At 58.8% G+C, this 57,671-nt stretch carries 43 protein-coding genes (1 of these 43 running past the window's edge); 28 read left to right on the top strand and 15 right to left on the bottom strand.

Annotation, left to right across the window (positions count from 1 at the left end; translation table 11 throughout):
- From AAE484_RS12640 to AAE484_RS12605, 8 genes are all read left to right on the top strand, one after another.
- Positions 1 to 846, top strand: the 3' portion of a protein-coding gene (locus AAE484_RS12640; protein WP_341938867.1) for a Wadjet anti-phage system protein JetA family protein. It extends 663 nt beyond the left edge of the window; 846 of the gene's 1,509 nt are visible here — the last part of the coding sequence; the start codon falls outside the window, past its left edge; it ends in the stop codon at positions 844 to 846.
- Entirely contained in the window at positions 827 to 1,531 is a 705-nt protein-coding gene (locus AAE484_RS12635; protein ID WP_341938767.1) for a DUF4194 domain-containing protein, read from the top strand. Before AAE484_RS12640 ends, AAE484_RS12635 begins: the two co-directional genes overlap by 20 nt.
- A 125-nt stretch (positions 1,532 to 1,656) precedes the next feature.
- On the top strand, positions 1,657 to 5,286 hold the full coding sequence (locus AAE484_RS12630; protein WP_341938766.1) for an ATP-binding protein: 3,630 nt from the start codon (positions 1,657 to 1,659) through the stop codon (positions 5,284 to 5,286).
- Positions 5,286 to 6,089 (top strand): ion transporter, encoded by an 804-nt coding sequence (locus AAE484_RS12625; protein ID WP_341938765.1) that lies wholly within the window; start codon positions 5,286 to 5,288, stop codon positions 6,087 to 6,089. The genes AAE484_RS12630 and AAE484_RS12625 overlap by 1 nt, the downstream gene beginning before the upstream one ends.
- Positions 6,090 to 6,217: 128 nt before the next feature.
- The gene (locus AAE484_RS12620) at positions 6,218 to 6,631 is read left to right on the top strand and encodes a TA system antitoxin ParD family protein (protein WP_341938764.1); all 414 of its coding nucleotides are present in this window, start codon (positions 6,218 to 6,220) and stop codon (positions 6,629 to 6,631) included.
- The gene (locus tag AAE484_RS12615) at positions 6,621 to 7,205 is read left to right on the top strand and encodes an AAA family ATPase (protein ID WP_341938763.1); all 585 of its coding nucleotides are present in this window, start codon (positions 6,621 to 6,623) and stop codon (positions 7,203 to 7,205) included. Before AAE484_RS12620 ends, AAE484_RS12615 begins: the two co-directional genes overlap by 11 nt.
- A 241-nt stretch (positions 7,206 to 7,446) precedes the next feature.
- Positions 7,447 to 8,289 carry an ATP-binding protein gene (locus AAE484_RS12610; protein WP_341938762.1) on the top strand — a complete coding sequence of 281 codons (843 nt, stop codon included), beginning with the start codon at positions 7,447 to 7,449 and terminating at the stop codon, positions 8,287 to 8,289.
- Positions 8,290 to 8,389: 100 nt separating this feature from the next.
- Entirely contained in the window at positions 8,390 to 9,175 is a 786-nt protein-coding gene (locus AAE484_RS12605; RefSeq protein WP_341938761.1) for a peptidylprolyl isomerase, read from the top strand.
- 30 nt (positions 9,176 to 9,205) lie between these two features.
- On the opposite strand, the gene AAE484_RS12600 is transcribed toward AAE484_RS12605, so the two are convergent.
- Genes AAE484_RS12600 through AAE484_RS12585 form a run of 4 tightly spaced genes read right to left on the bottom strand, consistent with a single transcriptional unit; the run spans position 9,206 to position 15,925 of the window.
- Positions 9,206 to 9,634: a Dabb family protein gene (locus AAE484_RS12600; protein ID WP_341938760.1), complete on the bottom strand. Its 429-nt coding sequence runs from the start codon at positions 9,632 to 9,634 to the stop codon at positions 9,206 to 9,208.
- Positions 9,634 to 11,607, bottom strand: a complete 1,974-nt coding sequence (locus AAE484_RS12595) for a CASTOR/POLLUX-related putative ion channel (protein ID WP_341938759.1) — start codon at positions 11,605 to 11,607, stop codon at positions 9,634 to 9,636. Before AAE484_RS12595 ends, AAE484_RS12600 begins: the two co-directional genes overlap by 1 nt.
- A 9-nt stretch (positions 11,608 to 11,616) precedes the next feature.
- Positions 11,617 to 14,781 (bottom strand): efflux RND transporter permease subunit, encoded by a 3,165-nt coding sequence (locus AAE484_RS12590; protein ID WP_341938758.1) that lies wholly within the window; start codon positions 14,779 to 14,781, stop codon positions 11,617 to 11,619.
- 4 nt (positions 14,782 to 14,785) lie between these two features.
- Positions 14,786 to 15,925, bottom strand: coding sequence for an efflux RND transporter periplasmic adaptor subunit (locus tag AAE484_RS12585; protein ID WP_341938757.1), 1,140 nt, complete (start codon positions 15,923 to 15,925; stop codon positions 14,786 to 14,788).
- A 231-nt stretch (positions 15,926 to 16,156) separates the two neighbouring features.
- On the opposite strand from AAE484_RS12585, the gene AAE484_RS12580 reads away from it, so the two are divergent.
- The gene (locus AAE484_RS12580; protein ID WP_341938756.1) at positions 16,157 to 16,714 is read left to right on the top strand and encodes a hypothetical protein; all 558 of its coding nucleotides are present in this window, start codon (positions 16,157 to 16,159) and stop codon (positions 16,712 to 16,714) included.
- A 22-nt stretch (positions 16,715 to 16,736) separates the two neighbouring features.
- Here AAE484_RS12580 and AAE484_RS12575 read toward each other — a convergent pair whose 3' ends face one another.
- The gene (locus tag AAE484_RS12575) at positions 16,737 to 19,820 is read right to left on the bottom strand and encodes a glycoside hydrolase family 15 protein (RefSeq protein WP_341938755.1); all 3,084 of its coding nucleotides are present in this window, start codon (positions 19,818 to 19,820) and stop codon (positions 16,737 to 16,739) included.
- 247 nt (positions 19,821 to 20,067) lie between these two features.
- Here AAE484_RS12575 and AAE484_RS12570 point away from each other — a divergent pair, with 247 nt between their 5' ends.
- From AAE484_RS12570 to AAE484_RS12550, 5 genes are all read left to right on the top strand, one after another.
- Entirely contained in the window at positions 20,068 to 21,795 is a 1,728-nt protein-coding gene (locus AAE484_RS12570) for a VRR-NUC domain-containing protein (RefSeq protein WP_341938754.1), read from the top strand.
- Positions 21,792 to 24,050 (top strand): ATP-dependent DNA helicase, encoded by a 2,259-nt coding sequence (locus AAE484_RS12565; protein ID WP_341938753.1) that lies wholly within the window; start codon positions 21,792 to 21,794, stop codon positions 24,048 to 24,050. The genes AAE484_RS12570 and AAE484_RS12565 overlap by 4 nt, the downstream gene beginning before the upstream one ends.
- 179 nt (positions 24,051 to 24,229) lie before the next feature.
- Positions 24,230 to 26,458, top strand: coding sequence for a catalase/peroxidase HPI (katG, locus tag AAE484_RS12560; protein WP_341938752.1), 2,229 nt, complete (start codon positions 24,230 to 24,232; stop codon positions 26,456 to 26,458).
- A gap of 566 nt (positions 26,459 to 27,024) precedes the next feature.
- Positions 27,025 to 28,074 (top strand): PEP-CTERM sorting domain-containing protein, encoded by a 1,050-nt coding sequence (locus AAE484_RS12555; protein ID WP_341938751.1) that lies wholly within the window; start codon positions 27,025 to 27,027, stop codon positions 28,072 to 28,074.
- Positions 28,075 to 28,334: 260 nt separating this feature from the next.
- Complete coding sequence (locus tag AAE484_RS12550) at positions 28,335 to 29,960, top strand: tetratricopeptide repeat protein (protein ID WP_341938750.1); 1,626 nt, start codon at positions 28,335 to 28,337, stop codon at positions 29,958 to 29,960.
- Between the two features lie 4 nt (positions 29,961 to 29,964).
- Here the strand turns inward: AAE484_RS12550 and AAE484_RS12545 are convergent, their stop codons facing one another.
- A complete protein-coding gene (locus AAE484_RS12545; RefSeq protein WP_341938749.1) occupies positions 29,965 to 31,545 on the bottom strand; it encodes a glutamate synthase-related protein in 1,581 nt (526 codons plus the stop codon).
- Positions 31,546 to 31,865: 320 nt separating this feature from the next.
- Between AAE484_RS12545 and AAE484_RS12540 the strand changes: the two genes are divergently transcribed.
- A complete protein-coding gene (locus AAE484_RS12540; protein WP_341938748.1) occupies positions 31,866 to 32,153 on the top strand; it encodes a GNAT family N-acetyltransferase in 288 nt (95 codons plus the stop codon).
- Positions 32,154 to 32,198: 45 nt separating this feature from the next.
- Here the strand turns inward: AAE484_RS12540 and AAE484_RS12535 are convergent, their stop codons facing one another.
- Both AAE484_RS12535 and AAE484_RS12530 read right to left on the bottom strand, forming a co-directional pair.
- On the bottom strand, positions 32,199 to 34,478 hold the full coding sequence (locus AAE484_RS12535; RefSeq protein WP_341938747.1) for a putative bifunctional diguanylate cyclase/phosphodiesterase: 2,280 nt from the start codon (positions 34,476 to 34,478) through the stop codon (positions 32,199 to 32,201).
- A gap of 14 nt (positions 34,479 to 34,492) precedes the next feature.
- The gene (locus AAE484_RS12530; RefSeq protein WP_341938746.1) at positions 34,493 to 35,941 is read right to left on the bottom strand and encodes an ATPase domain-containing protein; all 1,449 of its coding nucleotides are present in this window, start codon (positions 35,939 to 35,941) and stop codon (positions 34,493 to 34,495) included.
- Positions 35,942 to 36,242: 301 nt separating this feature from the next.
- On the opposite strand from AAE484_RS12530, the gene AAE484_RS12525 reads away from it, so the two are divergent.
- Positions 36,243 to 36,770, top strand: a complete 528-nt coding sequence (locus AAE484_RS12525; protein ID WP_341938745.1) for a hypothetical protein — start codon at positions 36,243 to 36,245, stop codon at positions 36,768 to 36,770.
- Between the two features lie 125 nt (positions 36,771 to 36,895).
- Here the strand turns inward: AAE484_RS12525 and dsbG are convergent, their stop codons facing one another.
- On the bottom strand, positions 36,896 to 37,696 hold the full coding sequence (gene dsbG, locus AAE484_RS12520) for a thiol:disulfide interchange protein DsbG (RefSeq protein WP_341938744.1): 801 nt from the start codon (positions 37,694 to 37,696) through the stop codon (positions 36,896 to 36,898).
- 8 nt (positions 37,697 to 37,704) lie between these two features.
- Positions 37,705 to 38,508, bottom strand: coding sequence for a TlpA disulfide reductase family protein (locus AAE484_RS12515; protein ID WP_341938743.1), 804 nt, complete (start codon positions 38,506 to 38,508; stop codon positions 37,705 to 37,707).
- A 148-nt stretch (positions 38,509 to 38,656) separates the two neighbouring features.
- Here AAE484_RS12515 and AAE484_RS12510 point away from each other — a divergent pair, with 148 nt between their 5' ends.
- The 3 genes from AAE484_RS12510 to dsbD all read left to right on the top strand — a co-directional run bounded on the left by AAE484_RS12510 (position 38,657) and on the right by dsbD (position 42,703).
- On the top strand, positions 38,657 to 39,319 hold the full coding sequence (locus tag AAE484_RS12510) for a response regulator (RefSeq protein ID WP_341938742.1): 663 nt from the start codon (positions 38,657 to 38,659) through the stop codon (positions 39,317 to 39,319).
- Positions 39,319 to 40,713 carry an ATP-binding protein gene (locus AAE484_RS12505; protein ID WP_341938741.1) on the top strand — a complete coding sequence of 465 codons (1,395 nt, stop codon included), beginning with the start codon at positions 39,319 to 39,321 and terminating at the stop codon, positions 40,711 to 40,713. The genes AAE484_RS12510 and AAE484_RS12505 overlap by 1 nt, the downstream gene beginning before the upstream one ends.
- Before the next feature lie 97 nt (positions 40,714 to 40,810).
- Positions 40,811 to 42,703 (top strand): protein-disulfide reductase DsbD, encoded by a 1,893-nt coding sequence (gene dsbD / locus AAE484_RS12500; protein WP_341938740.1) that lies wholly within the window; start codon positions 40,811 to 40,813, stop codon positions 42,701 to 42,703.
- A gap of 73 nt (positions 42,704 to 42,776) precedes the next feature.
- Here dsbD and AAE484_RS12495 read toward each other — a convergent pair whose 3' ends face one another.
- Complete coding sequence (locus AAE484_RS12495; protein ID WP_341938739.1) at positions 42,777 to 43,526, bottom strand: MBL fold metallo-hydrolase; 750 nt, start codon at positions 43,524 to 43,526, stop codon at positions 42,777 to 42,779.
- A gap of 29 nt (positions 43,527 to 43,555) precedes the next feature.
- Positions 43,556 to 45,274: a SulP family inorganic anion transporter gene (locus tag AAE484_RS12490; RefSeq protein WP_341938738.1), complete on the bottom strand. Its 1,719-nt coding sequence runs from the start codon at positions 45,272 to 45,274 to the stop codon at positions 43,556 to 43,558.
- Between the two features lie 306 nt (positions 45,275 to 45,580).
- Between AAE484_RS12490 and AAE484_RS12485 the strand changes: the two genes are divergently transcribed.
- Both AAE484_RS12485 and AAE484_RS12480 read left to right on the top strand, forming a co-directional pair.
- Positions 45,581 to 46,831: a GGDEF domain-containing protein gene (locus tag AAE484_RS12485; RefSeq protein WP_341938737.1), complete on the top strand. Its 1,251-nt coding sequence runs from the start codon at positions 45,581 to 45,583 to the stop codon at positions 46,829 to 46,831.
- Positions 46,832 to 46,855: 24 nt separating this feature from the next.
- The gene (locus AAE484_RS12480; protein WP_341938736.1) at positions 46,856 to 47,620 is read left to right on the top strand and encodes an SDR family oxidoreductase; all 765 of its coding nucleotides are present in this window, start codon (positions 46,856 to 46,858) and stop codon (positions 47,618 to 47,620) included.
- Positions 47,621 to 47,743: 123 nt separating this feature from the next.
- Here the strand turns inward: AAE484_RS12480 and AAE484_RS12475 are convergent, their stop codons facing one another.
- Positions 47,744 to 48,121 carry a hypothetical protein gene (locus tag AAE484_RS12475; RefSeq protein WP_341938735.1) on the bottom strand — a complete coding sequence of 126 codons (378 nt, stop codon included), beginning with the start codon at positions 48,119 to 48,121 and terminating at the stop codon, positions 47,744 to 47,746.
- 326 nt (positions 48,122 to 48,447) lie between these two features.
- Here AAE484_RS12475 and AAE484_RS12470 point away from each other — a divergent pair, with 326 nt between their 5' ends.
- Positions 48,448 to 49,221 carry a Crp/Fnr family transcriptional regulator gene (locus AAE484_RS12470; protein ID WP_341938734.1) on the top strand — a complete coding sequence of 258 codons (774 nt, stop codon included), beginning with the start codon at positions 48,448 to 48,450 and terminating at the stop codon, positions 49,219 to 49,221.
- Positions 49,222 to 49,263: 42 nt separating this feature from the next.
- On the opposite strand, the gene AAE484_RS12465 is transcribed toward AAE484_RS12470, so the two are convergent.
- Positions 49,264 to 49,566, bottom strand: a complete 303-nt coding sequence (locus tag AAE484_RS12465; RefSeq protein WP_341938733.1) for a BON domain-containing protein — start codon at positions 49,564 to 49,566, stop codon at positions 49,264 to 49,266.
- Positions 49,553 to 53,065, bottom strand: coding sequence for an AsmA family protein (locus AAE484_RS12460; protein WP_341938732.1), 3,513 nt, complete (start codon positions 53,063 to 53,065; stop codon positions 49,553 to 49,555). The genes AAE484_RS12465 and AAE484_RS12460 overlap by 14 nt, the downstream gene beginning before the upstream one ends.
- A 312-nt stretch (positions 53,066 to 53,377) precedes the next feature.
- Here AAE484_RS12460 and AAE484_RS12455 point away from each other — a divergent pair, with 312 nt between their 5' ends.
- The 6 genes from AAE484_RS12455 (at position 53,378) to AAE484_RS12430 (ending at position 57,643) form a co-directional block, all read left to right on the top strand.
- Positions 53,378 to 53,827, top strand: a complete 450-nt coding sequence (locus AAE484_RS12455) for a YchJ family protein (protein WP_341938731.1) — start codon at positions 53,378 to 53,380, stop codon at positions 53,825 to 53,827.
- A 272-nt stretch (positions 53,828 to 54,099) separates the two neighbouring features.
- Positions 54,100 to 54,594 (top strand): c-type cytochrome, encoded by a 495-nt coding sequence (locus AAE484_RS12450; protein WP_341938730.1) that lies wholly within the window; start codon positions 54,100 to 54,102, stop codon positions 54,592 to 54,594.
- Positions 54,595 to 54,818: 224 nt separating this feature from the next.
- Positions 54,819 to 55,367, top strand: coding sequence for a hypothetical protein (locus AAE484_RS12445; protein ID WP_341938729.1), 549 nt, complete (start codon positions 54,819 to 54,821; stop codon positions 55,365 to 55,367).
- 199 nt (positions 55,368 to 55,566) lie between these two features.
- The gene (locus tag AAE484_RS12440) at positions 55,567 to 56,928 is read left to right on the top strand and encodes an MBL fold metallo-hydrolase (RefSeq protein WP_341938728.1); all 1,362 of its coding nucleotides are present in this window, start codon (positions 55,567 to 55,569) and stop codon (positions 56,926 to 56,928) included.
- 2 nt (positions 56,929 to 56,930) lie between these two features.
- Positions 56,931 to 57,365 carry a YeeE/YedE family protein gene (locus AAE484_RS12435; RefSeq protein ID WP_341938727.1) on the top strand — a complete coding sequence of 145 codons (435 nt, stop codon included), beginning with the start codon at positions 56,931 to 56,933 and terminating at the stop codon, positions 57,363 to 57,365.
- Entirely contained in the window at positions 57,362 to 57,643 is a 282-nt protein-coding gene (locus AAE484_RS12430) for a DUF6691 family protein (RefSeq protein ID WP_341938726.1), read from the top strand. The genes AAE484_RS12435 and AAE484_RS12430 overlap by 4 nt, the downstream gene beginning before the upstream one ends.
- Positions 57,644 to 57,671: the final 28 nt, after the last annotated feature.

Raw genomic sequence — 57,671 nt, 5'->3', positions numbered from 1 at the left:
GTGGAGAAATACCGCGACCAGATTGCCGGTGTGATCGGCAAGATCCGACGCAAACGCAAGTACGGGCAGGGCGATGATGAGACCGCCAATAAAGACTGGCGGGCGGTGATGGAAATTCGCCTGCGCCAGCTGCTGCCCCAGCACGTGGTCCCGGGCCGGTCACTGCTTGAAACTCTGTTGCAGACCATCGAAACCCGTTTGAAAAATGCCTGCGACGTGATGCTGCCGGCGCTGCGCAAGGCGCTCAACACCTTTACCCAGCGGGCGGACATCATCATTCGTCAGCTCAGCTACATTCACACCCAGAGCGGGGACGGGGCGTTGGAGCTGTGCCGCCAGCTGGCGCAGCAACCACGGGAGCGACAGGATCAGTTACTGCGCGAGCACGGCGAGTCCTGGTCCGCTGTGCATCTGGGTTACCTGGACCCGGGACAACTGGTGTTGCGCGACCGGCGTGCCAAACCGGCGGTTCGCAGCGACCTGGATGACGACCAACCCCTGGATGGTGAAGCCCAGAAGCAGATGTTCATCGAGCAGGCGCTGGATCAGGCGTTCACCATTCAGGGCTCTGAAGTGCGTCATTTTGTGCAGCGGGCACTGAGCGAAACGGGCCGGGTCAGCAGCCGTGAACTGAGCGCCGAGAGCATTCCCGAGCTGCTCAGCCTGGCGCGCGCCACCGAAGTGGGTGCCGCGGCCAACCTGGCTTCGGATTTCGGCTTTCGCGTTTATCAGAACAGCGAGTGGCTGCAGGAGAGTCCGCGCATTACCGACGGTGCCTATTTCAGTCAGCGCGACGAATACATTATCGAACTCATTGAGGAGGCCCATGAGCAGCCTGACCGATAATCTGGAAAGTGCGCTACACAAGCACAACCTGGATCTGCGCGACTGGCGCGAACTGTTACAGCGCCTGCTCGATTACGGCGTACTCTGTCGCGACGACAGCCAGGTGGAAGCCGAACTGTACGATCGCTTTGAGCGCGTTGAATCGCTTGTGGATGAATACCTGGCCCTGATCGGACTGCGTTTTCACCACGATACCCGCTTCCAGTTTGTGCGCCTGATTCCCCCCGGCGCCCGGGTTCCCGGTGTCGAGGACGAGAGTGACGAGCCGTTCAACGGCGGCTACCGCACCCGCCTGACCCAGGCGGAAATTGCGCTGGTGCTGATCTTGCGCGCCGAGTACGACAAGGCTGTGCGCGAGGGTCTGATTGACGAGAACGGTTGCGCCACTCTGTCACTGGAGGCGGTCGCACTCGCCAGCAAAAACCTGCTGCAGCGCAACCTTCCCGAGAATCTGGCCGAGCGCCGGCAGCTGTTTCGCCGCCTGCGCCAGCTGCGTCTGATCCACTACGCCCATGAGGCCGACCTGGAGCAGAGCGACAGCTGGATCAAGGTGCGGCCGCTGATTGTCAATCTGGTCAATAACGATTGGCTCGAGAATCTGAAACAGGATATTGAGGCGGTTCCGGCTGCCGGTCAGGACGATGAGAAGGAGCCCGTTGGGCCGTCCATTTTTCCCGGTGGGTGATGGCGGATGCGCCTTAGGCTTATCCGCCCTACGTATACCACGGCGGGTCGTGTAGGGCGGATAAGCGTCAAGCGCATCCGCCATAACCGACATCGCATCGCACTATGAGAAGACACACATAATTTATGTACCTGAAAAAATTCATCTACATACACTGGGGCAATGTCCCCAACACCGAGTGCGAATTCGGCCCCATCAACCTGTTTTCGGGCGGTAACGGCTCGGGTAAAACCACCGCCGCCGATGCCATTCAGACGGTGATGACCGCGGCCCATGACAACCTGTTTCACTTCAACCCCGGTCAGGATGAAGCCAGCCAGCGGGGTCGGGGCGGCAAACAGGTGCGCACGCTCGCCTCCTACGTACTGGGTTGTGACGACGGAGCCTACGCCCGCCCCGACGGTTGTGACGGCTATCTGGGGGCCGTTTTTCACCCGACGCCGGGCGAGAACAGCGAACCCTTTACCGCCCTGATCGGGATGCGCGCCTTTATCGAGGGCGCGGGGCAACAGCGCGTGGCCCGGCTGGACGACCTGCAGTTTTTCCTGCTCCCGGGCACCGAACTGAACCTGTCCGACCTGTTGAAAGAAGACAAAGCCGGTCGCTATGTGCTCCCGCTGGACCGACTCTACGCCACACTTCGTAGCCAGTTCGGTCACGACAAGATCGAGAAATACGACAAGAAGAAAGCCTACCTCTGCCGTCTGTTCGGCCTGATCCGCGACAGGCAGGATGCGGTCTCGGAGCGCGAGGCGATGAACGCGGCCCGCGCCTTTTCGCGCTTCATGGCCTACAAGCCCATCAAGGGCATCGATGAATTCGTGGCCAACGAAGTGCTGGAGCCGCGCGATCTGGGCGAAGCCATCCGCTCGGTGTCCGCCATGCTCAAGCGCATCCACGGGATGGAAGCCGACGCCCGGCAATTGCGCGAGGCCATCGACCGCCTGCAGCAGGGCCGTAACACCGCCGACGCGTTCATTGAACAGTGGCTGGACTGGCAGAGCCTGCAGTACGGGCTGGCACGCCGGCGTTACAGCGATTGCCAGACCCGCTATCTGAAAGAAAAAGATCGTCAGCAACAGTTACGCGAGCAGATCAAAACCAACCAGCAGGCCATCGAGCTGAGCGAACAGCGCCGCGACGACCTGCAACAGCAGTTGCTCGACCTCAATACCCGCCGTCTGGGCATACCCACGCTGCGTCAGAAGGATCAGCTCGAAAGCGAGCGGAGCACCCAGGAGCAGAACCTGCACCAGGCCGTTCCGAAGTTACTGCAGCAGATCAAACAGCTGGAGACCAATCGCGCCTCGGCCCGACAGCTGCGCGACGGCTTGCGCAAAACCTCCCTGTCACTGGCCGTGCCGGCGCTGGCCGACAAGGCACGACTGGAACGGCTCAAAGCCATCGCCGAGGACGAGCAGACCCTGGATGTGCACGAACTGCTGAACCGGGACTGGATCGACATCAGCCCGCTGGAGAGCAAACTCGACTGGGCCCTGGAGCAACAGCAGCAGCACCGCCAGTTGATCAACGACTGGTTTGGCAAGCCGGAAGAGGGCGCTTCCAACCTGAGAGACCAGTTGGCGCGCGAGTGGGACAAGCGCCAGCAGGCCACCGATCAGGTCCGTTCCCGGCTGGAACGCCTGGAGCGGGAAATGCGGGCCCTGGAGGCGCGGGAAGTGAGTTACCCCGGCTTTGTCCAGCAGGCTCTGAATGAACTGCGCCGGCAATTGCCGGAAGCCGATGTGCGCGTGCTGTGCGATCAGGTCGAGGTGACCGACAGCGACTGGCAGTCGGCCATTGAAGGTTACATGGGCGGTGCCCGTTTCGGTCTGATTGTTGAACCGGAACACGAGGCCGAGGCGATCCGGATTGTCCGCAACCTGTCCGGCCAGGCACAAAAGGCGCGTGTCATCCAGGGTGACAAGGCCCGGCGCGATATCGACAAAACCGGTTCCCTGCCGAGCGATTCGATTGTCGAGGTGATGCAGTTCAGCCACGCCACCGCTGAATATTACATCAAGGCCAGCTACGGCTCGGTTCAGCGCGTGAGCGACTCCCAGGCCCTGCGCGGCACCCGCCGCGGCCTGACCCCGGACTGCCTGGGGTCCGGCAACTACGCCATGTTCCGTTGCGATATTGCCGACAGCGACCTGGTCTTCGGACAGGGCGCGCGCGAACGGGCATTGCGGGCGCGGGTGCAGGAAAGGGACTCATTGACCAAGGAGTGGCAAGCCTGCCAAGGCCTGGCCGATGAAGCCGCACAATTGCTGGCATCGGTAGATGGAATGCACAGTCCCGAGCACGGCGACTCGCTCCAGTCCATGCTCACCGCCCAGCGTCGCCTGCAGACGCTGGAGCAGCAACTGCAGCAACTGGATCTGAGTGAAGGCGACAACCTGGAAGACGAGCTCCAGCAGTTGAAGGCCCGGGGCGAGGAGCAGGCGCAGCAGGCGCGCCAGCTCAACGACGACAAGGCCAACCTTCTGGCCGACCTGAAAAACGTCGACAGTCGCTGTCAGCAACTGGACCGGGATCAGGATCAGACGCTGGCCGTGGTGGATCAGTGCGAACAGGATCTGCAGGGCATCGATGCGCTCTGGCCGGGCTTCGATGTCGAGACGCAGCTGGATGAGATCGACCGGGACCTGCGCTCGACCCAGTACTACGAGCAACAGTTGACCGCCGTACAGGGCGAGCTGAAAACCAGCCTGCACCGGCTGCAGCAGAGCGTGTTGCAGCACAACCAGTTTTGTCGCCAGGCCGATGCCATCGCGCTCGATCTGAATTTTTCCGATGAGTTCGGGCGCGACAACTTTGCCCAGGTGTGCGCGCTCCGCCGACAGTTCGACAGCCTCTACAACCGGGATAAAAACCACATCCTGGCCCAGCGTCACGGCGAATTGCAGTCACTGCGCGAGAGTTTCAACAACGCCTTTGTCACCAATCTGTGCCACTCGATCTACCAGGCCATCAACGACGGCAAGCGGGTGCTGGAAGACCTGAACCGGGAGCTGGAGCATCACCGCTTTGGCGCCGATCGCGAGCGCTTCCGCTTTGACTGGCAGTGGGTACCGGAATTCAAGGAGTACTGGCAGTTCTTCAAGGCCATTATCGACAATCCCGGCCAGGAAGAGGGCGGCACCCTGTTCGATATGAAGCTCGAGCCCAAGCACCAGAAGGTGCGCGAGCGACTGATGTCCATGCTGCTGGATGACGACGAGCAGAAAGCCCTGCGCGAGCTGGAGCGCATTGCCGACTACCGTCACTACCGGCGCTATGAAATTTACAAAGAGCCGGAAGGCAAACAGCCCATTGCGCTGAGCCAGTACGGTACCGGCTCGGGCGGGCAACTGGAAACACCGGCCTACATCATTCGCAGCGCTGCCATTACCTCGGCCTTCCGTTTTGGTGAGGGCAACAGCCACCTGCGTATGGTGCTGGTGGACGAAGCCTTCTCCAAGATGGACGAGCACCGCTCGCGCGAAGTGATCAACTACCTGACCGAAAGCCTCGGGCTGCAGCTGCTGTTCATCATGCCCAGCAGTAAATCCGGCCCTTTCCTGGACCTGATTTCCAATCAGTTTGTGTTCAGCAAATGCGCCACCGCCCAGGCGGTAGGTGAGTTGAACAGTCGGGTGATTCTGGACCGGCAGGAGTGCGATCGCGCGCGCATTCAACAGTTGATGGCCAACCATCGACAGACCATTCGCCAGCAGGCCGAGCTGGATTTCCTTGAGGAAGTTGAAGCCTGATGTCCCAGACCCTGTCCAACGAAAACCTGCAAAACCGGTTCAATCAGCTGCGCAGCAACAAGGCGTTCGAGCTGTTTGTGGTGGGTATCATCATTTTTTCGGCGCTGGTCATCGGCGCCAAGACCTACGATATTCCACCGTTTGTGGCCAACACGATCGTGTTGACCGACTGGTTCATCACCATTTTCTTTCTGATCGAAATCACCATCCGATTCCTGGGCGAACCGAGAAAGCGGGACTTCTTCAAATCCGGTTGGAATGTGTTTGACACCCTGATCGTGCTCGTCAGCCTGATTCCCATCGAAGACAGCGAACTGGCCCTGATCGGGCGACTGGTCCGGGTCTTCCGGGTCCTGAGGATGGTGTCGATCATTCCCGAACTGCGTACGCTGTTGACCTCCCTGCTGCGCGCCATGCCGCAGCTCGGCTACGTGGCCCTGATGATGTTCATCATTTTTTATATCTATGCCGCTATCGGGAGCATGTTCTTTGCCGACGTCAACGAAACCCTGTGGGGCGACATTGCCATCAGTATGCTGACGCTGTTCCGGGTGATGACGTTCGAGGACTGGACCGATGTCATGTACGAAACCATGGAGGTGTACCCGTTCAGTTGGGTGTTCTACGTCACCTTCATCTTTCTGACCGCCTTCGCCTTTCTGAACATGATCATCGGCATTGTGGTCAACGTCCTGGAGGATCAACACCGCCAGGAGCGCCGCGATGAGGGCGAGCCGACCCTGAAGGAGCTGCATCAGGAATTGCGGGAGCTCAAAAGCCTGCTCCGCGAGCGCGTCGACTAACGGTAGGGTGGGCTCCGCCCACCGCTCACCGGTTGTTGCAACTTGCAACAACCAGAGCAGGGCGCTACACTAAAAACCCGTAGGGTGGGCTCCGCCCACCGCCCATTTTCACCTTGCCGGAGGTCCCCATGTCCATCGCTGTCAGACTCGAAGACCGCCTGGTCCAGGAGGCCGCCGCCGAGGCGCGCCTCAACCGGCGCTCAACCCCCAAGCAGATCGAATTCTGGGCCGAAATTGGCCAGCAGGTGGCTGAAAAGCTCAGCCCGCAGGACCTGCTGGCGCTGACCCAGGGCCTGGTCGAATTGGATCTGAAGCGGGTGAATGCCCAACCCCCGAGCACCGATGAGCTCTGGGAGTCTGTGGACGCCGCCCGCCAATCCGGCGAGCTGGGCCAGTCGCTGCAGGCCGACCGGGTGGTCTATCAAGCCAGCGAGGAGCATCCCGGTCACCTGGAGGCACTCTATCCCGACGGCAGTCGCGCGGTGGGTGTGTTCAAAAATGGCCGCTTCTACAAGGTGAACAAACGCACCCATGCCGCCTGAGCATACCCCCGAGCTCTGGCTCCTGGTGGGCGGCAACGGTTCGGGCAAGACCAGCTTTTACGAGCGGTTTCTTGCCCCGACGGGCCTTCCCCTGATCAATGCCGACCGGATCGCCCGCCAGCTCTGGCCCGATGAGCCGGAACAGCACAGCTACGAGGCGGCGATTCTCGCCGAGAAGGAGCGTTTTCGGCTTTTGGAGGAAGGGCAGACCTTCTGCTTTGAAACCGTTTATTCCCATCCCTCCAAGCTCGATTTTGTGGGCAAGGCCAAAGCCGCCGGTTTCGTGATTAAAATGTTTTACTTCCATCTGGCCCAGAGCGAATTGAATCTCGCCCGGGTGGCTTCGCGGGTCAGGGCGGGTGGCCACAAGGTCCCTCCGGATAAAATCGTCGGCCGCCTGCCGCGCACGTTTCAATGGGTCGGGGCGTCGGTGGGGCTGGTAGATGAGCTGCATCTGGTGGACAATTCCAGCGCCGAGCATCCGTATCAACGTCTGGCCTATTGGCGCGGCGGCCGCTGGTGTCTTTTAACCAACACTCCGCCGGAGTGGCTGACACAATTGACCAGAGTTTGATGCAAACGGTTCGGTCGCCAGGAGGGCTAACCCCTTTCCGGGACACGCTGTTATCGCCACGGATGGCGTGTATGCAGACAATGCAGGAGCAATTGTCTGTGAATACATCCCTGTAAGCTCGTCGGCGGGGTCCCTCCCTTCGACGGTCCCGGAAAGAGGTTAGCCCTCCTGGCTTAGTGCCATACGGTTAACTTTTAGCTCCGAAATTTGATTTTGTAACCCCTGATAACTAGGAGATCACGTGGCTTCATTCGACTCTGTCTTATCACGTCTGGAACAACTGCTCGACCGGGTTGAGACCCTGGTGCCCGCCGCGCCCTCGGAAGTGGACTGGAGTGCACAGGCGTATCGCTGGCGGACGGTCAACGGCCGGGGCCACCTTCAGGCAGTGAAGCATCCGCATCGGGTCGAGCTCTCGGCGCTGCAGAACATCGAGCCGCAGAAAGAGGCGATTGTGCGCAACACCCAGCGCCTGGTGGATGGCAAGCCGGCGAATAATGTGTTGCTCACCGGCGCGCGTGGTACCGGTAAATCCACCCTGATCAAGGCGTGCTGGAACCATTTCTCCGATCAGGGGCTGCGTCTGATTGAGGTGGACAAGACCGACCTGGTTCATCTGGGCGATATTCTGGCGCTGATTGAAGATCGGCCCGAGCGGTTTATCATTTTCTGTGATGATCTGTCGTTCGAGGAAGGGGAGCTGGGGTATAAAGCGTTGAAATCGGCATTGGATGGCTCTATTGCGGCACCTTCGTCCAACGTTCTGTTCTACGCCACGTCCAACCGACGCCACCTGCTGCCGCAGACCATGCGGGAGAATCTGGATGTGAGTTACGAGGAGGGTGAGCTTCGCCCCGGGGACAGCGTCGAGGAGAAGGTGTCGCTCTCGGACCGGTTTGGTCTCTGGCTGAGTTTTTATCCGTTCAGTCAGGATGAGTACCTGGCCGCCGCCCAGTATTGGGTCGAGCATTTCGGGGGCGAGTGGAATGATCGGGTCCGGGCTCAGGCGTTGCTCTGGCACCGGACCCGGGGCGCGCGAAGCGGACGGGTGGCCTGGCAATTCGCCCGCGATTTTGTCGACTGAGGTTAATGCACTTTTTACTACAGTTTCATACAAAAGGTTACAGCTTTGCCGCAGGCGCTTTGCTAAAGTGGCGGGATTAAAACCACTAGAGACCCGCTCCATGCTAAAACAGACATTTTCGGCCTGCACATTTGCCACTCTGCTTTTCGCCAGCCATACAGCCCTGGCCACCACGGTGCAGTTTCAGACGGTGATGGGCGATTTTGAAGTCAACCTCTACGATGAAACCACACCCGAGACCGTGGCCAACTTCCTCGCCTATGTTGAAGCCGGGGATTACACCCAGACTTTTATTCATCGCTCGATGCCGGAGTTCATTATCCAGGGCGGGGGGTTTGCCTACGATGAACAGCAGGAAAAAGCGGTAGAGATCGATGACAGGGGCTCTGTGGTCAACGAGCCGGTCTGGTCCAATCGCAAGGGCACCATTGCTATGGCCAAGCTCGGCAGCGATCCCAACAGCGCCACTTCGGAATGGTTTTTCAACCTCAAGGATAATCACGCCAATCTGGATATTCAGAACGGCGGCTTTACGGTGTTTGGCGAGGTGATCGGAGACGGCATGGAAGTAGTCGAAGCGATTGCCGAACTGCCCAGATTCAACCTGGGAGGGGTTTACAAAAACCTGCCGCTTCGCAATTACACCGCTGACGACGCCGAAGCCGAGGAGCCGGTGACGCCCGACCACCTGGTGTCAATTACCGCCATTGTCGTGCTGGATGCCAGCCCCGATACCGCGGCCGATCTCGACCCTGTTCCGAATACTCTGATCGATGAAGCCGGCAAGGACGCCGACAATAGCTCCAGCGGAAGCCTGAGCGGGTGGGTGTTGTTTCTGTTGGCGAGCCTGGGGCTGACCCGCCTGACCCGGTCCCGGCGAGTCTAAAGCAACTCACCGGGACCGACTCCGGGATATTTAGACACTCAGCGAGTCGTAGACCACCACTTTGCGCCACAGGTGGGCATACTCATCTACAAACTTTTTGTGGATGGGGTCCACCTGATAGGCGTCCTGGTCCTCGACCGAATCAAACAGCATCAGTTCAGAAACCTGATAGCTGTTATCCACCACCTCGCGCTTTTCAGTGCTCGCCGGCACACCGATATGCAGGCCTCTGACGGTCTCGATCTGTCGAAGGGTCTGCAGTCCCTCAATCAGCTTGTCCCGGTCTTCCTGCGAGTCGGGATTTTTCAGCCAGAAAAACACGGTGTGGGTCAGCTTGGGGAGCTCCACTTTGCCGGAGGTTTCGCCGTGATGGTCAGCTCGTGCTCCGGGCACCATGGCGGCCGCGCCTAAAGCAGCGGCTCCGGTGATGAATTGCCGACGGTTGGGATGTGATTTCATTATGGTTGGCCTCCTTTGCGAATGCCGGTATCGGTGAGGATGACCACTTCATCCTCGGGTTTTATGGTCAGCGCGGCGTTGCGCGCCGGGTTCAATTGTAATCGTTGTCCGTTGCTCTGGGGTTGAGCGTAGTAAACCCCCATGGCGGTTTCGCCCCGCTCGGCCGCCAGTGCTTCCAGTTTCCAGAAGGGCAGAGCGGATTTAATCCCGTAGTGCTCGGGCGGGCGAAACAGAATTTCGGCGCCGCCTTCGGTAAAGAGATCACCAAAGACCAGCCTCAACTCGGGACGCAGGGCAACCTGGGCCAGGAGGTGGCTGAGAATCAGCGGACTGATGATGGTTTCACTTTGCTGATGGCCAATCAGCACTTCGTTGTCCGGGTCGCTCAGCTCCATGATCAGTTGCGGTCGACGGCTGGCCCGATCCAGAAGTTCCTCGAGCATGGTATGGCCCACGATCACCCGCGCATCGGCCTCTTCGCCGGTACTGGTCCGGTCGCTGCTCAGCAGCAGAATGCTGTCATAGCGCGCCGGATCAATGTCGTGCAGCTCGCCCTCCTGCATAAAATCACTTTCAATATGCTGGCATTGAACCGCCAAGGGGCTGGGATGATAACGCTCAATGGCCCGCTCGCGTTCAACCGGGGGAACGATGGATACCACATCCACCGCAAATCGATACTGGCGATAGCTACCCAGCTCATGCACCAGGGCCGGCACCCGATGATTCCAGCCCAGTAGCAATACACGCTTGTGGTGTTTCTGGCTGGTGAGTGTCTGGCTTTTATCCGTGGACAAGCGCTCAATCGGTGTCAGTCGGTGGCCGGTGGTTTTGACCGGTTCGGTATCTTCCATATCATGGGCGATCATGACGACCTTGTCCTGCTCGCGAACCAGAGTGGAGGAGGGCGGATTCAGGCGTACCTGCCAGCCGCCGCCGCAGGCCTCAAGCATACCGCAGACCAGGGCGTTTGGGCAGCGCATGGCGATGGCACCGAGGGTTTCGCCCTTGAAGTTGTCACCGCTGCGCACGTAGAACTCATTGCCATCCAGCTTCATCAGCAGTTCGTTGTACACTTCCGACAGGCCGGGATGCAGAATGTTCTGGGCCAGCAGGCTGGCAATGGTGGCATCACCGGCGACCACTTCCAGAGGGCCATGATAGGAGCGGTGGGCAATCGAAAGCTTGCGCAGATCCTGGATTTCCGCCACCACGAAGGGCGGCTCAATTTTCTGTCGGCGCGCCTGGGCGTCGATCGACATCAGGGCCTTGATGGTTTCGACATCGGAGCTGACCAGGCTGTTGAACTCCTGGGAGCCGCTGGGGATGATCACCGCCGCCGCGTTGAGGCAGGCCGCCCGATGCAGGGCTTCGGTCTGTAGAGCGCTGCCAGAGCGTAACACCACCTGCCGGGCTTTGGCGCCGATTCCGGGCTCGTTGCGCAGTATCTGGGCATGGCCGGCGGACATGTCCTCGGCCAGTACCACCAGCTTCAGGCGGCTGGTGGCCCGGCCCAGAAGAAAGCGGCGCATGGAGCCCGAGGCGCTGAGCAATTCGCGCACCAGGGGCAGGGTGCGGCTGTTCCAACCGAGAATGACCACATGATTGCGAAACGCCACCGGCGTCATGCCCCGCTCCAGCTCGGTCATCCGGGCGATCAGTGAACGGGTGAGAATGGCCACCAGGGTACCCATGAAGACCACATAGCCGCTGATGGTCAGGATGGTGGAGATCAGGCGGCGCCAGGTGCCCTCGTCATCACCGAGATAGCCCGGGTCGGTCAGGCGCAGGAAGGCCCACCAGACCGCATCGCCGGCATCAGCGCCTTCGCCGGCCGGGTAGACCAAAAGCCCGCCGGCCAGTGATATCAGGCCAATGATGGCGCCCACCACCAGCAGCTGGAATAGGGCGCCCTTGACGAACTGGCGTTCTACAAAAAACTTTGCCCGGTCGATAAACCGCAGTGGCAGCATATAGCATCCTTAATTTCCCTGTTGGCCTTCAGTATACCCGTTTTTACGGTCGGTCCACTCCAACACCATGACGGTCAGGGAGGGCAGCATGGTCAGCGTCACCAGCATGGCACCGATGATACCGGCCATGACAATGACCCCGACGCCCCGGTAGAGCTCGCTACCCGCGCCCGGCAGGAAGACCAGCGGCGCCAGGCCGACGATGGTGGTGATGGTGGAGATCGCGATCGGGCGCAGGCGAGAACTGACCGCCTCGCGCACGGCTTCCACGGGAATCATGGCCTCTTCTTTCAAATTGGAAATGGCCCGGTGGACGATGAGGATCGGGTTGTTGACCACTGTACCCATCAGGATCAGGAAGCCGAGCATGGAGATCATGTCGAACGGCTGACTGAAGCCTCCCAGCCCCAGGGATTCACTGATTCGGCCAAAGAGGTTGAGAAGCGCCAGACCGGCGATGCCGCCCGCGATCCCCAGTGGAATCGTGGTCATGATCAGCAGGGGGTAGCCCCAGTGCGAGAAAATGGCCACCATCAGCAGGTAGACAATGGTCAGCGCCACCAGATAGTTACTGCTGAGCGATTCACGGGTCGCGTCCAACTGGTCTGCGGCACCGGAAATACTGAGATTGACCCCGGCGGGGACCTCACCATTGCTCTGCAGGTAGCCGACAATATCCTCGCGCACCATGCCCACACCGGTCTCCAATGCGACGGAACGGGGCGGGATGATATTGAGAGTGACCGTCCGGCTGCCATCGAGACGGCGGATGCTGCTGGTATCCACCGTTTCGACCAGATCCGCGATGTCCGACAGAGGCAGGGTGGTGTTGCCGGGTACGTACACCGAGATGTTCTTGAGCGTATCCACGCTCGCCCCGGGTCCGCCCTGGTTGTAGAGGTACATGTCGATCTTGTCATCGGCCAGGAAGAACTCGTTCACAAAGGCCCCGTCGGTCAGCGCCGCCACCGTGAAACCGATGTCCTCGGTGGTCATGCCCAGCTCGGCCGCGCGATCCCAGTCGGGCCGCACCTCGAGCAGCGGCTGACCCAGCGACAGGCTGGAGGGGCGGGACTGGATGCGGGGATCGTCGAACACCTCCTCCGCGCGGGCATAGGCTGACCGGGCCACCTTGAACAGGGCCTCGAGGTCGGGCCCCGAAATGTCCAGGTTGACGCTGCGGGTACCGCCGTCATTGCTGCTGATGATGGAACCGCGTGCGGCAAAGGCGCGCATTCCGGGGTAGGTCTCGTACTTGTCGGTCAATGCCTTCATCAGGTCTTCAATGTGCCCGGGATCGACCGATTCGGTGATGATCCGCATGCTTTCGGGAGAAATCCCCAGGTTCACATATTTCATGGCGGGCACTTCGGTCTCGCCGCGCTCATAGGCCTCCGGGTCATCGCCGACAAACTGCATGAAGTACTCCTGCACCTCCATGCCGATTTCTGTCATGGTCTCCAGGTTATAGCCCGGCGGGGCATTCATGGAGGCGAAGGTTTTGGGTTCTTCCCCCTCGGGCAGGTATTCCGCTGGCGGAGTCAGCACCAGAGCGATGGTGCCGCTGACGAGGACCGTGATCAGAATACAGCTGATACGCCGTCGAGGAGTCTCGATCAACCAGTTGATTTTATGGGTAATTCGCTTCTGAAGTGGATGCTCGTCATCGCCTTTACTACTATCCTCATTCTGGAAATTCAGGCGCGCGGCGGCGGTGGGGATGACGGTAATCGCCACCAGCATGGACACCAGAATCGAGGCGGAAATCGCGATCGCCACATCGGAATAGAGCTGGCCCGCTTCTTCGGCGATGAACACCACTGGCAGAAACACCATCACGGTGGTGAGGGTTGAGGCGAGCACCGCCGGCCAGACTTTCTGCACGCCGGCCACCGCCGCCTGCAGTTTCTTGAGTCCGCGCCGGCGCTCCAGCTCGATGCTCTCCAGCACCACGATGCTGTTGTCCAGGGTCATACCGATGGCAAAGGCGATGCCGGCGAGGGAGATGACGTTGATGGTCCGGCCCGCCAACAGCAGGCCGAGAAAGGCGGCAATGGTGCAGATGGGAATACCCACCACGCCCAGGGCCGTGGCGCGAAAGGAACGCAGAAACAGGTACATGACCCCGGTGGCGAGCAGCGCACCGAGAATCAGGTTTTTCCAGACGTTGAAAACCGAAGCCTCAACATACACCACATCGTCGGCGGTCAGCGCCAGCTCCATGCCTTCGGGGTTGAGCAGCTCCTTGTTGATCAGCTCCAGCTCCTCCATCATGGCATCCTTGATCTGGATGACATTGGAGCCACTCTCCCGGCGCACCGACAGGCTCAGGACGGGCTTGGCATTCACGAAGGACCGATCCCGGATCTTGAAGTGATCCAGCTCGACTTCCGCCACATCGGAAAGCCGGATCAGGCTGTCTCCGCGCCGGGTCAGAATCAGATCGCGCAGGTCGTCCAGCTCCTCAAAACGCCCCATGGTCCGCAGCAGGTAGCGGCGCTTGCCGCTCTCCACTTCGCCCCCCGACAGGTCGCGGTTGCGCTCGGCAATGGCGCTGCGCACGTCGCTGAGGGTCAGGTTACGCTCGGCCAGCCGGTCCGGGTTGATCTTTATCTGGATCTGGCGCTCGGCACCGCCACCCACATTCACCTCTGAGACGCCGGCGACACCGGACATGCGCGGACGGACATTGTCTTCGACATAGTCGCGCATCATGTCCATATCCAGATCGCGCGGGTTGCCCTCCAGCGGAGAAATCCGGAAATACATGAAGGAGTTGGCCGAGAAGGAGGTGGCGTAAACCCGGGGCTCGTCCACATTCTCGGGGTAGGAGGGGACCTGGGTCAGGGCGTTGTTCACCCGGATCAGCGTCTCGGTGATATCCACACCAAAAGGAAATTCCAGCTCGATACTGGCCGAGCCGAAACTGGCCGAGCTCTGCATTTCCTCCAGGTAGGGAATGTTGCGCAGGTACTCTTCCTGCTCAATCAGAATCTCTTTCTCAATGTCCTGCGGTGTGGCACCGGGCCAGGTGGTGCGGATGGAGATGGTACGGACTTCCAGGTCGGGAATCATCTGTACCGGGATGCGCTGGGCGGCGATGATCCCCAATACACAGATGATCAGGACGGTAACGGTGACCAGAATACCGTGGCGAACAATGCCGTTGAACATTGCGCTACTCCTTATCGTTATCGTCGTTTGAACCCGACCGCCGCAGCTCAACGGTCTGGCCTTCCTGCAGGGCCTCATTGCCGCGGGTGGCGACTACATCGCCTTCACTCAGGCCGGAGCGGATCTCGACCTGGCCGGAAAAACTCATACCGGTTTTGACCAACTGTTCGCGCACCTGGCTTTCCTCGCCCCATTCGGGCTCGGTCACCACCCAGACGGTGACCCGGCCATCCGGGTACCGGATCAGCGCATCGCGCGGTACCGCCAGACCGGTGTTGTCATTGTCCACCCGGAGTTGACCCGAGGAGGACATGCCGGGTATCAACATGTTTCTGGTCTCTTCGGGAAGCGCGACCCGCAGCAGAAAGGTTCGGGAACCATCGCTACTCAGGGGCACTTTGCGGTGAATTTTCCCGGTGAAGGTCCGGTCGGGATAGGCATCAAAATTCAGCCGGACATCAGACCCACTGTCGACCTGCGGGTAGTAGCGCTGAGGGACCTGAAAGTCGGCGCGCAGTTGCTCGGTCGAAACCAGTTCCAGCATGGTGGTGCCGGGGCTGACCCATTCACCTTCTTCGGTGCTTTTACCGCTGATGGTGCCACTGAAAGGCGCCCGGACCTGATGGCGCTCAAGCTCGGCCTCCAGGCGGCGTAAATCGGCTTGCGCGGCGTCCCGTTCGGCCTCGCTGATCCGGACCTGGGCTTCGAGCCCGCGGATCTCGCTGGCGGCGATGCTTCCTTCGGCCAGAGTCCGGGCCTCGCGCAACTGCCGTTGGCTTTCCGACCACTGCTCCTGCGCCTGAGCCAACTCCGCCCGGGCGCGCGCCAGGTCGACCCTCCGAAGTTCGTCATCCAGCTCCAGAAGCAGGTCACCCGCTTCCACCCGATCACCGATATCCACGTGCAGGTCCCGAACCAGCCCCTCCACTTGAGCGGACAGCCCGGAAATGCGGTTGGCTGTCACCGAGCCGGTCAGCGGCACTTCTTCAACCAGAGGCTGGGGTTTGACTTCAATGGCTTCAACCTGAACGGTATTCTGTGCCCAGACTGGGGCGGTCGCCAGTGCCAGAAGGCACAGAGCCAGAGTTCGGCATGCCAGACTGAAATAAGGGTGAGCGATTTTGGAGCACGTTGGGTTCGGCATGTTGATAAGATTCCGTCTGTTGTGTCGAAGTCGGTTGGGTGTGTCGAAGTCGGCAGATTCCACCGAGCTAGGATACACAGGTGATATTCGACTGCCAATTTGTGGTAAATTCAATGGTACCCGTTTGACGTACGGGAAGCCCCCGATAACCGATCAATACGCGTGTCGCGGGGAGTCGCTTTACGCGCTGGACCCGTTTTCTTTACCCAATTTTACAGTTCGGACGATTTTATGACGGCTCGAATTCCGGCGCTCGCGTTACTCAGCGGGTGCTTTTTTATTCTTTTTCTGACCGGTTGCGCTCAGTGGCGCAGCGCCGAGTCCATGGCCTGGCCGGACAATCTTCCGCCGCGCGAGCGGTTTGAAGCGATGTACTACCTGGACCCGGCCAACCAGAAAGTACAGACCAAAGCACAATACCTGACCTGGGTACGCCGGTTTTATAATGGCTGGAAACTCTACGGCACTGGCTGGAATGATCTGGCACCGGAGGTGCTGTCACAAGTCGAGGACCCTCAGGAGCGGGAACACCTGGAGCGACTGATTCAGGAGCTGGGCTTCAACATTGCGGGTGAATGGTCCAAGGACTCGGACCACAACCGGATCTCCACCCGCCATCTGTCCATCTGGGGCAACGCGTTGCGCGAGGCCATGATTCAGGGAGAGGAGCGGGAGGTGCTGGAGCAGGTTCACCGGGATGTCGACAACTTGCTGGACCGACAGCTGCTGGCCGGCGATATCACCGCCAGCCGCTATTACCCGGAAGATGAGGATGATGTTTTTCGTTGACCGGCCCGGGGCCGGCCTCGGGTCAGGCCGGCACCAATTGCCGATCCAGTTCTTTCAGAACCTCCTGCACATGACTCTGCAGTACGCCGGGTGACTGCTCCAGCAGCATATCCAGATCGCGATCGGTCGCGGGCTTGTCCGGATTCAACTGCACCAGCTTGCGCGCCGCGGCTTCCAGTATCTGGCTGAACACCAGCGGCTCTTCAAACATCGCCTCGGGGTTTTCCCGGCAATAGCGGGTGTAAACGTAGAGTGCTTCCACCACCGCGCTCTTGTAGTAGGCCGGGTGCAGCTGCTGCGTCATCTGATCGATCAACTGAGCAAAACTCTCTTCGCCCGGCGTCATGGAGCTGCGTACCAGTTCGCAGTCCAGTGTCGAGTCCTCACTGTCACGGTCACCAAACTCCAGTACCGGAGCGTGCGCCAGGCTCTGCCAGATTTCCCGCAGAAACTCGTTATCAAATCGTGTCACCAGCCCGCGGGCGAGGCGCCACTCAAACCAGTCCGCATCCAGCGCCTGGGACTTCACTGCATCGCTGATGGCGACACTGTCAGCGTCGGCCTTCTCGAAGGGCGCAATCAAGCTGACATCTTCAGTGAAAATCCGCCGCTGATACGTCAGGATGTCCACCAGTCGGTTCATGACTTCACTGGGCGGCAGGATGCCCAGCTCATCGAGCGAGCAGTATTCCGAACTGGCCAGCCCCTGGCGCAGACACAGCTGCATGAAATTGTGTAAATGAATCGAGCGCAGGCCGTCGAACAGTTCCGGCTGGGTGCGCACCAGTGACCCGATCTGCGCGAGCATCTCCTGCGCCAGGGTACGCTCCACCGGGTCGAGATAGGTGCGCTGAATACCAATCATCAGGTCTTCGTTACTCAGGTTTGCACTGACCACAAACTCGTGTTTCTGATCGCCCAGTACAATAAGCAGGTGGCGCATGGCCAGCACAGCCAGGCTGCCGGCCAGGTCGTCGTGAAAGCGGTTCAGAGCCGCGAAACAGAAACGCACCAGCAGCCAGCGATTGTGTTCACGCGCGCGTTGGTACAGGCTCTCGAGGAACGCCTCCAGGGTAATGTCCTCGCCATTGTGGCCCACCACATCGGACAGATGTTTTTTCTTCAGGTAAGCGATGAGCTCGTGGTAGACGTCGGCTTCCGGCTCCCGATCGAACTGCTCCCACAGCAGCTGTGCCGTTGGCTCCAGGCCCTGCCAGTAGATGGTTTTCAATGGCTCGGAGTTCATGGCCAGTTTATTGAGTTTGACACTGGCGATACTCAGGTGATTCACACGCGAGGCGCGGTAGGCCAGGTTGGCCGAGGCATACCCGACGTGCTCGTGCTCGGTGCGAAGCTGAAGTTGCCGGATGGTGGTAAAGAGTATCTCGGCGTGGGGAATGTGGCAGAGCTCGCGGGTCAGCAGCAGGGTGAACACCGCCACCTCGGAATTGACCCAGTGTTTGCGAATGTGCTCGATCTCGTGGCCGAGGCTGTCGCTGAACCACTGGGCATCGTACAGGCGGTAATCGTCCGACTCGCTCTGCAACCAGGACAGGCACAGATAAACCACGCCATTGATCTCATAGGTCTGCGAACTGCCCAGACTCTGCAGTCGGCGGGAGGGCCGGCCGGTCAGGTTCAGCGCGGTGTTGGCACCCACGTAACTGTAGGCTTTGACCAACTCGGGGGCGGGCAGGGCGGCGAGCGGGCGAATGTCCTGAAAGGTCTCGGCAATGACTCCCTGCTGCGCCAGGTACTTTTTCCCCTCGTCGTTTTCGCACAAGACCACCAGCGCGATCTGGGTTCTGGTATAGCGGGTGGCGCGTCGGCGCAACACCAGCGGGTCAAGGTGGTCCAGCTCCAGCAGGCCTTCATGCAGAATCAGCCCGGTCCAGTAGAGGCTCTGCGCCCAGACCAGCGGCACGTTGTCGTTGGGCACGCGGACTTGTGACCCGGGGCTTTTCTTTTCTGCCGCCACTTTGTCTTCCGGCAGATAATACAGCTCGGGCAGCAACCCGATGCCATCGACGTCCACCATCAATGACTCCAGGCTTTCACGATAGTACTGCGCGGTGACGTCGTTGCCATCGAACACCGCCTGAATGTACAGGTAAGTGAAAAACAGCGGCCATTCAGACTCGACGTGCTCGAAGTTCGCCAGCTCCGAGTGCTCGTAGTAAATGCGCGAGGTTTCCTCCAGCACGGTCTGATGGCCGTCCCAGATGAAACGCTTGCAGCCATAGGCACCGCCCAGCTTGCCGAGAATCTCATCGCGGGTCTGGTTGACCTGCGACTCACGGCTGACCGCAAAGGCGGGGAAACCGATGATACTCAACAGAGCACTGTCCACTTCTTTGGAGACCGATTCGCGGGGCAGCAGGGAGGCGAGGGTCGTGCGGGCCAGTGAGATGGCATCCGCTACCACGTGAATCGTGGCCCGGCAGGGGCCTTTCGGGCCAAAGAGGTTGAAACCATCCAACGCCTGGAGCGCGGCCTTGGCCATGCCGACGGAACTGGCGTTGATTTCGGTTTTGCCGTTGTTGATCTTGTTGCCCCGCTCCCAGATGCCGTAATCGGGCGTGCGGTAGGCGCTGGAGATGTAATAGACCAGGTTCTGGACAAAATCCACTTCACTGAAGGTGGTGACAATACGCAGCCCCGAGGCCGTCATCTGGGCCAGGGTCAGCAGGTACAGCGATGTGGCATCAATCTGCAGGTGACCCCAGGCATCATCGGCGACCACGGTCAGACCGGTAGAGGTGTTGTATTTGGCATGCAGGGCGTCCTTTGGGTCCAGGCTCGCCTTGAAGCGCTCAACCTTGTCCGCCTGGCGCATCATCGACTGCAACAGCCCCCGCATCAACTTGATGGTGGACTGCTCCAGCTGGTCGGCATGCTCCGAGTCGCCGGCGTGGCGAAAGGCCTGCCCCAGGGTCCAGACCGAGATGATCGAGTAGACATTATCCCGCACCCAGGCGTCGGTGTAGTCGCCGTGGTGGTTCACGCTGGTACTGGCGGGCAACAGCCCCGTGACCGGGTGCTGGCGGCTCAGAATCACCTCATCGATTTCCCGATAGAGGCGCCGTAGTAACGATTTGCTTTTCATAGGTGGTTCACTGTCTCGGAAATCAAGTGTCTCGGAAATAAGGGGGTCTTGCCAGAATCAACCCGGGTAGTTAACAATACTCTCAGTTTCTTGTGCCTTACCATTTATCGCTCATCGACGGACAGCGTATTATCCATCATCCAGCCTCTGCATTCACTCTGATGATCACGGCCACTATAAGGCAGCATAAAGCGTACCATCTGTGCTGCCTGGACCGGCTGCCAGTCATTTCGAGGGCGGCCAATCCATGAACAGTGCCGCCAACTCCCCCGACCACCCCGCATCCTCTGGCTCTGGCCCGGCCAGCCTCGACGATCCTTTCTACTATCGGCACAATTTTCGGTGGGTGCTTGATTGGGTGATCACCCGGTACGACGATCTTTTGACAGCTCCGGAGCGGCAATTTGTGACCGATTTCGGGAGGCTGCCCCGCGCCAGCCAGGCGCTGTTGGTGCGCATGGTGATGCGCAAAGGCCAGCTCTTTCGGGCTGACCGGCTCCGCTACCCGGAAATCGGCTCGTCCGAGGCGGCGGCCAGGCCTCTCATTGAGCTCGGCTGGCTCAACGACCACTTCAATCTCACCCTGGAGCAACTGTTTGCGCAGTTTACCTGGCCCGAGCTGAAGATACGGCTGGCCGACGCCCTGCAGGCTCCAGGCCTGTCGCCGCGACTGGGCAAACGGGACTCTCTGGCGCAACTGGCCGTGCATTACCCGCATGCCCGACCGCTATCGGAGTGGGGCATCGAGGGCGCCGGTCTGTACGAACTGACCATCATGCCCCTTGCGAACCGCTTCCGCTGGCTGTTTTTTGGCAATCCCTACCAGGATTGGTCGGAATTTGTCCTGACCGAGCTGGGCCTGTTTCAGTACGAGCCCGTGGTCTTCGATCAGGCGTCCCGCCCGGTCCACACCACCCGTGAACTCCAGACTTACTGGCACCTCCAGCAGTGCCGGGAGCAACTCTACCAGGACGAGCCGCTGGAGGTGGTGGCCGCGCAGATTCCGGCGATCGACTCGACCACCAACCCGCTGCTGATCAGAACCCGCGAGCGACTCTTCTACCGGCTCGGCCGCGAGTGGGAGCGGGCGGGTGAGCTGGAGCGGGCCCTCTGGGCCTACACCGGCTGTCATTACCCCGGCGCTCGCGGGCGGCAGCTGCGTGTGCTGGAGCGCCTGACGCGCTACCCGGAGGCATTCGATCTGGCCCGCGAAGCGGCCCGGAAACCGGAAACCGAGGCCGAAGCCCAGCAATTGAGTCGGCTGCTGCCGCGCCTGCACCGAAAACTGGCGCTGACGCCGCCGGCCACCGCCAAGCCGCCGGAGCCACCGCGCCTGGACCTGGTGCTGCCGCTCTCGGTGCCGGTCGAAGTGGCCGTGCTCTCACAGTTGCAGGAGCCTAAGGGCCCGGTGCATTACGTTGAAAACACGCTGATCACCGGCCTGTTCGGGCTATTGTTCTGGGAGGCCATCTTCGCGCCGCTGACGGGGGCATTTTTCCACCCCTTCCAGCGTGGACCGGCCGACCTGTACTGGCCGGACTTCCATTCCCGGCGGAAATCGCTGTTTGACGAGGGGTTTGAGCGTCTGGCTCGGGGGGAGCATGGAGGAACTATACTACAAAACTACCGGGAGAAGTGGGGTATTCAATCCCCCTTTGTGAATTGGGGCATTCTGTCGGAAACCCTGATCACCCAGGCGCTGGCCTGTATTCCCGCTCACCACCTGATCCTCTGCTTCGAGCGGCTGCTGCGGGACATCAAAGCCAACCGGGCGGGACTGCCGGACCTGATTCAATTCTGGCCGGAGGAAGGGCGCTACCGGATGATTGAAGTCAAAGGGCCCGGGGACCGATTACAGGACAATCAGAAGCGATGGCTGGCGTTTTTCGCCGAACACGGGATGCCCGTCACCGTCGGCTACGTCTCCTGGAGCGATGTGGCAGGCGGTGATGAACCCGGCGGAGCCGACGCATGAGCGAAGGCTATCGCGTCTCTGTGCGTGCCCTGTGCGAATTCACGGCCAAGGCCGGTGATCTGGATCTGCGGTTCACTCCCTCGCCCACGGCCCGTGAAGGCATCGAAGGCCACCAGATGGTCACCCGGCGGCGGGGCGGACACTATCGAGCGGAGCTGCCCCTGAGCGGCGAGTACGAAGAGCTGACCGTGCAGGGCCGGGCCGACGGCTACGACCCGGAGCGCCAGCGGCTCGAGGAGATCAAAACCTTCCGGGGCGATCTGAACCTGATGCCCGCCAACCACCGGGCGCTGCACTGGGCGCAAATCAAGCTCTATGGCTGGCTGCTGTGCCAGCAGGAGGAGCTGGACCGGGTCGAGTTGGCGCTGGTGTACTTTGATATCGTGAAACAGCAGGAAACGCTGATCAGGGAATCCTTTGAATCCAGTGAGTTACAGGCGTTTTTTAAGGCTCATTGCAGGACGTTTCTGGACTGGGCCCGACAGGAAATGGCACACCGCCAGGCGCGTCATTCAGCGGCTGAAACGCTGGCATTCCCCCATGACGACTTCCGGGTCGGCCAGCGCCCCCTGGCCGAAGCCGTTTATCGGGCGGCGGCGAGCGGGCGTTCTCTGCTGGCGGAAGCGCCCACCGGGATCGGCAAAACCCTGGGCACACTCTTCCCCCTGATCAAGGCCTTCCCGGAGCAGAAGCTCGACAGAATCCTGTTTCTCACGGCCAAAACCCCGGGCCGTAAGCTGGCACTGGATGCCCTGGCACAACTCGACATGCCGCCACTGCGAACCCTGGAGCTGATCGCGCGGGAGAAAAGCTGCGAGCACCCGGACAAGGCCTGCCACGGCGACTCCTGCCCGCTGGCCCAGGGCTTTTACGACCGCCTGCCGGCCGCACGGGCGGCCGCGGTCAAAGAGACCACCCTGGATCAGAGCCGCCTGCGGGAGCTGGCCCTGGCGCACGATATCTGTCCCTACTACCTGAGCCAGGAGATGGCCCGCTGGAGCGACGTCATTGTCGGGGACTATAACTACTACTTCGACCAGAGCGCCATGCTCTACGCCCTGAGCACCCAACAGAACTGGCGCACCGCCGTGCTGGTGGATGAGGCCCACAACCTGGTAGAGCGGGCCCGGAGCATGTATTCGGCCGAACTGGACCAGATCCGCTTCCGGGCGATCAAAAAGCAGGCACCGAAGGCGCTGAAAGGCTCCTTCGAGAAGCTCAACCGCGCCTGGAACGCCCTCAACCGGGCCCAGCCGGAAGGGGAGGACTTTGTGATTCAGGTGCAGTTGCCCGAGGAGTGGCTTCAACGCCTCCAATCGGCCACCGGTGCCATCACTGACTATCTGACCGAGCACCCCTTTGCGTTGGACAGCGAGCTGATGCAGTTCTATTTCGATGCGCTTCAGTTTCTGCGTATCGCCGAGCTGTTCGACGAGAAAGCCTTCCTGTGCGATCTGACCTGGCGCCAGCCCAACCGGGGACGAAAGGGCACCCTGATCAATCTGCGCAACCTGATTCCGGCCGGGCCGCTCAGGCCACGGTTTGAGGGCGCCCACAGCACCACACTGTTTTCCGCCACCCTGAAGCCGGCGCAGTACTATATGGATCTGCTGGGTCTGCCCGATGATACCGTGGCCATGCAGATGCCGTCGCCGTTCAAGGCCGAGCAGCTTGAAGTTCACACCAGTCGGCACATTTCCACCCGCTACGCCGACCGCACGGTGTCGCTCGGCCCCATTGCCCAGCTCATCGCCGACCAGTATCGGGAGCAACCGGGCAACTATCTGGCTTTTTTCAGCAGCTATCACTATCTTGAACAGGTACTGGAGCGAATCAGGGCCGACCATCCGGACCTGCCGGTCTGGAGCCAGGATCGGCGCATGTCCGAAAGCGCCCGCCAGGCATTTCTGGACCGATTCAAAGCGGGCGGGGAGGGCATCGGCTTTGCGGTGCTCGGCGGCGCCTTTGGGGAGGGCATCGACTTGCCGGGCGAGCGGCTGATCGGCGCGTTCATCGCCACCCTGGGCCTCCCGCAGCTCAACCCGGTGAATGAAATCCTCAAACGCCGGCTCGATGAGCAGTTCGGCCAGGGCTATGAGTACACCTACCTCTACCCGGGCCTGCGCAAAGTCGTGCAGGCGGCGGGGCGGGTCATCCGCGGCGAGGGCGACCGGGGCGTGGTACATCTGATCGACGATCGTTTTGCGCGCGGACAGGTCAGGCAGTTGTTACCGGAATGGTGGGACATCCACTGACGTCGGGCCTGATGCGACGCATTCTCTCAAGTCGCTTCCTCATGAAGCAGAGAACAGATAGCCAAAAGTTATCGCGATGGTAAGAAAAACAAATTTTCTTAATGGACCATGCCAGGTGTATGGTCTTAACTGTATCGTAAGGATCAATAAACAACCTTGGAATCAAACAGGAGAAAGTAATGGGCGTAAATGATGCCAAGACCGCCGGCAAGTGCCCGGTCATGCACGGTTCCCGGACCAAAATCAGCGACGAGCGCACCGGCAACAGCCACTGGTGGCCGAATCAGCTGAACCTGAACATTCTTCACCAACATGCCCCCAAATCCAATCCGCTGGGTGAAGATTTCGACTATGCCGAAGCCTTCAAGAAGCTCGACCTGGCCGCCGTGAAGAAGGACCTCGAAGCCCTGATGACCGACTCCCAGGACTGGTGGCCGGCCGACTATGGTCACTACGGTCCTTTCTTCATCCGTATGGCCTGGCACAGCGCGGGCACCTATCGTATGGGCGACGGCCGTGGTGGTGCCGGCACCGGCAACCAGCGTTTTGCCCCGGTCAACAGCTGGCCCGATAACGGCAACCTGGACAAGGCCCACCGTCTCCTGTGGCCGATCAAGAAAAAGTACGGCAATAAACTGTCCTGGGCCGACCTCTTCATCCTGACCGGCAACGTCGCACTGGAATCCATGGGCTTCAAGACCTTTGGTTTTGCCGGCGGCCGTGAAGACATCTATCAGCCCGAAGAAGACATTTACTGGGGCGCAGAAGACGAATGGCTGGCCACCAGTGACAAGCCCAACAGCCGTTACTCCGGCGACCGGGAGCTGGAAAATCCGTTGGCTGCTGTGCAGATGGGTCTTATCTACGTCAACCCGGAAGGTCCGGATGGCGAGCCCGACCCGCTGGGTTCCGCACGCGATATCCGCGAGACCTTCAAGCGCATGGCAATGAATGATTACGAGACGGTCGCTCTGACCGCCGGTGGTCACACCTTTGGTAAAACCCACGGTGCCGCCGATCCGGAAAAATATGTCGGCCCGGAACCGGAAGCGGCGCCCATTGAAGAGATGGGCCTGGGCTGGAAAAACAGCTATGGCAAAGGCAAGGGTCGCGACACCATCACCAGCGGCCTGGAAGGCGCCTGGACACCCACGCCGACCAAGTGGGACATGACCTACTTTGACGTTCTGTTCGGCTATGAGTGGGAGCTGACCAAGAGCCCCGCTGGTGCCAACCAGTGGCGCCCGAAAGGGCTGGCGGACAAAGACCACGCGCCGGATCCGGTAGATTCATCCACGCCCGTGGAAATCATGATGTCCACCGCCGATATGGCGATGCGCGAGGACCCGGAGTACCGCAAGATCGCTCAGCACTTCCACAAAAATCCGGAAGAGTTTGCCGATGCGTTCGCCCGCGCCTGGTTCAAACTGACCCACCGCGACATGGGCCCGAAAGTCCGCTACCTCGGCCCGGAAGTGCCGGACGAAGATCTTATCTGGCAGGATCCGGTTCCGCCGGTCGACCACGAGCTGGTCAACAAGCAGGACATCGAGAAGCTCAAGAGCGACATTCTGGCCTCCGGTCTGTCAGTGTCAGAACTGGTGTACACCGCCTGGTCTTCCGCCGCCACCTTCCGCGGCTCGGACATGCGTGGTGGTGCCAATGGCGCCCGCATTCGTCTGGCGCCGCAGAAGGACTGGGAGGTCAACCAGCCCAAGCAGTTGGCCAAAGTCCTGGAGACGCTCGAAGGTATCCAGAAATCCTTCAACGACGCCCAGTCGGGCAACAAGAAGGTATCTCTGGCCGACCTGATCGTGCTCGGCGGCAGCGCCGCCATCGAAAAGGCGGCCAAAGACGCCGGTCACAGCATCGAAGTCCCCTTCGAGCCGGGCCGCACAGACACCACCCAGGAGCTGACGGATGCGGAGTCGTTTGATCCGCTCAATCCCGAAGCCGATGGTTTCCGCAATTATCGCCGGGCCAAGTTTGTGGTGTCGGATGAAGAGATGCTGCTCGACCGGGCGCACCTGTTGGAGCTGAGCGCGCCGCAAATGACCGCGCTGGTAGGCGGCATGCGCGTACTCAATGCCAACTACGAGCAATCGAAGCACGGCGTGTTTACCAAAACACCGGGTAAACTCACCAACGACTTCTTCGTGAACCTGACCGACCTGGACACCGAGTGGAAACCGACCTCGGATGACGCCGACGTGTTCGAAGGCCGCGATCGCAAGAGCGGAGACGTGAAGTGGACCGGCACCCGCGTGGACCTGGTCTTTGGCTCCAACTCGCAGTTGCGCGCTCTGTCTGAAGTCTATGCTCAGGACGACGCGGAAGAGAAGTTTGTAAAAGACTTCGTAGCCGCCTGGACCAAGGTGATGAACGCTGACCGTTTCGATCTGGTCTGATTTCCTCACCACCGTACTGTAAACGGTCCAATAAAAAGGGCGCCCTCACAACCGTGAGGGCGCCCTTTTTTTATGCGCCTCTGTCATGAACGGGTTAATTTCCTCTCTTTGGCGGATTATTCCGCATTCCGTTCATAAAACCGACTCGCATCGTCGGAATCTTGAACACCACACACGATCCCGACTGTTCCAGGCTCCCGACACTTGTTGTTTTATCTGCCAACAATAGCCTTTCCATCAAGTTACGGCAAAAACTGATGGTGCATTGTGGTGATGTCGACGGGTTGCGCTGCGCATTTTTTCGCATCCAAAAATCATGCGCCGGTCAGGCTGTCATTAAAATTTACAACTGGAGAGAGAAGGGTAGAGCATTAACCCTATCTTTTTGAAATATAAGGGAATATTTTTCGGGCATGAGATTTGCTAAGACAAAAATATACTGATGCTGGTGATCGGTAACGATCTAAAAGTGCAGTATGTTTACAACCAATGTAGCCACTAACGAACACTTGGGGTAAAAGGAAATGAAACATCTCATCCGTACAATTTTGACGGGCTTACCAGTTATGCTGGTACCGGGAATGGTATTGGCCGACTCGATCGATCCCGCCAGTTATTCTGACTCTCTTGATGTGGGAGAAAGCGTTACCGTCCGAAAAACCGTCACCGTGACTGAGGAAGCAACCTCGTCTGTCGTCGACGTCATGTTCGTGTTCGATATAACGGGCAGCATGGGGGGCGAAATTTCGGCCGCCAAGAGTTCGGCGAATGACATTTTGAGCTCCCTGGGAGGCCTGGGTAACCTCCAGTCCGGCAGTGGCTGGTATGGCGACCCGCTCCATGATGGGACTCACGTCGATCTGAACGCCACCAATACCGGGGACAGCTCCGGCATCAACGATATGTGGGACAGTGGAAGCTGTACAGTTGCTGGGGCAAGTGGGGGTTGTGGCGGTGATTTTCCGGAAGTGGGCTATGCCGCCCTCTACGAGACCGCTACCGAGACCAGCTGGCGACCCGGATCCAACCGCTTCATCGTCACCTTCGGGGACGCCAGCTTTAAAACCGGACCCGACGGGACTGACAACGCAAGCTCCGTACAGACAGCCCTGACCGACAACAATGTCAACCTTCTGGGCATCAGTTACGATAGCGCTTTCACCACCTCCCTGGAGGGTATTGGTGGAACCGCGTTCGCCGCGGGCTCTACCACTGACCTGGTGGGCGCCATTTCCTCCCTGGTAACCGGTAGTCTCTTCGATTATTCGGAAGTGACCGTCGATGATCTGGGGGCGGGGATGCCAGGTGTCGGTGTCTCGGTGGCTTGTGTGAGCGCCGATATTGGCACCTGCTCCGGTGACACTGCGACCGGTGTCTACGACCGGACAACTGAGCGAACTTTCGAATTTGATGTTACCTTCACTGGCATGGCCGAGGGCACACACAGTTTCGACACTCATGCCCTGGTTGACGGAGGCATTGTCGCCACGGAAGCGGATCGCTTTATTGTGGGAGAGGGCAGCGTATCCGTGCCCGAACCTTCGTCGGTCGCTCTGCTCGGCACCGCTCTGTTAAGCCTGGTCGGCTTTCGCCGCCGCAAATGTCGTCGGTCCTGAAGCTGACCGATATCTGACATATCCTGTGCCCGGCTGATATGTGCCGGGTAATTTGGAAATGCGAGAAGCGGGCCTCCGGGCCCGCTTGTTCAATTTGTCCGGCGAACGTGCTTTAATAAAGCGAATAATTCGTTGCGAGGGCCTGCACTGTGATCGCGAGATACACTGGAATCCATAAAGCCGGGAAGGGCTTTACTTGTATTTTCTTTCTTCTGGCATTTTGCGGCGCCTGCGTTGCCACCGCCGCCCCGATCGAGCTGGTGCCAGACGATCAACCCTTTACCGATCTTCAACACCCCACTGTCAACAAGGCAAGTTCATCACGCCCTGAACCTATTGTCAGCCTTAGAGGGAACCCGGACGTCAGGTTCATTGCCGCCATCAATCGTCGGTTCAAACAAAAGGACTATGACGGCGTTATCAGCCGATCCAGACAGTTTCTGGAAAAGCATCCCCGGTCCGGCCTGGCCCACGAGATAATCGGCACGGCCGAGTTTCTGCAAGGCAACGAGGCGCAAGCACTCGAAGCGCTCTCGACAGCCACTGAACTGGAAAGCGACCAGAGCGGCCCCTGGACCAAGCTGGGCGTCATTCAGATGGAAGCGGGTGAGATCGAAACCGCGAAGGTGTCGCTGGAAAAGGCCGTTGCAATCAATCCGAATGACCACTTCGCCCACCAGAGGCTGGGCTTGCTCTACGAATTCAAAAACGAACCTGCCCGCGCTATCAGCCACCTCGAAAAGGGACTAAAGGGTACGCCCATCGATTACCTGGGCGTTTCGGTCAACCTGGCAAGGCTGTACGGCGCGACCGGTCAACACAACCGGGCCGTCGAAGTACTGGAACCCCGCCTGCCAATGGAGGCCTCGGCACCGAGGGCCCACCTGATACTCGCGACGGCCTATCTCGAGCTGGAGCAGTTTGAAAAGGCTTACCAGCGCTTTGAACAAGCTGAGAGTCTGGACCCGGAATTGAGGGAGGCACGGCTGGGAATGGCGATCAGCCAGCGCCTGACCGGCAATCCGGATCGGTCTCTGGCGTTGCTCGAGCCGCTTGTATCCCGCCACCCGGAGTGGGACAAGGCACTGGCGGAAAAAGCGAAAGCGCTGCTCGCCCTTGATCGGGTCGAGCAGGCCGAATCGACGTTCAATGACTACATCAAGGCCGGCGGTGACCGCCGCTATGCGCTCAAACGCCGAGCTCGCTACCATCTCGATAATGATCAGCCCGATAAAGCCAGGGCTCTATACCGGGATCTGGTCGAGCGGGAATTGGCCGATGCGAACGTCTACGCGGAACTGTCTGAATTATTTATGGCGGAGAAAGCTTACAAGGAAGGGGAAGCGGCTCTCCGGCAGGGGCTTGAACAGATGCCGGAGAGTGTTTATCTGAGGTTGCGTCTGGGCAGCTACCTCGCCGCACTGACTCGTTACGATGAGGCCATCCCCGAGCTGGAGCGCGCGCACAAGTTGGCGCCTGAAAACCCCACCGTATTGAGAACCTTGAGCCTGGCCCAGTCACGTATCGGCGATACGGGAGCGGCCGCCACCTCGGCGGGCGAGCTGCACGAGCGGGTAGCGAATAACGACACCGCCATTTTTTATGCGTCGCGACTCCAGGCCGATGGTCAGGATCAAAAAGCCATTGAGCTTTACCGTCGGGTACTGGAAGACGTATCCGACAACGCCCTCGTTCTGAATAATCTCGCCACATTGCTGGCCGACGCGGGAGACCTTCAGGAAGCGGAGCGACTGGCGCGGAAGGCCAACTCACTGGTCTCGGACAACCCCCAATTGATGGATACGCTGGGTTCGATCCTGCGTCAACGGGGGCGTCACGAAGAGGCCACCAGGCTGCTGGAGCGGGCTGCGAGCCTCGCTCCTTGACCCATCATGAAACCGGACCAACGCCTGCATAACGCACACCGGACAATAATGCCATGTCCCGTTTCCAGGTCGACAGATCCTCGGGGTTGAACTGACTCAGCGAGTCGTGACCACAGGCTCGGGCCATGACCTGCATCAGGTCCACCGAGGCCTCCAGGAAGTTCCTGAGCCGCTCGGCGGACTGATCAACATTGAGCCGTTTGCGCAGATCTTCCCGCTGAGTGGCCACGCCCGCCGGGCAATTGTTGGTGTTGCAGATTCTGGCACCGACACAGCCGACCGCCTGGATCGCGCTGTTGGCCAACGCGATGCCATCCGCCCCCAACGCCAGTGCTTTGACAAAATCCACCGGGACTCGCAGCCCGCCGGTCACAATGAGCGTTACCCGCCCGCTCGCTTTCTGTTCGTCCAGGTACCGGCGGGCGCGGGCAAGGGCGGGGATTGTGGGCACACTGATATGGTCCCGGAACATTGCCGGCGCGGCGCCGGTGCCGCCGCCGCGACCGTCGAGAATCAGATAGTCGGCCCCGGCATCCAGAGCGAACTGGATATCCCGCTCAATGTGATTGGCACTGAGCTTGAACCCGACCGGAACGCCACCGGATATCTCACGGACACGGTCGGCGAAGTGTCTGAAGTCAGCCGCGCTGGACAGATCCTTGAAAGTTGGCGGAGAAGTGGAGGGTTTCCCTTCCTCTATGTGTCTGACCTGCGCGATTTTGGCGGTCGTTTTATTGCCGGGAAGGTGCCCGCCAGTGCCGGTTTTTGCACCCTGGCCGCCTTTGAAATGAAAGGCCTGAATGTCTTCCAGCAGCTTTTCATCGTAGCCGAACCGGGCGCTCGCCAGCTCGTAAAAGTAACGGCTGTTCTCGGCTTTCTCCTCAGGCAGCATGCCGCCTTCACCCGAACAGATGCCGGTACCCGCAAGCTCCGCGCCCCGGGCGAGTGCGATCTTGGCCTCCTCCGACAGGGCGCCAAAGCTCATATCGGACACAAACAGCGGCATTTTCAGAGTCAGGGGCTTTTTCGCCTCGGGCCCGATCACCAGCTCGGTATCCACTTCGGCATCTTCCATCAGGGGTTTGGTCGCCATCTGCGCCGCCATCAGCTGCAGATCGTCCCAGTGCGGCAGGTCCTTGCGCGGCACGCCCATCGCGACGGTAGGGCCGTGCGGTCCCACGCTTTTCAGCCCGTCTTTGGCCAGCTGATGAATGAACTCCACCGTCGGCTCTTCCGGCGTCGCCTTGGGGCTGGGGGCAGAGCTGCCTGGGTCCTTTTTCGCACCGGATTCGCTCTTACTCTCCTTACTCTCCTCGGCAGGAGCTTCCTTGCCCACGTCGTCATTACTGAAGTTTTTGTGGGTGCCATCACAGAAGGGCGCATCGCCAGTCTGTTTACACTGGCAGAGCACCGCATCCCCGTCTTTTTCGGCCTTGAACATCTTGGGTTTGATCCCGGTGCCGGCATGAGAGCCGTCGCAAAAGGGTTGATCCGACGACCGGCCACACATGCAAAAGGCGTATTCCTCACCTTTTTCAAGATTGACTTTGGTCGGCTTGTTATTCGCGATAATGGGCTGACTCATATTGGCTCCTCAGGGTGAGTGGGCAGGGTAGGGCCGCGGAATCCCTACAATCCTAAGCGTACGTCCTCTGACGAATCACGGATTAGTTGGGCACAAGCGGGGTCGCGAACCGGGTCGCAGACACAATGGCACTTACGACAGTATAGCGAGCTTCAGAGCGAGTAAAAGGGAAGGGGCTGACGCCATGCGTACGTCTTAACGTTAATTTACGTGTTCGGCATTGGGCGGCCATTGTCGCGCACAGCCATTAGCCTGCTTGGCAGCTGGCCGGGTTGCAAGGCGTTGAATTTAGTCCGAAGATGAACAAACAGGAGGTTATTATGAGCAAAGACAACATCATCCACGACCCGGATAATCGGCGTTTCATCATCCCCCTCGGTGGCGATACCCCTGCGGAGCTCAATTACGCCATCCACGAGGACCCATCAGGCGACCCGGGCCGAACCCTCGTTGATTTTACGCGCACCTACGTGCCTCCCGAGCATCGCAACAAAGGGTTGGCTGAACAACTGGTTCGTCGTGGGATCGCCTGGGCTAGAGATCAGGGCTGGGCAATGGAAGCCAGTTGCTCCTATGCGGCCAAGTTCCTGGCAGGGCGAAACCAGTAGGATCGAGTTATAAAAGAGCAGCGGCCGGCGGAACCCGTTAGCGACTTAATATTGATCGCTTTTGAGGCGTCGTGCCAAGGCATCCGCAGGAACGGCTGGACTGAACCAGAAGCCCTGGCCCCAGCCTCTGCCGTTAGAGCCTTGAAGCAACAACTGACGCTGCGCATCGGTTTCAATACCCTCGGCCACCGTCTGCAGCTGAAGCTTGTCCGCCATTTGCTGGATAACAGCCACCAGTGCGGCGCCCTTGCTGGCCGGTCGCCCCAGCTCACTAACAAAACTGCGGTCGATCTTGAGCGTCTGGATCGACAGATGTTGCAGTCGGCTCAGTGAGGAATAGCCTGTACCGAAGTCGTCGATGGCCAGTTGAAAACCCTGTTCATGCAGTGCCTTCAACAAGCCTTCGATGGCGGCCGGGTCGGCCATCAGAGCATTTTCGGTAACTTCCAGGTGGATCCGGGAAGGGTGGATGTAGGGTTCAACCAGAGCGGCAAACCGCTCGGCGTTCCCGTCGGGGTAGAGCTGGTTGATACTGAGGTTGACCGCCATGGCCAAGTCGAATCCCTGACCGTCCCAGCGTTGCAACTGTTGGGCGGCGGTTTCCAGCACCCAGTCGCCCAAGGGGTTGATCAACCCTATTTCTTCTACCAGCGGCATAAAGGCGCCCGGCATCAGAATCTCGCCGTCTTCCTGAGGCCAGCGGATCAGGGCCTCGGTCGCCATGATTCGACAAGAATCGAGTTCGAAAATCGGCTGGTAGTGCAATTCGAACTCTTCCCGTTCCAGAGCCTGGCGCAGCCGGGTTTCCAGTGAAAAACGCTGTTGGCGACTGGTGGAAATTTCCTCGCAAAACAAATGGCTGTGTCCGCCGCCCCGCCTTTTGGCTTCGTACATCGCCTTGTCGGCATTTTCGATCAGCAGGGTGGGGTCCAGGCCATGGTCTGGAAAGAGGCTGATACCCACGCTGGCGTTCAGGCGATGTGTATAACCGCCCGCCATCAGGGGCTCACTCAAGTGAGCTACGATCCTTGCCGCCAAATGGTGGGCAATGTCTGCAAGCGTCGCCGAATCATGGGGTAAATCGTGGCGGGGCGCGTCTACGGCCACCACCAGAAATTCATCGCCCCCTTGCCGAACCACCAGATCACAGTCACGTACGGTGGCTTGCAGACGTTGGCCCAGCTGTTTCAGCACCTGATCGCCCACCTCGTGTCCCAGGGCATCGTTAATTAACTTGAAGCCGTCCAGATCGATAAACAGAATGGCGCCGGCCTGCCGGCTCGATTCGGGCTCCTCCAGTATGCCTTTCAGGAAGTGGATCAGATGACGGCGGTTGGGCAAACCGGTCAGTGCGTCGGTATAAGCAAGGTAATGGATTTCAACTGCCTGCTGTTGGCGTTCCTTATGGCTGCGCAGAGCGTTCAGCCCAAATACGAGATTGTCGGCGAGGCGCTTGAGCAACTGGCATTCCTTTTCACCAAAGTGGTGCACCGTATCGGAGTAGATCACCAAACAGCCCGGAGATCCATTCTCGCTTTTCAGGGGCAGTAGGATCATGGCGGCAAGATCATGCGTTAGAGCCTGCTCGTCAATGGGAGAAAAGGGCAGATTGGCGGCAATATCGCTGACGATATGGGTCCTGCCCGATCGAATGGTATGCACCAGTCCGGCAGCACTTTGGGGGTCCTCTGCCCAGTGCCGTTGCAGCTCCGACACGAAGGCGGACGCCCGGCCGGCGAAGGCACTGATATTTAGGCCTGCTTTTTCGTCGCCGAAACCGACCCATGCCAAGCGGTAGCCTTCCTGGTCGACAATGGCACTGCACAGGGAGCTCAACAACTCGTCCTCGGTTTTTGAACGCACGACGATACTGTCGCAGGCGTTCAGGGTCCGAAGGGCGCTGACCACCCTGACCAGCTGTTGCCTGGCGAGGTCCTGCTCGCGCGACAGGGACCGTAACCGGAACAGGTTATGGATGCGACCCTTTAACTCCTCCTGGCTGGAGGGAATCCTGAGAATATCATCAACCGTTCGACCCAGTTCAGCGGCGACCTGAAGGTGGAGCCTGCCCTGGCCTTCAGTCACCAGCAGGACTGGCAGCACCACAGGGGAAACACGACGCCGCAGCTCGCGAATCTGCTCCCGCCTGTGCTTCAAAGTGATGACATCGACCACCAGCAACTTGATGTCCGAATGAGTCAATTGCCCGGTAAAGCCAACAAACTCCCGATACAATTGAAACTCTCCGGATAACATCTGTTCGAGCAAATGGCTATTGGCACTGTTTGACAGCGAAACGGCGATGCGCGGAAGTTTTTTCTTCACTAGAGTAGCACCTGTCACATGGCATCCTCGTTGTTGGGACGGGTGAGCTCCGGAATGCCTCCCAAAAGCCCACGAAGCCCGCGAAAGGGCGGGCCGATTTTTAGTCCCTCCGGTGTGATTTCAAACTCGCGCAGCGTCCGCTCGAAACTGCCGGCCCGTTTTTTGAGCACACCGATGGATTTGCGCAACTCGCCATCCAGCTCGACATAGCGCAGCATGATGACATTGTCGGCAATGTAACTGATGCCGTGCTCGGTAATCCGGGTCTGGTTTCCAGCGATGGAGAAGACCTCATTGACATGTACCACTGTGACTCCCATGTTGACCAGATAGCGGCACAGAGCATGAATGCGCTCCTTCACGTTATCGCCGTGAACCGACTGCTCGTATCCGGACAGGCTGTCGATCATCACCATGGAGGTGCCGCGCTCTTCAACTTCTACCCGGGCACCGGCAGCAAATTGGTCGGGGTTGTAGAGCAAGGGTTCGACCGATTCGAACTTCAGGTTGCCTTCATTGACCATTGCTTCCGCAGGCAGGCCGACCTGACGGCAACGGGTAAAAAAGGTCGAAGCTCCTTCATCGAAGGAATAGATCACCGAGCGTTCGTTGCCCTTGGCGGCTGCGCTCATAAGCTGGGCACCAAGCGTCGTCTTGCCCACCCCGGATGGCCCCGAGAGCAGGGTCACCGTACCGCGCTCAATCCCCCCGTGGGTGAGGGCATCGAATTCCGCCAGGCCGGAAGTCAGAGGGGTATGCTCGACCTGGCGACGGTGGTTATCCGGTAGCAGGCGCGGGTAGAGCGTTACGCCGCCTGGACCAAGGTTAAAATAGTGCGCCCCGTCCGCAAAGGAGGAGCCGCGAAACTTGGTAATCCGGCACTGTCGTCCACTTTCGGTGTGATCCAGGGAAATGATTCCGTCACTCAGGAAAGGAAGGGTATGGTCCTCCTCGCTGGGGGCTTGCTCGGAAGTGAACATCACGGTGGCACCCCCGGCGGTGAGTTTGCGCAACAACGCCAGCACCTGTCGGCGGAATTGAAAAGTGTCGGGCGACAGACACTGCATCTGGCTGAGGGAGTCAATCAGTATGCGTTGCGGCCGAAGTTTTTCCACATGGTCCAGGATGCGATCGTGGGTGGAATTGCCCTCTACATCCCAGCTTTCCAACAGGGTGTAGGTACTGCTGTCGTCCCCCAGCGAAAGATCCAGTACAGCGACGCCGTCCATTGATAGACCACTGTAATCAGCGTTTTGGCGTAGCTGTTCTTCGGACTCTCCCAGGGTAATAAACAGGCTGTCTTCAGGGGGGCCATTGATCAGAAAGTGCAGGCCAAGGGTGGTTTTACCCGAACCGGGACCACCCCGAATCAAGTAGGCTCTTCGAGGTATCACCCCCCCATGAAGAATTTCGTCAAACCCGTGAACGCCTGTCAGGATTCGGCCGGCTAGGTCATCTGCCATGGTCTCTTCCCCCCTCAAGGTGCCATCTGTGTACCTCTTGTCAAACGAAGCGCCCCCGTTCCGTGATATGCTTCGCACTAGTCGTGCGGTCATGGATCACCCACAAATAACCCTCCCAACCTTTCCAGAAGGCTGAGATCGGTTATTACCGGTGCTTATTTACCTGTCACGACTACCTCTAGGGTGCGAACATTAACACCAAGGAGAGTGATCATCAACACTGAAGTGCTAGGCGCCCCACCAGCACACCCGTGGATTCGAACCGTGGGCGTGGGCACTATCGCGCTTCCTGGAGCAAGTAATGACAATGAACAATGGCGGTGAACCGACAATCGCCCAGCAAGCTACCCACTCAGAGCAGTTAGCCCTACTGAAAAGAGAGTTCCCCCGGCGGCTCAAGCAGGCCATAGGGAGCCGCTCCATTCACGCCTTCGCTAAATCCTGTGGCATGAGCGACAGCCTGATCAGAAAGTATCTTTCCGGCTCGCTCCCCGGCCTGGACAAGGCGTTGATTATGGCTATAGAAAGCGGAGTCAGCCTGGAGTGGTTGACCGGCGGCGAGCTGCTCCCAGTTGGTACAGAGTCTGGCATTGGTGGTTCGGTTGATATGGACCTGATGGAGGGGGTCATCGCAACCACCCGACAAAATTTCCTGGAACGAGATATCAAGCTGCCCCCGGAAGAAGAGGCCAAAGTCATCCGGTTGATCTATGAACTGAAAACGGGGAGCGAGGATCCGGAACAGGTGCGCAAGGCCATTAACGTGCATGGCGCGGAATTGCCGACTGGGGCAGGATTTATTTCCGATGATCTTCGCACAGAGTCCTGACCGACGGCGGCCGTTACTGGCGCGTCGTTCTATTCGATATCGATGAGGCGGCGTTCGTCACAGAACAGGATTTTACAGCCTAAAGGCGGCTTGATACACCTCTCCGGCCGACATTGAACGCTCTGCTAGTTACGGAAAATGTGCTGGCTCATCACTTGCTCACTGGGGACTCCCTGAACCGTCTGCAAACGACCCTCGGAGTCCTTGAACAATACGGCTGGGGTCGCCTGTATGCCGTTGGTGCGCATAAACTGTGTGTTTTCCTCCACTTGACCCAGCACCTCCTCTGGCAAGTCCTGTTCTGGGGTGACGCCCCCGTCTTTCACCGTGCGCTGATGTTGCGCCAAGGCTTCGGCCGGATCATCCGCGGCCAAAATGGTGGCGGCCTTGGGTAGACTGTCCGGGCGGAGCATGCCTACCATGATGTGGCGCAGTTGAACCCCTCCGCGCTCCAGGTAGGGCTGGGCCTGTTCCCAGAACATTGCACAGTAGGGGCAGTTGGGGTCCATAAATGCATAAACAACGACCTCGGCGTCGGCATCGCCCTCGGCGATCCAGTGTGTGGCTTCAAGGTCTTCCCACTCAATACCGCTGCTACTCGCGCTGTTCAGCCTATCTTGAGCGACTCGTTCGCCCTTGTTATTGATGAGCGTGCCCACGACCACGTGCTGGCCATCCTGAGTAAGGTACATCTCCACCGGTTGCCCGTTGTAACGACCAATGTAGCCGGTAAGACCACCGGGGCCGGGAAAGCTTTCACCAATGTTGACGCCATCCAGTTCAAGCTGCTTGAGTGGAGCGGCCAAGCGTTGCCCCGCTCCGGAACCATCTTCGTCCTGGACTCTGCTGGTGGAGGATTCATCGCTGCAGGCACTGGCTGCCAACAGGGCGGTTGCCAGAACGGAAAGTGTCAGATTCTTTGTCATGGTAGTGCCTATGGTTTGATTGATTGGAGATTGCTTTTCAGTGATGCTGAAAACAAGGCGCCGAAGTGGGTGTCCACCAGTTCGCCGTTGGCATTGAAAAAGTAAGTGGAGGGCAAACCGTTGGCTCCCAATTGCCGCATGGTGCTAGAGCTCCGGTCAAGCAGAACGTTACCCAAAGCCAGCTGCTCTTCTTCAAGGTATTGATTGATAGTATGCGGGCCTTCCCCCTGATTGATAAAGATAAAGGCAATACCGTCTTCAGACTGCTGAGCCTCGGCCAGCACCGGCATCTCGCGCCGGCAGGGCGGGCACCAGGTGGCCCACAGATTGACGACCATGGGACGCCCTTCGAACTGCTCCAGGGGGACTTCCTCCCCATCCAGTGCCGTTAACGTCAAGGCCGGCAGATTGGCTTGAGAGGCGTACATCACGCCGATAATACCCGCCGTTGCCGCCCAGGTTCCGGCTCCGGCGGCGAAGGCAATGCCCAGAGGCGCTCTTAAAGCCGCCCGCCGCCAGGCGTAGAAAATGCCCACAGCGATGGCGACGACAAGCCCGGCTGGAAGAGAGAAACCGCCATCCCGGATATCCAGCATGCTCCAGGGTTGTTCAAGGTAGTCGCCAAAATACAGCAGCACAAATCCTACCCGCGCACCCAGGATGCCCAGAAACAGCATATTGCTAAGCGCCGGTTCCACGGACACCTCCCGCCGCCGGCCCGAGAGCCACCCGACGAGTAACGCGGTAAAGAACGCCAGCATCAACAGAACAACGTTCAATGAAAGGGCAAAGGGCCCGGCAGACAGTGACACAGACTGACTCCTATGATTACGAATGAGTGGGCGGTGATCACAACCACAATAGCTGTTTTCGGGGACTTAGGATGATCACCTGGAATTAAGGTAAGGTTAACAGTGCCTTAATCGGCTGGCCGCATTATGCCCTCAGGAGGACAATAGCGTGCATATATTGATAGTGGAAGATGACAGACTGGTCGGCGACGGCCTTCAATGCGGCCTGGAAGCACTGGGGCAGACGGCCGATTGGGTCCAATCCGCCGGGGCCGCCGAGTCGGCATTGGACCTGGCCGCTTTTGATGCCGTCGTACTGGATCTGGGCCTGCCTGATGAGGACGGGTTGACGGCTCTGGGACGCTGGCGCCGGCAGGGAAAGGATGTGCCCGTATTGGTACTGACCGCCCGGGATGCCGTGCCTGAGCGTATTCAGGGTTTGAACAAGGGAGCCGACGACTACCTGACAAAGCCCTTTGACCTGGAGGAGCTGGTCGCTCGTTTACACTCCCTGGTGCGCCGCGCCAGTGGGCGAAGCAGCAATGTCATGCGTTACGGTGCTCTGGTATTTGACCCTACAACGCTGGAAGTAACGCTCGAAGACCGGCCAATCTCTTTGTCGCGGCGGGAGCTGGCGGTGTTGGAAGCCTTGATGAAGCAGCCCGGGCGGGTGCTTTCTTCAGAGCAGCTTCAAAACTTTCTGTATGGCTGGAGCGAGGGAGTCGAGAGCAATGCAGTGGCCGTTCACGTGCACAACCTGCGCGGCAAACTTGGCGGTAATCTCATTGAAACCGTTAGAGGCCTGGGCTACCGGCTGAAGGAGTCCTCGTAATGATTCTGAGGTGGAGCCTACGTTGGCGCCTGATGGCGGTCATTTGCCTGTCCTTGGCTGGCCTTTGGCTGTTACTGGCTCCCTGGATGCTGTTCAGCGTCAAGGCGGAGATGGAGAGAACACTGGATGATCGCCTCGCGGCCTCGGCTCGCATGGTGGCGTCCCTGGTCAACCGACACGAGCTACCCACAAGTGGCGATCCCGGGGCCGCCACGCCCGGGGCCGACGCCCAGTCACTCGCCCCTTCACCGCAGGCGAGTCAAATGCTGGACAAAGCCATCGCCAACCCCGAGTTTCCAGCCAGCCTGGCATGCCGCGTCAGTACACGCCGGGGCGAGATACTCGCCCAGTCGCAAGATGCTCCGACGCAGGCGCTGGATAACAGCGCTGAGGGTTATAGCAACCGTGAGGTAGATGGTCAGCGTTGGCGGGTCTACACGGCCACAATAGACGGGTTGCGCATCACCACGGCGGACCGATTGAGTACCCGTGATGAGTTGATGACGTCCGTCATCGTCGCCGCTGTGGTCCCGTTCATAGCGGCACTGGCTGGCACGTTGGTACTGGTCGGCTTTGGTATCGAACGCAGCCTGCGGCCGCTGCAAAAACTCAGCCACTCCGTGGCCGGACGCTCGGTGGACAGTGCCGAGCCGCTACAGTGGCGCGGCGGGCCGACCGAAGTTGAGCCACTGGTAGACGAGATCAACCGGCTGATGATACGCGTTCAGCAGGCCATGCGTCGCGAGCGGCGTTTTACCGGCGATGCGGCGCACGAACTCAGAACGCCGCTGACCGCCATAAAAACGCAACTGCATGTGGCCCGGTTGACGCCAGGCGAACCGGCTGAGCGCGCCCTGCAGCAAGCAGAACGGGCCGTCGACAAGCTTCAGTCTACCCTGGAGCAGTTGCTTCTGCTGGCTCGTCTGGACGGCAACGCTGCTTTCGAGGACGTTGGCTGCACAACGGCGGATGAAATCAGCTCCGACGCCATACGGGACGTAACGGCCAGGGCCCGCGCAAACGATGTCCACGTCAAGTACCAAACCCACTGCGCCGAGGAAGTGGCCGTGCCGGCCGCGCTGGCGGTGACGGCCCTGCGCAACCTTCTGGAGAATGCAGTGCGCTTTTCCCCCGAGGGCGAGACCGTGCTGATGACCACGGAGACCGAGGGCCAGTACTGTGTGTGGACGGTGCTAGACAAGGGGCCCGGGGTTGCCCAAGACAAGCTCAGCGAATTGACGCAGCGCTTTGTGCACCTGGAACCCAACGGCAACGGTCTGGGATTGGCAATTGTAGAGACCATTGCCCGTCGTTTTGGCGGCTCGTTGGAGCTGACGAATACGGCCGAAGGGTTGCAGGCAACGTTGCGACTGCCCCTGAAGGACGCGACGTGAATTCTCGCCTTTACAGCGTACTCCTTAACGGTCTGCCTTAACGTTCCCTTAAGCCACACGCTGGCACCCTGACAATACTATTTATCGGGGTGATTTTATGCGATTCAAACAATTGGGATTCGGCGCCTTCGCCGTCGCAGCGATACTGTTACTGGTCAGCCGTGTCGGGGTAGCGTCGGACTTTCTTCCTGTCGAGGAGGCGTTCAAACTAAAGGTTACGACGGAAGGGCAGAACCTGGTCGCTCGTTGGGATGTGGCGCCAGGGTACTACCTGTACCAGGAGCGCCTCGACATCACGCCAAACGAGGAGGGTACCGAGCTTGGTCCGGCCCAGTTCCCAGATAACGGCGCAATGATAGATGACCCGACCTTCGGAGAACAGCTTGTTCACTATGAGTCAGCGTCGCTGATCAGGTCGATTGTCGGCGCCCCGGCCGATGAACTCGAGCTGGAAGTCACCTGGCAGGGGTGTGCTTCAAGCGGCCTTTGTTATCCACCTCAAACCAAAACCGTCGAAGTGGCTGCCCCAAATGCGCCTGTGGGGGCAGCTGGCACGCTTCAGAACAAGCCCGGCGCTGCCGACGGTGAGTCGAAGGTCACCCGGGCCGAGTTGTCTGGCAGCAGTGCCAACGGCATTGCCGGGTTGCTCCAGAATGCGCCCTGGGGCTGGATGTTGCTTACGTTTTTTGCGCTGGGTATCGGTCTGACCTTTACGCCCTGCGTGCTGCCGATGATCCCCATTCTGTCGGGCATTATCGTCGGACAATCCACTCGCCCCTCCACGGCCAGAGCCTTTGCTCTCTCCCTCACCTACGTACTCAGTATGGCCGCCACTTACGCCCTGGCAGGCGCGGCCGTCGGCCGCTTCGGGGCACAAGCCAACCTTCAGGCGTGGATGCAGCAGCCGGTCGTTCTGGGGGCCTTTGGGGTCGTTTTCATACTCTTGGCGCTGTCCATGTTTGGGCTTTTCCAACTTCAACTGCCCAGTGGTATTCGGGATCGACTGGATCGCTTCAGTCAACGTCAAAAAGGCGGGCATTTGGCGGGCGTCGGTGTGATGGGCGCGCTCTCCGCATTGATCGTTTCTCCCTGCGTATCGGCTCCCCTGGCGGGTGCTTTGATTTATGTGTCGGCTACCGGCGATGCCACTCTGGGTGGTTTGGCGCTATTTGCGCTGGGCCTGGGGATGGGCGTGCCTCTTCTGGTAATAGGAACGCTGGGCAACCGAATACTGCCTAAAGCCGGCAACTGGATGAACATCGTCAAGCAAACCTTCGGGGTCATGTTGTTAGCGGTCGCGCTCTGGCTGGTTCAGCGCCTATTGCCCACCCCATTGGCAATGGCCCTGTGGGCGTTACTGGCAATCGGCGTAGGCCTTCATCTGGGCGCCTTGCAGCGGCAAACCAGCGGTTGGGCCCGCTCTCTGCAAGCCTTGGGTATGTCAGCCGTTCTTTGGGGAGCATTCCTATTGGTGGGTGCGGCCCAGGGGCAGGGCAGCCTGACTCAACCGCTTGCGGGAATGACCACACCCGGTGGCGTGGCCAGCACGGAATCGCAAGCCGATACCCACTCATTTGAGCGCATAAAAACCGCAGAGCAGTTGCGGACGCTCCTCAACAGTGGGGAGCCGGTCATGCTCGACTTCTATGCCGACTGGTGTATCAGCTGTATCACCATGGAAGAAGAGATCTTCAGTCAGCCAGAAGTGCAGGAGCTACGCACGACCATTCGATTCGTTCAACTGGATATCACGGAGTTTGATCAGGAGCATCAGAAAATACTGGATAAGTTGGGACTTGTCGGTCCTCCCGCCGTCCTTTTCTTTTCCGCTGCGACCGGTTCTGGAGAGGCCGGTTACGAAAAGGCCAGCGAGATACGAGAAGCACGCCTCGTCGGGGAGGTGGGGTACGGAGAGTTCATGGCAACAATAGAGCAGCAGGTACTGCCAGAGGTAGCGGATACCGGTCGGGCTCAAGCAACGGCCAAGTAAAGCTGTACCACATCAGTACGCTCGCCTGCGGCGAACGCACTGATACGGGCTGCTACAGGGAAAGACTATGAAGTCACCCCTGCTGGCTGAAGGACATCTGCTCGCAATACTCTTTGAGCTTGTCGGGCAGGTCTGTCGGACAGATGCCACATTGTTTGTTGCCGGGAACGGCGTAATCGATAAACTTGGGGTAGGGCAGATTGAGGTTCTCCATAATAGACTGGAATTCCTCAAGCGTAATTTCCCGGTTCAGCCGCTCATTCCGGTCCTTTTCCTGGGCAATGGTGGACACCCGGCGCTGCTTGTAGTCATGGGCGGGGTAAACCAGATAATCATCGGGCAGGGCAAAGAGCTTTTCTTTGACGCTCCGGTACAGGGACTCCGCATCGCCATTCTGAAAGTCCGTGCGCCCGCAGCCCTCAATCAACAGGGCATCACCCGTGAAAATCCGGTCCTGAAACACATAGGCGAAGTGGCCATCGGTGTGGCCGGGCGTGTGCATGGGGTCGAGCCGGATGCTACCCACCTCAAAGGGCACTCCCTCTTCGATGCCCAGGTCAGTGCAGTCCAGACGCTCGATGGCCGGTGTGACTATTTTGCTTCCGGCCTTGTTTCTCAGCTCCAGTGCCGAGGTAATGTGGTCGGCGTGAATGTGAGTGTCAACGGTATAGGCCAGCGTCATTCCCAGCTTGGACACCTCCTCCAGGTCGCGCTCAATTGAGTTGATCACGGGGTCGACCAGCACCGCTTGCCCTGTGTCCTCGCAACCGAGGAGGTAGGTGTAAGTGCTGGAGACCGGTTCGAACAGTTGGCGAAAAATCATTTTCTGTCTCCTTCAAGATGATAGGGTGGTTACTCGTCTGGTTTCAAAGTCTGAACGGCCTCTTCGGCCGACAGAAATACTTTTCCCGGCGACAGCCATTCTTCGATGCCAAAATGCGCCAGTCGATCCATGACCGGGCCTTTCACTTCAGCGAGGTGAAGACTGATCCCCGCCCGGTGCAGGCTGTCGGCCAGTTGCTCAAGCGCTTCCAGTGCACTGTAATCAATCGTGTTCATTGCACTGCAGATGATGACCAGGTGCTTCAGCTCTGGATTGTCCGCTACCTGCTCCGCAACCAGATCATCCACATAGCTGATATTGGCAAAGAACAGGCTTCGGTCGACCCGCAACAGTAACAGGCCCGGCCATGTTTCCACACTGTGCCGTTTGACGTTACGGAAGTGCTGTGTGCCGGGGATCCGACCCACAACAGCCACATGCGGCCGGCTGCTGCGCCACAAAAACACACCGACTCCCATGATGACGCCCAAGAGCAAACCCATTTCGATGTCGAACAACAGAACGCCGCCGAAAGTCACCAACAAGGTGAGTGCATCCGCCTTGTCGTAGCGCCAGGCGTTCACGAAACCGCGCCAGTCAAGCAGGGACGCTACCGCAACGACGATGATTGCCCCTAAAGCGGCCTTGGGCAGATGGTAGAACAGTGGGGTGAAGAAAAGCGCAACCAGCGCGACCAGAACGGCCGTGACAATCCCCGCCAGTTGGGTTCTGGCTCCGGCCGAAAAATTGACGGTCGACCGACTGAAGCCACCCGCGACCGGCATGCCCCCGGCGAAAGCCGCCGCCATATTGGACGCCCCCAGAGCGATCAGCTCCTGATTGTTATCGATCTTCTGACGACGACGAAACGCCAGCACCTTGGCCACGGAAATGCTCTCAACATACCCGATCAGGCTGATCATGAGCGCCGCCGGCAGCAGATCCGCCACCCGGTCCAGGCGCAGAAAATCCAGGCTGGGGGAGGGGAGTCCCTGGGGCAGCGCACCCACAACGGCCACGCCTTTCTGCTCTAGCTGAAGTATAGCCACACAGACGGTCAGCAAAGAAATCACTACCAGTGGACCGGCGCGAGACGTCAAAACAGCCACGCTTTCGCTCGCTCCGGTGCGCATCAACAACGACACAAAAGGACGGCGTGATAGCAGCAGCAACGCGATACCGACAGCACCCAAGGTCGCTGTGATAGGATCGAGCCCCGGAAGATGAGTAGCGACTTTGTACACCGTCTCCAGGCCTGAACCGGTAGAGGGCACTGAAATTGCCAGCAGGTTTCCCAGTTGACTCAGAATAATCAGGAGAGCCGCACCGCTGGTAAACCCGGATAGCGTGGGATGACTGATAAAGTTCACCAGCACATCCAGGCGCAATAGCGCCATCATCAGCAGAAGCACGCCGCTCATGGCAGCCAACAAGAGCGCATCGGCCAGGTACGCCTCCGCACTTGAGGAGGCCAGCGCATTGGCGACCAGCAGCGCTGCCACGGACACCGGCCCCACGGACAGGGTGCGACTGGTGCCCAGCAACGCATATATGAGGGGCGGCAAGATGCTGGCGTAGAGCCCGACCTGGGGCGGCAAGCCCGCGAGGGTGGCATAAGCCATTCCCTGAGGCACCAGCAACACGGCCGTGATAAAGCCTGCCAGGACATCGGCAGGCAACGTGCGCCGGTCATAGCTCGCCAACCAGCTCAAGGCGGGGACAAACCGCTTCAGTGCGTCTGCTCTCATGAAGAACTCAATAGTTCGTGATTCCTGTATAAAGCATCACTATAGACGCGCAGCCGCCAAATCCCAAGGAAACAACGGCATTATCCACGGCCTGGCCCATTGGCGCTGCGGCCCCAATCTTGTGATATGATGATTAATGTGCCATATTGAATGTGCTATGAAGGGCCAGGCGATTTCTCGGCAAAAGCCAGCGGCGGTAGGGCCAGAACCAACTAAAATAAATATATGACAAAACTTAACGACACATCGAGAAGGCCGAGCAGTCGCTTCGGGCCGGGGCTCGGCACTGAAACCACGGTTCTGGTGTTGGCCCTGCTGACACTGGCGTTAGTTGCCTGGCAGCATTGGGGGATGAATCTCAGCCTGCCGATATCGTCGCTGGAAGGCAGCCTCGGGTGGGTTGAAGATGACAGCCCCGAAAAAGGCAACTCCATCGTCGATTACCAGCAGAACGATGCCTATCATATGCAGTGCGAAATACGCAGTGCCATTACTTACCCCTACTGCAATTTATTTACCGCCCTGAACAGGGAAGAGAGAGGTATTGATCTTAGCCAGTATAAAACGTTGCATCTGGACTTGGCGCACCAATCTTCTACCCGGGACAGTCTCAGGGTATACCTCAATCATTTCTTCAGACCGGAGGAGCAGGTCTGGTTTCCCTATAAGAGCAACCAGCAAGTGATCAATCCCCGTGAGGGACGCCACACCTACACACTTGAATTGGATGAGTTTTACGTCCCGGCCTGGTGGGTGTACGCAAGCGATTTGCCTCCCGAGCAGACCAAACCACAACTGACCAACGTTCGTCACATGGTTCTGTCTACTGGGGACAGCTCAATTCCGAGAGAGGTCAGCGTTATTCTTCACAGCGCCGAGTTGCGCGGCAAATGGCTGTCCGCCAACCAGCTCTATCGCGGCCTCCTGTGGGCCTGGATGCTGTTGTCGCTGGTGTATTTTTCCTACCGTGCCATCCAGTATAGCCGGCAAGCCAAGTCAAAAAGTGCGGAGGCCGAACAGCTTCGCTCTCTGAACCGGCTACTGGACCTGAAAAGCCAGCGGTTTAAAAAAATGGCTATTCATGACAACCTGACCGGGTTGTACAACCGGGCTGGCATGCGCACTCACCTTAAGGAGGCCGTCGCAGACTACAACACCAAGCAGACTCCGTTCTCTGTGCTGATGTTGGATCTGGATCATTTCAAGCACATCAACGACACTTATGGTCACGAAGAAGGTGATCGGATTTTGAAAGAGTTTGCCCGGGTGGTTTCCGACCGTTGTCGGGACAGTGATGTGCCCGCTCGATGGGGCGGTGAAGAATTTGTGGTGTTGTGCAAAAACTCCCCTGCAAAAGCGGCGGAGGTGCTGGCAGAGGACCTGTGCCGCGGCATTCGAGAAGCCGGGCTGGGCAGAGACCATCCGGTAACCTGCTCCATTGGCGTGGCGGAGGCTCGCAACAACGATGGTAAAGATGTAGCCGCACTGTTCAGAAGAGCGGATGAGGCGCTTTACCGGGCCAAGAACACTGGCCGGAATCGCGTAGCGGTGGATTGATGCTCTGGCTTAAGGAGGTACAGTATGATCGACAACCCCAAAGTGGCACTGGTCACCGGCGCCGCTCAGGGAATTGGTAGAGGCATCGTCCACTGCCTCCTCGAGCGGAACTGGCGCGTCGTGCTATTCGATATCGACGAAGCGGCCGGGCAGCAGTACCTGGAACAATTAGCCGAGGGCAGGGCAGCGACGTTTATCGCCGGTGATGTCGCCAACGAGGCCGATGTGCGCCGGTGTCTTGAGCAGACCCTGGAGTGGGGCGGTCGACTGGATGCCCTGGTCAACAACGCCGGTCTGGCCGACCCGCACTCCGGCCCAGTGGAGGAGCTGGCACTGGCCGATTGGCAGCGTCGGCTCGACGTCAACCTGACCGGGCCCTTTTTGATGGCCAAGCACGCCGTTCCGGCGCTCCGGGCCACCAGGGGCGCCATCGTCAATATCTCCTCAACCCGCGCCTGGCAATCCGAGCCGCAATGCGAATCCTACGCCGCCAGCAAAGGCGGCGTAGTGGCGCTGACACACGCCCTGGCCATGAGCCTGGGGCCGGACGTAAGGGTCAACAGCATCAGCCCCGGCTGGATCGATGTGCGCGCCCAGCAGGCCGATGCACCGGATAACCTGAAACCTCTGCCAGATAACGCCCACGCGCAACACCCCGCCGGTCGAGTGGGCAAGGCAGAAGATATCGGCTCACTGGCTGCCTACCTGGCCTCATCGGAGGCGGCCTTTATCACGGGACAGGACTTCATCGTGGACGGCGGTATGACCCGGAAGATGATTTATAACTAGGCGCTCTGTCATGATTAACACCCGGGACTAGATCGTTACCGCTTTGCAGGCCATCAGGGCGATCAAAAAAACCGGCTGTCGCCAGAGTGGCACCAGCCGGTCGATCGGGATTCTGTCTTTACATTAGATGTCCCAGACTCCGTCGCTGGCAGCATTTTCCCATTCATCCTCTTGCCAATAGCCGTCTTCATTGTCATCGTGGTAGTGAAAGGTTCCACCGTGGTACTCGTAGTGGTTCAGCTCGTCATCATCGTTGGCATCCCAGTCATCGAACAAACCCTCGTCATAGCCTGTCTCGCCGAACTCCTCCTTCGTCAAAGAGCCATCACCATTAAGATCGTAGTCTGAGTAGGTACTCCGACCGATGGCGTTGCCATGGAACTCATCCTTCGAGATTTTTTTGTCACCATTGTTATCCATGGCTTCGAACGTGACATCGTGCGCGTACAGCGAAGTGGACATCAGGGTTGCCGCTACTGCGAAAAATATTTTGTTACGCATAATTGCCTCCAGGCATTAAAAACAGGTGGTCAGGTCACTGCAATCACAGTGTCGCTTTGTCAACCCTAGAGCCATGACAAACTGTCGTCGGTTCGTTATCACACTGAACATCGAAAAAGCGGTTGAGAAAACCACGATTCAGCGGGTATCAAATAGTCAGGTAGTCAGGATGAGGTCGTAGGCGGGGAGGCCACTGTTTACATCTGGAGAATCCCTGAGTGCGTCAACGTACAGACCTTACTAGCGAAAGAGTGCAGCGTATTGAGGAGATCCAGAACCCCGTCAGGGTACGTTCAAGCGGCCGGAATACCACAGAGAGGCCTATCATGATGACCGAGGGTTGTGAACGAGAAAGAAATGCCATCATCGAATCATTGCCGGAAAAAGAAGGCCTCCGGTTTGCCGCTCTGTGCCACAAGACCTCACTCAGCCAGGGCGACATTCTGTGTGAGTCGAATCAGGATCTGCAGACAGCCTACTTCCCGACATCCGGGGTCGTTTCTCTCGCCATGGTACTTGATAGCCGGTCGCCGCTCGAATTGGGGCTAATCGGCCGCGACGGCATGCTCGGAGCCACATTATCACTGGGCACCTTTGCCGCGCCAATGCGCGCCGTAGTACAAGTTTCTGGCACCTCCCTGATGATGACGACAGCACAACTGGAACAGGAGCTGCGCGCCAGCCCGCAGCTGCTGGAGGCGGTGCATCACTACGAGTTCCGGCTGATGATGCAGACTTTACAGACCGCTGCCTGTATACATTTTCACGAGATTGAGCCTCGCCTGGCTCGGTGGCTGCTGATGACCCAGGAGCTGAGCCTCGCCGATACGGTTCCACTCACCCATATACAGCTTGCCCATGCGTTGGGAGTGCAACGAAGCGGAGTAACGATCGCCGCCGGCTCCCTGCACCGGCGTGGGCTGATCAGCTATTCACGTGGCGAAATACGCATTCTCGATCATGCGGGGCTTGAATGCGCGGCATGCGAATGCCATGCCAGCCTGATCAACCGGTACCGTGTGGTGTTCGGGAAGGACCCGGAACCGAAGCCTGAATTACCGTCGAAAATGTCCACCGGGATTCTACAATCAACTGATTGAACACGTACTCTTGGCGCACCTTCGATTGTGCATTGCGAATGGCTACTTCACGATAATCCGGTTCGTGACAGTGTCTATATCGCTGTTTCCCCGCACCAGATCTTCCGCCCGTTGTCGCTGTGAGGCCGTTTCCACGAAGCCTTCCAGCAAGATGCGATTCTGCTCGATCGTGACGTTGAGGGCGGATCCGGCCAGGTCCTGCGCCTCAAGCAGGACGGCCTTAAGTCGGACCGCCTCCCTGGTTTCCTGCGGTGGCGCATCGGGGAATGGCCCCCCGTCAAAAACGGCGCAGCCGCTGGTCAGCAATAGGCACAGCAGCAGGTAACGCGGGTCAGCCTTCATCATTGTCAGCCTTAGCTTTGTTTTCCGATGTCTCATCGATGGCCTCAAGAGAACGACTCACCAAGCCGTTACAGTACCCGAGCCCGTCATCACTGGTACCAAGGTCCAGCACCGGCAAAAGAGCGGCAATCGGGGCGGCCACGGCGGCCAGAACGGCACTGCTGGCCGCCTGCAAGCCGAGGTCGCTCGCCTGCACTCCGAGATCCGGGTTATTGAAGGTGCCCCCGAGATGAAGTGGACTACTCGCGGACAAAGCGCTGACATCCTTCGGGTGAGTAAAAATGGTGACGTCAAGGCGCTCATTGTTGAGATTAATGGTTCCTGTGCCGGTAAATCGGGTATCCGCCGTATCAACTGCCAGCGTCTCGACCCTGGCGACCCCGTCCCGGGTCTGCAGATCAATGTAGGCGCAATCGATGGGGACAGAGTCCGTGTCCCCCAGCCAAACCAGAAAGGACTCGGCGAGATCCAGCCCGGCCATTTCGACCAACAGTGCATCCAGTTTGCCCTGGGTCATCAGCATGACCAGCCCGCCGTCTGCGGAGCCGAGCAGTTCGGCAAAGGAGTTACCGGCCACCCAGAACTTTCCCTGACCACCCACGATACCAACGCTCTCACCGACCAGGGGCAAATTGCGAAACGCCCGTTGCAGGTTGACGGCTTGCACGTCTACTTTAAGGGTGCCATTTGGAGTCGTCGGTTTCGTGTCGAGGACCAGAGTGAAGTCAATCTCGCCGTCACCGATGCCAAAACTCACCGGTTCAAACCTCGCGCGCCCGCCTTCAAGCTCAAAGTCGAGAGCAAAATTGCTAAAAGGTATATCCGCCGCCCGAACGTCCTTTGCCCGGTAATGGATATCAGCGGAGACCGCTTGCCAGGCGGATGTAACCAGAGGTCGGTCCGGCAGTACAAACCGGTCCTCGGCCGAGGTCCCGGCAGAGCCTTGGCCTACCTCCGCACCTGTCAAGAAGCCAAGATCCACCAGATCCAGGGACCTGGAGTTTAAATCCCCGGTGAAGTGAGGCGGTTGTGTGGCGGTATCAAAAGCGATTCGGCCGCTCACGTCACTGTCACCGACAGTGCCTTCGATATGGCTGAATGACCATCGTTGGTCCTTGAGCGTCAGGCCGCCGATTAAGGCATACGGCGGTAGGTTGGGCAGTGGTACGCCCAAAAGGCGGCTTAAACGATTGGGGTTGGGACCTTCCAGTTCGAGCGCGAGATCAAGCCCCTTTAGGGCCAGGGGCTGCTGCACGGTGCCCTGCGCATGGATAAGGCTGTCGACCATGTTGCTCGACAACTCAAGAGCGTAGGGTCGGTCAGGAAGCCGGGCTGCCAACAGAGGGTCACCACGGAACTGAAGCGAAAAAGGTGAACCGTCATACCGGCCTTCGCCGTCAATATGAAAGGCCTGGTCACCGGTGTCCATTCCCCGGGAATGGAGGTTGAGCGTTATCTTCGTGTCGGCCTTCGGATCGGTAAAGGTCAGCCAGGACGGATCGAAAGTCAGCCGGCCAATGTACTGCAGTAACAGGTCGTTCCTCTGGTCGACGGGCAGCGTTTCGATTGCGCCCAGGTGGAGTTCCCCGGAGAGCTTGCCCAGGCGCTCTTCGAGGCGGGTGAAGGTGCGGCCGAACCGACTCAGGGCAATCGCCTCGAAGTTGGCATCCAGGGTTCCGGTGGCAGGCGAATTGGTTGCATCCAGTGTCAGCGAGCTCTCCCAACGACCTCCAGCCACATTAAACTCCAGCGGTTCGACCTTGAGCTCACCCGAGTCCATATTGGCGACCAGCCGTAAGTCCTTCAGTTCCGGCGTATCCGGCAAAACCAGGGTGTCCGCACGCAGGTTCAGTTGGCCGTTTAGTGCACGCAGGGCCGAGAGGGGTGAACGGTCGGTTGCTCCGGCACTTTCCCCTGAATGCGCCTCTGAAAGCGCCTCTGAATGCGCCCCTGTCGGTTCGCGTTTTCCCATGAACTGGGAGAGTTTAATCCGACCGGCCTGAAGATCAACGTTTACCTCGGGTCGATTCCCACTACGTTCCGCACGACGGAAGTGAACCTCACCGCTCAGTTCGGTGACTCCTATGCGGCCATTGAGGGCGTTGGCGGACCAGAGCTTCCCGTCACGACTCAGGCGGCCGGACAGCCGGAACTCGGGCAGAGGCGGCAATGTGGCTCCGGTCCAGGCCTCCAGATCCTGTCCGCCATCGCCCTCCAATAGCAGGTTACCGGCAAAGCTATTGGGCGTCAGAAGCGCGCCCAGTCGGGTGTCGCCCCAGATAAGCAGCTCGCCGCTCTGTGCCTGGGCCTGCAAACCATAGTCCGTCAGATCGTCCGCCAACTGGGGCAGGGGAGCCCCCTCGATGGTCATGTCCAGTGGCTTGCCCCGGAACGGCCCGTTCACAGTAAGTGCGGGAATGGGGGGCTTTCCAACTTCTTGGAGGGTTAGCTCCAGGTGAGTGGCGGCGCCCGACTCATGCTCTTTCGTCCGGTAGGATGCCTTCGCCACACCAATATCGACGTGCTCCAGCAGGGTCCTCAGGGTCAAGGAAGGGGACTGCTGGATTTTATCAAGAGCCAGGTCCAGCTCGGCCGAAACGATCTGGCCGGGTAATTCAGTTAAACCCAATGCCCGCAGGTCGATACTCTGTAAGTCGATGTTATGCAGGTCTAGCCGGGTCTCCAGGGTGATGAATTCAGTGTTACTGATCAGGCGGGCAGACGCTTCGCCCTTACCCGATGCCACCGAAAAGTTCAGGGCTTCCAGTACAAATTCGTTGAGGCCGAGGCGAATACTGGCCTCGACATTGTTGAATGTAGCCGGTTTCAGGATAATCTCGCTGACGGTCAAACGAATCTCTCCCGCCAAGCTCGGCAGCACGGGTATCGAGAGAGTGGTGGGCGCCGCCGACCGGGATTGGGGCAGTGTTACGAGAATATTGCTGACGTTAATCGAGGGCGAATGGAGCTTGCCGGTCACTACCGTCTGGGTGGCACCGGCATCCACACCAAGGTTACCGGTAATGAGGACCTCGTCCACCTGCGCCTGAATATCACGTAACCGCCACCCGCTACCGGTAAATCCCGGATCCACGGTGGCCGAAAGCTTGAGTGGCACAACCTTCTGTTCGTCAGCAATCCCCAGCCTGGCTTCGGCGTCCAGGAAGAACTGTTGACCGAAGTTGGTCAGCGAGGGTTCAATTTCCAGGTGATCAATGGTGAGCATTTGCGGGTATTGCGCCCCGTCAGGGTTAGCCAGTCTGAGCCCGCTTAGCGACAGCTGAGGGTAGGGCAGCAGACTCACCGACACATCTCCGGTGATCTTCATTTCGCGACCGGTTGTCGTTTCAATGTGCTCGGTGATGGGCCCCTTCAGGAAATTCCACGACATCAGTTCAACGATCAGAACCAGGACGACCAGCAGCACAGTAAAGGCTGCCAGCCCCCATCCCAGAACCCTGAACAGGGTTGGCAAGCGCGCGCGATCACTATTATTACCCATGGGTACTGTGGACGCGAAGTATGGGCGAAAGCTCACCTGACATTGACGGGCCGAAGATGAGGTTCCCGCTGCATGAATAGATTGTTGTTGGCTTCATTATGGAATGCTTCGAGTATTTCCCGACTTTCTGATCGCGATCCGGTGCACTTGGTCATCCCTGAATCTGTTTTCGCTGAATCCTTCATATTGGAGTTACAGGAAACTGCCGTCTGTTCGGTTACGCACCGAATACCCAAAAGTTCGCCCGGACGGTACAATGCGAGCCAATCCACTTTAACCAGCATTGATGATCTATGAGTAGGGGGCCTTGTCATGAGCGACACCCGGATCTGCCCCTGTGGCAGCCAAACCGCCTATGAGCGCTGCTGCGGTCGATACCATGCGGGAGAACCACCGCCCACACCGGAGGCACTGATGCGCTCGCGCTTTAGCGCCTTTGTGCAAAACAAGGGCGATTACCTACTGGCCACCTGGCATCCGTCGACGCGTCCCAGGGACCTGGATTTGGCCGATAGCCCGGATTGGGTGGGATTGCAGGTGTTAGCGAGTGACGCGAGCGGTGACCAGGGCCATGTCCACTTCAAGGCGTATTACCGCGCGGGCGAGCAATGGCGATTTCTGGAGGAGCACTCAGAGTTTGTGCGGGAATCGGGGCATTGGTTTTATGTCAGCGGTAAGACCCGGGACCAAAGCTTCAAACCCAGGCGCAACGATAGCTGCCTGTGCGGCAGTGGGCGCAAGTTCAAAAGGTGTTGTGGTTAAAGCACTTATAAGGGTTACCGGTACCGGCGGCTACGTTATTTCATTGTTCGATACGGCAACATTTCCTTGTGCTGCGAGAGGAAGGCCAAGTCATCCACTGCGATCCATCATGCCAGGTACTCCATATTCAGAAAGCTCCTCGGGTAAATCCCACACGAAGTAAATTTGGTTATTACACACCCTCCACTCGATACAGTTCGGTGCCACACGGACAGCACTGTTTGAATTCGGTATATTGCTGGGGAAAAACCAAATTGAGCCAGGAGGATTTCATGCGTTCCATCATTGCATTAGCTTCATTCGCGTTGTTGCTGTCAGCCTGTGGCGAGTCGTCCACGTCCCCCTCAACACCCTCGACCTCGTCGCCAGAGTCGCCTGCGTCGTCGTCTTCGAATTCCCCAGACAAAGAGTCCGCCAGCACTGAAGGACAGCCTGTTGCCCAAACAAGCGGCGGATCCGGAGATCCGGCCCAAGGCGAGGCATTGTTCAAGCAATCGGAGATTGCAGGCACACCTGGCTGCGCCGTGTGTCATTCGCTGGAGCCCGGTGTTCGCATGGTCGGACCTTCTATGGCGGATGCCGCGACGGTCGCAGCTGGAGCGGTTGAAGGGATGTCGGCCGAGGACTTTCTCAGTCAGTCGATTGTTGAACCTGATGCCCATATAAGAGAGGGTTTCACGTCAGGTATGATGTTTCAGGATTACGGCGACACGCTTTCCGCGCAGCAAATCGATGATCTCGTTGCATTTCTGATGACGCAAACCTGATCAAGGATGCGGGGCAGGGTGGTGATGCCGATCGCCTCCTTGAGGTTTCGACGCCGACTGCTTATAGAAGGATATTGAGTCGATTGAATTTGAAGTTTGGTGCGATCGCGAACAGACACCGGGCTGGAATAAGTTGATCATGCAGTTTCCTCGGGATTCGTGAAAATGTGACATCTTCACAATCCTGACATTTAGACCGTAATAGGAAAACCAAGGAAACTTTCATGAACAGAATCAGCTCTACCGCACTTACTCTATGCCTTCTCGGTTCACTGCCACTCGTAGCATCTGCACAAACCTCAGGTTTCGGGCCAGAAGAGGGCGACAGGGAATTCTCCATATCCGGAACCGGCAGCGGCGATCGCAATTTCGACAGCGGCAGCTTTGGCCTGACTGGCGACCTGGGCTGGTATTTGAACGACAGCATGGTTGCCGGCGTCCGGCAGAGCGTTAACTACGCCAGCATTGAGGGTGAAAACCTCGTGGACGACTTCTGGAATGGCTCAACCCGCGGCTACTTGAACCATCACTTCATGACCGATCGGGCGAGACCATTCGTCGGTGCCAGCCTAGGCGGTGTGTACGGTGATGGCATTGAGAACAGCGCCTTTGCCGGGCTGGAAGTGGGCTTGAAGTATTACGTGCAGACGAAAACCTATTTTCTCGCTCGCGCCGAGTACCAATTTCTCTTTGATAGCACTGATGATGCCACCGACGCGTTCCAGGACGATGGGGCCTGGGCTTACACGGTAGGTCTTGGCTACAACTTTTAAACCACCTGTAAGCGCGGCAAGGCTTACCGCATGCTGCCAGACGCCCTAAGCGTCTGGTCGATGCGTCAGCTCGTCGGCGTTGTCCTGGAGTTGATCTAGGCGCCCAACGCCGACGAGTCTCTTTTATCAGCGATGCCTGTCCCCCAAAATGTATTGTCGCTTCCGTCGAATACCCCAAACCCATCAAGGGAGTTCTCCAATGAAAATGCAGCGTATCGAAACACCGGGAATCGCACATTACGCTTACCTCATCGCGGACGGCGCTCAGGCCGCTCTTTTTGACCCGGGGCGCTTCGTTGAACCGTATTTCGAAGCGGCTCGAAACCTGGGCGCACGCATTACCCACATCGTGGAAACTCATCGTCAGGAAGACTTTGCCATGGGTTCCGCGTATTTGGCAGAACAGACCGGCGCTAAAATAGTCAACGGGAATTTTGACACCTTCGAACATGGTGAAATGCGGTTGAATGACGGCGACACGTTTACCGTCGGCGAGCTCACCATCAAGGCTCTGCACACGCCCGGCCATACACCGGAAAGCATGAGCTATGCGGTGTACCCGCCCAGCGATGAGGCCTGGTGTGTGCTCACGGGTGATGCTCTGTTCTATGGAACGACCGGCCGTACAGATCTTCCTGACGCGGATAAAGCCGTGGAAAATGCCGGTCTTTTGTACGATGTCGTTCAAGATAAACTCGCGAGCCTGCCGGATACCACTCTCGTATTACCTGCGCACGGGCCGGGTTCAGTGTGCGGCAGCGGCATGGCGGAAAAACCGTTCTCCACCATTGGGGAGGAGAAGCGCTATAACGAAGTATTCACTTTGAATCGGGACCAGTTTTCCCGCAAAAAGGGCGGCGAACGCAACCCGCGGCCTCCGTTCTTTCGGATAATGGAGCGGGTGAATAAAAAGGGCGGTCTTCCTCCACTGGCTCGGACCGAAGCCGTTCCGCTACTGAGCGCCGCTGAGTTTGCCGAGCAGAGCCAGGAGAAGCTGGTAGTCGATACTCGTGAGCCCGAAGGTTTTGCCGGAGGGCATCTCACCGGGAGCCACAGTATTTGGTTCGGGGGGCTCCCTGTTTTTGGAGGATGGGTCGGGGACGAGAATACCTCTATCTTTCTGGTCACGGACCGTACTGAAGACGTTTATGGCGCCGCGAAACACCTTGCCCGCATCGGCATCGACCACGTAGACGGGGCGTTAACTGGTGGTTTCGGTACCTGGCGTAGTTCAGGCAAACCCATTGAAGCCTCCGGAACCATTACCCCCGAAACGCTTAAAGAATACCAGCGCGAGCTCCAGGTGCTGGATGTGCGCGAGGAGGATGAGTTTGCAGGTGGCCACATTCCCGGAGCGCTCAATATGTACGTAGGATACCTTGCTGAGCGACTGAAAGAGTTGCCGCTGGAAAGGGATCGCCCCGTGGTAGTCACCTGCGGCGTTGGCCACCGCGCCGGGCTTGGCGTCAGTATTCTGCTCAGGGCCGGCTTTACGGACGTACGGAATCTATTGGGAGGTATGAAAGCCTGGAAAGCCCTTGAGCTACCGCTGGAGGACTGATTGTGGAATATACAGTGACAGAGTTTACTCCCTGGCTGGGCCTGCTGGGGGGAGCCATCATCGGCTTGTCATCGGGTCTGTTGTTATTGCTCATTGGCCGGATCGCGGGAATCAGCGGCATTGCTTCCGGGCTGATCAGCACCAAGATGTCCGAAATTGACTGGCGAGTGGCCTTCATTTTCGGGCTACTGGTCGCCGCCGTCGCGTTTCCGTTGATCAGCGGAGCGCGACTGCCGGTCGACATTCAGGAGAATTGGCAGGTAATGCTATTGGGCGGTTTTCTAGTGGGATTTGGCACACGCATGGCCTCGGGGTGTACAGCGGGGCACGGTATTAGCGGGCTGTCGAGATTATCATTTCGTTCTTTGGCCGCCACCGCCACCTTCTTTGCAACCGCAGCAATGACCGTCTGGCTGGTTAGGCATGGTTTGAAATGATGATTTACTTTATTTCCTTTATCTGCGGTATTCTGTTCGGTCTCGGGCTGATAGTTTCCGGCATGATCAATCCCGCAAAAGTCATGAATTTTCTCGATGTGGCAGGGCAGTGGGACCCCACGCTGGCGCTCGTATTTGCCGGGGCCCTCGCCACCGCAATTCCCTTCTATCAATGGAGCCTGCGTCGGCTCAGTAAACCTGTCTTCACGGGTTCGTTCAAAGTGCCGAGCAACAAGGCGGTCACGGAACCTGTCAACCTGATTCGGACAGTTGCTTAGCCAGTTAATGTAGATTTGTTCGCCGTGT

Origin of the sequence: Marinimicrobium sp. C2-29 (assembly GCF_038419845.1) — a bacterium.
Taxonomy (GTDB): Bacteria; Pseudomonadota; Gammaproteobacteria; order Pseudomonadales; family Cellvibrionaceae; genus Marinimicrobium.
This window is presented reverse-complemented; position numbering and strand designations above follow the sequence as displayed.

Excerpts from the sequence above, each read along its gene's own strand:
- AAE484_RS12635 (WP_341938767.1), top strand. The coding sequence starts at position 827 with ATGAGCAGCCTGACCGATAATCTGGAAAGTGCGCTACACAAGCACAAC.
- AAE484_RS12630 (WP_341938766.1), top strand. The coding sequence starts at position 1,657 with ATGTACCTGAAAAAATTCATCTACATACACTGGGGCAATGTCCCCAAC.
- AAE484_RS12625 (WP_341938765.1), top strand. The coding sequence starts at position 5,286 with ATGTCCCAGACCCTGTCCAACGAAAACCTGCAAAACCGGTTCAATCAG.
- AAE484_RS12620 (WP_341938764.1), top strand. The coding sequence starts at position 6,218 with ATGTCCATCGCTGTCAGACTCGAAGACCGCCTGGTCCAGGAGGCCGCC.
- AAE484_RS12615 (WP_341938763.1), top strand. The coding sequence starts at position 6,621 with ATGCCGCCTGAGCATACCCCCGAGCTCTGGCTCCTGGTGGGCGGCAAC.
- AAE484_RS12605 (WP_341938761.1), top strand. The coding sequence starts at position 8,390 with ATGCTAAAACAGACATTTTCGGCCTGCACATTTGCCACTCTGCTTTTC.
- AAE484_RS12600 (WP_341938760.1), bottom strand. The coding sequence starts at position 9,634 with ATGAAATCACATCCCAACCGTCGGCAATTCATCACCGGAGCCGCTGCT.
- AAE484_RS12595 (WP_341938759.1), bottom strand. The coding sequence starts at position 11,607 with ATGCTGCCACTGCGGTTTATCGACCGGGCAAAGTTTTTTGTAGAACGC.
- AAE484_RS12590 (WP_341938758.1), bottom strand. The coding sequence starts at position 14,781 with ATGTTCAACGGCATTGTTCGCCACGGTATTCTGGTCACCGTTACCGTC.
- AAE484_RS12585 (WP_341938757.1), bottom strand. The coding sequence starts at position 15,925 with ATGCCGAACCCAACGTGCTCCAAAATCGCTCACCCTTATTTCAGTCTG.
- AAE484_RS12580 (WP_341938756.1), top strand. The coding sequence starts at position 16,157 with ATGACGGCTCGAATTCCGGCGCTCGCGTTACTCAGCGGGTGCTTTTTT.
- AAE484_RS12575 (WP_341938755.1), bottom strand. The coding sequence starts at position 19,820 with ATGAAAAGCAAATCGTTACTACGGCGCCTCTATCGGGAAATCGATGAG.
- AAE484_RS12570 (WP_341938754.1), top strand. The coding sequence starts at position 20,068 with ATGAACAGTGCCGCCAACTCCCCCGACCACCCCGCATCCTCTGGCTCT.
- AAE484_RS12565 (WP_341938753.1), top strand. The coding sequence starts at position 21,792 with ATGAGCGAAGGCTATCGCGTCTCTGTGCGTGCCCTGTGCGAATTCACG.
- katG (WP_341938752.1), top strand. The coding sequence starts at position 24,230 with ATGGGCGTAAATGATGCCAAGACCGCCGGCAAGTGCCCGGTCATGCAC.
- AAE484_RS12555 (WP_341938751.1), top strand. The coding sequence starts at position 27,025 with ATGCTGGTACCGGGAATGGTATTGGCCGACTCGATCGATCCCGCCAGT.
- AAE484_RS12545 (WP_341938749.1), bottom strand. The coding sequence starts at position 31,545 with ATGAGTCAGCCCATTATCGCGAATAACAAGCCGACCAAAGTCAATCTT.
- AAE484_RS12540 (WP_341938748.1), top strand. The coding sequence starts at position 31,866 with ATGAGCAAAGACAACATCATCCACGACCCGGATAATCGGCGTTTCATC.
- AAE484_RS12530 (WP_341938746.1), bottom strand. The coding sequence starts at position 35,941 with ATGGCAGATGACCTAGCCGGCCGAATCCTGACAGGCGTTCACGGGTTT.
- AAE484_RS12525 (WP_341938745.1), top strand. The coding sequence starts at position 36,243 with ATGACAATGAACAATGGCGGTGAACCGACAATCGCCCAGCAAGCTACC.
- dsbG (WP_341938744.1), bottom strand. The coding sequence starts at position 37,696 with ATGACAAAGAATCTGACACTTTCCGTTCTGGCAACCGCCCTGTTGGCA.
- AAE484_RS12505 (WP_341938741.1), top strand. The coding sequence starts at position 39,319 with ATGATTCTGAGGTGGAGCCTACGTTGGCGCCTGATGGCGGTCATTTGC.
- dsbD (WP_341938740.1), top strand. The coding sequence starts at position 40,811 with ATGCGATTCAAACAATTGGGATTCGGCGCCTTCGCCGTCGCAGCGATA.
- AAE484_RS12495 (WP_341938739.1), bottom strand. The coding sequence starts at position 43,526 with ATGATTTTTCGCCAACTGTTCGAACCGGTCTCCAGCACTTACACCTAC.
- AAE484_RS12490 (WP_341938738.1), bottom strand. The coding sequence starts at position 45,274 with ATGAGAGCAGACGCACTGAAGCGGTTTGTCCCCGCCTTGAGCTGGTTG.
- AAE484_RS12480 (WP_341938736.1), top strand. The coding sequence starts at position 46,856 with ATGATCGACAACCCCAAAGTGGCACTGGTCACCGGCGCCGCTCAGGGA.
- AAE484_RS12475 (WP_341938735.1), bottom strand. The coding sequence starts at position 48,121 with ATGCGTAACAAAATATTTTTCGCAGTAGCGGCAACCCTGATGTCCACT.
- AAE484_RS12470 (WP_341938734.1), top strand. The coding sequence starts at position 48,448 with ATGATGACCGAGGGTTGTGAACGAGAAAGAAATGCCATCATCGAATCA.
- AAE484_RS12465 (WP_341938733.1), bottom strand. The coding sequence starts at position 49,566 with ATGATGAAGGCTGACCCGCGTTACCTGCTGCTGTGCCTATTGCTGACC.
- AAE484_RS12460 (WP_341938732.1), bottom strand. The coding sequence starts at position 53,065 with ATGGGTAATAATAGTGATCGCGCGCGCTTGCCAACCCTGTTCAGGGTT.
- AAE484_RS12455 (WP_341938731.1), top strand. The coding sequence starts at position 53,378 with ATGAGCGACACCCGGATCTGCCCCTGTGGCAGCCAAACCGCCTATGAG.
- AAE484_RS12450 (WP_341938730.1), top strand. The coding sequence starts at position 54,100 with ATGCGTTCCATCATTGCATTAGCTTCATTCGCGTTGTTGCTGTCAGCC.
- AAE484_RS12445 (WP_341938729.1), top strand. The coding sequence starts at position 54,819 with ATGAACAGAATCAGCTCTACCGCACTTACTCTATGCCTTCTCGGTTCA.
- AAE484_RS12440 (WP_341938728.1), top strand. The coding sequence starts at position 55,567 with ATGAAAATGCAGCGTATCGAAACACCGGGAATCGCACATTACGCTTAC.
- AAE484_RS12430 (WP_341938726.1), top strand. The coding sequence starts at position 57,362 with ATGATGATTTACTTTATTTCCTTTATCTGCGGTATTCTGTTCGGTCTC.